Here is a 55971-nt window from a genome sequence, read left to right on the forward strand (position 1 = left end):
GCGGCGTAGAACAGATAGTAGCCTTGCGTGACGCCGACCGATTGCAGCGCCGGCCCCAGCGCGCCGGCCCCGCCGAACAGCAGCGCGGCGGCAAAGCAGCCGAGTGGGTTCCAGCGCGCGAAGATGACCAGCGCCACTGCCATCAGCCCCTGGCCCGACGAAATGCCTTCGGTCCAGCTGCCGGGGTAATAGAGCGACAGATAAGCGCCACCGATGCCGGCCAGCGCGCCGCCGATGCCGGTGGCGATGAGGCGCACCGTATTCGGGTTGAGGCCCATGGCGCGCGCGGCATCGGAACTGTCGCCGACCACGCGCAGGATCAGGCCGGCCCGGGTGTTGCGGAAAGCCCACCACAGGAACACGGCAAGTGCTGCGCCGATCAGGAACAGCACATTGATGTTGAGCGCCGCCTGCACCTGCGGAACGTCGGACCAGCCGCCAAACGGGCTGGCCGGCAGGTCGGGCGCCGAGGGCTGGATGAACGGTTTGCCGAAGAAGAAGGCGAGACCCGAGCCGAACAGCATCAGCGCAATGCCGATGGCGATGTCGTTGACGCCACGGAATTTGCAGATCCAGCCGTGGAACAGGCCGAAACAAAGACCGGCCGCGGCGGCGGCCAGCAGGCCGAGCCATGGTGAGCCGGTCATCACCGCGACGGCATAGGCGGTCATCGCGCCGAACACCAGTGTGCCTTCGAGACCGAGATTGATGCGCCCCGAACGCTCGGTGATGGCTTCGCCCAGCGACACGAAGATGAAGGGCGTCGACACCCGGATGGCGCCGCCGAGCATGGCGAGCGGAACGCCCCAGAGGCCGATCTCGGTTGCGCCCATCAGGCAGTTCCCTTCAGGAGATCGGGCCTTTTCAAGAGATCGCCCCTCTGCCAGAGGTCGGGATTGAAGGCCTTGAAGCGGCCGTAGAAGGTTTCGCTGAACAGGATGACGACGAAGAGCATGCCCTGCAGCACCAGCACGGTGGCGTCGGGCAGGTCCATTCGGCGCTGGATCAGCCCTCCGGAGGCGTCGATGCCGCCAAGCAGGAAGGCGACCGGGATGATGGCGAGCGGATTGTGGCGGGCGAGGAAGGCGACCAGGATACCGGTATACCCATAGCCGGCGGCGAGCGAGGCGTTGGCGCTGCCTTGCACGGCCGCGACTTCGAGCATGCCGGCAAGGCCGGCACAGCCGCCGGCCAGCGCGGTGAAGCCGACAATCAGCGGTCCAACGGCAAGTCCCTGCACCTGGGCTGCCCTGACATTGCCGCCAGCGATGCGGGCGGCGAACCCCCAGCGGGTCTTTTCGATCAGCAGCCAGGACAGAATGCAGGCGATGATGCCGACGACCAGGCCCCAATGCACGTCCATGCCGGGAATGTTGCCGATGCGGTAGGCCTCAGCCAACGGCTCGGTCGACGGTTTGTTGAGCGAGGCGGGATCGCGCAGCGGTCCTTCCACCAGATGGTTCATCAGGGCGATGGCGATATAGGCCATCAAAAGGCTCGATATGGTTTCGTTGACGGCACGGTAGTGGCGTAGCGCGCCGACGGCACCGATCCAGATGCCGCCGGCGGCCAGGCCCGCCACGCCCATGACAAGAATAACGAAAAAGGCGGGGGCGCCGCTGGCGGCCACGCCCATCGCAGCCGCGGCAACGCCGCCCAGCACGATCGCGCCTTCGCCGCCGATGACGACAAGGCCGAGCCGGGCCGGCAGTGCCACGCAGAGCGCCGCAAGCAGCAAGGGTGCGGCCCGCGACAGCGAGTTCTGGACCGAGAACCACGAGCCGAAGCCGCCGCGCCACATCGTTTCATAGAGCTGCGCCGGCGATTTGCCGACCAGCGCGATGAACAGGCTGAACAGGGCCATGCCGACAATCAGGGCCGCGAGCGGGATGACGAGGGCTTCCGCCCGCCGGGCGATCCATTCGAGCGCCGTCGGATAGCTCCGGGCGCCGAGCATCACTGGCACGCTCGCGCTGCTCACGGTGTCTGCCATGGCCCCCGTCTCCGATCCATGCTCAAGCGGTCGAGCCGACGACACCCTCGACGAGATAGTCCATGCTTTCCAGCTCGATCGCGGCTTCGACGAAGGTTTGGCCCTCGGTTGCGATGACGTCGCCCTTGTTGTTCTTCAACGGCCCCTTGATCACGGAAAAGCCGCCCTTCATCATTTCGGCGAGCGTGCCGTCGAACTGTGCCCGTGCCGCCTCGCTGACGGCGGGGCCGAGCGGGCTCATCTTGACGAAGCCGTCGGCCAGTCCGCCGCGCGTGAAATTGGGCAGCGGCTTGCCGGCCACGAGCTCGTCGACGAACATCTTGTAGACCTTCGCCCAGTTCCATTCCGCGCCGGTCAGATACTTTTCCGGTGCCAGCGGGCTCTGATTGGCATGGTAGCCGCAGATGAAGGCGCCGCGCCCCGCCGCCGTTTCGACCACCACTTTCGGGCTGTCGACATGGCAGGTGATGACGTCCGCACCCTGATCGACCAGTGCATTGGTGGCTTCCGCCTCCTTGACTGCCAGCGACCATTCGCCGGTGAAGATCACCTGGCAGGTGATGGCCGGGTCGACCGAGCGTGCGCCGAGCAGGAAGGAGTTGATATTGAGCAGGACCTGCGGAATCGGCTTTGCGGCGACGAAGCCGATCTTCTTGGTCTTGGTGGCGTGGCCGGCGGCGACGCCGTTGAGATACTGGCCCATGCCGATATAGCCGAAATAGGAACCGGCATTCATCGGATGCTTGTCCTTGTTCCACATGCCGCCGCAATGGCGGAACTGCACGTCGGGAAATTTCGCGCACATGGCCAGCATGTGCGGATCGAAATAGCCGAACGAGGTCGGGAAGATCAGCGAGGCGCCGTCGAGGTTGATCATCGATTCCATCGACTTCTGGACATCGACCGTCTCGGGGACGTTCTCCTCCTCGACCACGGAGATGCCCTCGATGGCCTTCAATGTGGCGGCACCCTCGGCATGCGCCTGGTTATAGCCGTAATCGTCCTTCGGTCCGACATAGATGAAGCCGACAGTGACGGCAGCGGCGAACGCCTTGCTGATCGGGAATGACGCCGAGGCCAGGCCGAGCGCGGCTCCGGCGGCGGAGGTCTTGAGCAGCTCGCGGCGGCTAAGCATGAATCTCTCGGTCATGTGAATGCTCCCTGTTGAACCCTTTCCGGGTCGATTTAATTCCCTTCTCGTAAAAGTGCATGCAATCGCCGTGCCAGTTCAAAAGCTGGATTTTATACAATTAAATCAGTTAGAGTGCCGATTTGCCGTGCTCAAGCGAAAGGCAATTGCATACACTTTTTGCCTTTCATTTAGCCAGTTTGACATCTAGATTAAAATAGAGGCATAGAGGGCGCGCCCGAGTCGAAACTTCCGGCGAGCCACTTGCGGCACGCCGCGAAAAAGACTGACGGAGGAGAATTGTCGGGGAAGCGCAGCTTGATCAGGTCGGGCACGACCGTCGATCAGATGGTGAGGGCGATCGGTGACCGGATCGTCACCGGCTTCCTGCGCCCCGGCGAAAAACTCGACGAGGCTTCGTTCGCTGCCCGTTTCGATGTGTCGCGCACCCCCGTCAGGGAGGCGCTTGGCCGGCTGAGCGCTATGGGGTTGGTCGAAAGGCGGCCCAACCGCGGCGCCACCGTCGCCGTGGTGACGCAGGAGCATCTTGCCTCGATGTTCGAGAGCATGGCCGAGCTTGAAGCGATCTGCGCGCGGTTCTCGGCCGAGCGCATGACCGCCGGCGAACGCCGCGCGCTCGAATCCGAGCACCAGGCATCGACGCGCCTCGTGCAATTGGGTGCGGAGGAGGACTACGAGTATTTCAACACCGAGTTCCACACTCGGCTCTATCGCGGCGCGCACAGCAAGCACATCTCTGAACTGACCGTCATGACACGCAGCCGGCTAGCGCCGTTCCGGCGCGCGCAATTCATGCTGCCGGGGCGCTTGGCCAAATCCTGGCAGGAGCATGACGTCATCGTTACCGCAATCATGCGCGGTGACGGCGCCGCCGCAGGACAAGCAGCCAAGGATCACGTCTCCATCGTCAGCGAGGCGAGCGCCGTCTTTGCCGCGGTCGACCCGATGAAACCGGCGGCGGATCCGATCGGGATGTCTTCCTAGTGGACAAAACCTGACGCGTGGTACCCGAAACGGAACACCGTTTTGACCCCGAGGCGACCTATGTCTTGCATTTAGCGAATGGCCGCTTCGCGCCAGAAGTCGGTCGTTAATCGCCGGCCCCTGATTGCCCGAAAGCGGACATCTTAGCGAGGCAGTAGTAGAATCCACGGTCGTACGTTGATTTGAGCGCCGGCTTTCGTGCAAATGCTAGCAAGGTGAGTGCGCTGTCGTATGACAGGCCAAGCTGTTCAGCTGCTTTAGGCACCGTTTGCCCTCCAGTTTCGGCGGCCCGCTTGTGCCACGAACCACCTTGGCTATGAGCCCTTCTTGTCGTAGCTTCATGCGGCAACGTAAGCGTGTGCAGAGGAGGCGCGTTCGAGATGCGGTGTCTGATCTGGCTCCTTTCGACCCTTGTGCTTTTGTCGGTAACGCTTGCATCTGCCGTGTACGCCGCCGGCAACAATCCGAAACTCACGCCACTCGTCGCCGAGATCATCGCTGCTCCGCACGTAGTTCCTGGCTCGGACGGCAAGCGTCACATAGTTTACGAAGTCGCGGTGACCAATGTCACCGGCGGTGATGCCCGTTTCGAGAGGCTCGCAGTCATCGATGCTGACAGCGGGGCAAAGCTTGCAGAACTCGGCCCTGATGAACTGGCCAGCCGCGTCACGCCGGGGGCGAGCCGCGGCAACGAAACCCGCGAACTGACGGCGTATCAGTTCGCTGTCATTTTTATGCACGTTGCCTTGGCTGAGGGGGCGGCGGTCCCGGCTCGCATCACCCACGAGGTGACTGCGCATTTCGCAGTCATAGGCGCTGAGATGACTCTGACACTAGGCGAGGCTACCGTTGTCGCTACGGCTCCCGTGATACTCGGACCTCCGTTGCGCGGCAACGGCTACGTCGCCGCCGACGGCTGCTGTGATTCCATCCGCCACGTCCGGGCGCTGCTGTCGCTCGACGGCAAGTTCCATCTTGCCCAGCGATTCGCGATCGACTGGGAGCAGCTCGACGACAAGAATACGCTGGTTGTGGGCGACCTCAAAGTGCCGGCCAACTACCACATCTACGGCAACCCGATCCTCGCGGTTGCCGACGGCACGGTAGTCGGGACTCGCAACGATTTGCAGGACCAGGTCCCCGGTGCGCTGCCTCCGAACCTGCCGATTGATGAGGCCGACGGCAATTTCGTCGTGCTCGACATTGGCTCAGGTCTGTTCGTCAATTACGCACACATGCGGCCGGGCGGTGTTAAGGTGAAGCTGGGCGACAAAGTACGGCGTGGCGACCAACTCGGCGAGGTTGGCAACACCGGCAACAGCCAGGCGCCGCATTTGCACCTGCATGTCATGGACAACGCCTCTCCGCTGGCTTCGGATGGCCTTCCCTACGTCTTCGATCGCTTTACCATCACTGCGGTCGACGAAGCCGGCACAGAGGATTTCGACAAGGCGGAAGCGACGGGGTCGCCACTGACGCTGACGCCGCGCTCGCCTCCTCAACAGCTAAAAAATGTGCTGCCGCTTGACCTCTCCGTCGTTACCTGGCCGCAATAGCGCAGAGCGCGATACCCATGACCACAACCCGCATGATCTCCTTCCGCCTCCTGCTCGCGGCTGCTTCTGTTGCCTGTGCAACTCCTGCTACTGCCGATCCGCTGCTGGACGAATCGGTCGGATTCGCCGGTACTTTCGCTTTCATCGGTTCAGGTGCGCCCGGTCTTGTGATTGCTGCCGTTCGGAACGGTGAGACTGCCTTTGCCGGTTTCGGCGAAACCGCTCGTGGGTCAGGCATCGTGCCTACTGCCGACACGATGATGCGAGTCGCATCCATCTCGAAAGCTGTCTGTGGGGACGTTCTCGCCAGTTTGGTTGCAAAGGGAGAAATTGGCCTGGGGGACGCGGTTCAGTCGCACCTGCCTGATGGGTTTATCGTGCCAGAAAAGGACGGCCGGAGGCTGCGGATCATCGACGCCGCCAGCCAGACATCCGGCCTGCCCCGAGAGATGTCGCAGACCGGTGGCACGCCAGCCAATCCCTATGCCGGACATACCCATAAGGCTATGATCGAGGCGCTGAAAGGCGACCCGTTTCTTTTTGCGCCCGGGACCGGTGCGCTCTATTCGAACTTCGGCTTCGATCTCCTCGGATTGGCGATCGCCGGCGCAACCGGCAAGCCCTATGCCGCCGTATTGGAGGAACGGGTTTTGCGCCCGCGCGGCATGGTGGATACCGTTTTCAATCCCCGCCCGGGCGATGAGAAGAGGCTGATGCAGGGCCATAATTTCGATGGCACCCCGCTTCCGTTCGTACCGACGCCGGTGACGATGGAATGCGCATCGGGACTCTACACGACGCCCAACGACATGCTGAAATGGATCGCCTGGCATCTGGCTCAAGGCGGTCCTGAGGATGATGCACGCCGGATCATCGACCACGCCAGCCTGGTCCGGAGGGACGGGCTCTCGCCGGTGCTGGGGCTCGACGACGGTGGGGCGCCGATGGATGCGATGGGATTGGGCTGGGTGATGATCGAAGCCGACGGCGATCATCCGTTGATCCTCCACAAATCCGGGGGCCGGCAGGGCATGTTCACCTATGTAGCCATCGCCCCGACGCGCCGCATTGCCGTCTTTGTGGCGATCAACCAGTTCAGCGCAGGGGGCTTTGCTTCAATGGTGAAGCAGGCGAACGAACTGATATACCAACTCGCACCGCGCTGACTTTCATTGAGGGCTTCGAGATGACCGGTTCCAGCTACAGGCGTTTCCTCATCTCCTCCGCCATGGCTGGTTGTCTCTTCGCGGTTCCTCAGGCAGACGCCGAGGATCGCCTATTGGAGGAAGCCGTTGGCTTCACCGGCGTCTTCGCGTTTCTCGGCTCCGGCGCACCGGGTCTTGTCATCGCCGCCGTTCGCAAGGGCGAAACGGCCTTCGCCGGCTTCGGCGAAATCAGCAAGGGTTCGGGCAAGACGCCAGACGAACATACGCTGATGCGGATCGGATCGATTTCGAAGGCCTTCTGCGGCGATCTCATGAGTGGAATGGTTGAGGACGGAACGTTGGGCATTACCGACCCACTTGCCGTTCATCTGGACAAAGGCTGGACCGTCCCGGAATTCGAGGGCCGTACGCTCCGGCTCGTTGACCTCGTCACCCAGGCATCCGGGCTGCCGCGCGAAGTGCCGAACCAGACCGGTGGAACTCCGGACAATCCATTTACGGGTAACACCTACGAGCTCAGCAGGACCGGGCTTGCAAAGGACAGTCCCTACCTTTTTCCACCGGGCACTGGCGCCCTCTATTCCAACTGGGGATACGACCTGCTCGGCCTTGCGCTCTCCAATGCGGGAGGCAAGTCCTACGGGCAGCTTCTTGCTGATCGGGTGCTCGTTCCGCGCGGCATGACCGATACCAAACTTAACCTCGAAGAAAGTGACAAATCGCGGACCATGCAGGGCCATTTCTTCGACGGCGCTCCTATGCCGTTGGTGCCTACACCGGAAACGATCGGCTGTGCCGGAGGGCTCTACAGCTCCGCCGCCGACATGCAGAAATGGATGGCCTGGCACCTCGACCAGGGCACCGCCGACGACACATGGCGAACCATCAACCATGCCGGCTGGCTCTGGCGCGACGGCTTGTCGCCGGTCAGTGGCCTGGATGATGGAGGGCCGATGGGCATGATGACCCTAGGCTGGGTCGGTTTGCTGCCCAATGACGACAAGCCGTTGATGCTCAATAAGTCCGGTGGCCTGCAAGGTCAGTTCAGCTATGTGGTGATTGCGCCGACGCGTAGTGTTGGCGTCTTCGTCTCCATCAACCAGTTTAGCATCAGCGGGTTTAACGGGATGGTCGAGGCAGCCAACGATCTCATCGCGCAACTCGCGCCCAGATGATGCTGGAAGAAAGCCGAATGTCGGTAGGCGCCGCGAGCTTAATACGAGCCGATCAACTGGAATAGGAAGCGGGTGCCGGTATCGGTCAGACCTTGGTTATCTTCGAACGGTATGGCAACGAGCGCCCTACCATTCAGGTGCTGCCCGAAGGCAGCCCTCGCACCGATGCCGGCCGATCCTAGCTCAGCCTCGGTATATTCCACGCCGATATCGTGGTTCCAAACCGCCCCATAGTCGACGAATGCAAACACATTCAGGTTCGAGATCGGCAAGGTTTCCGGGAGTTCGATATTTCGTCCCAGTTCCAGCGACGCTGCTATGCCGCTGTCGCCTGACGCCGCCGAACCATCGAAAGCCAGGCCATAAGGATCGCCGCCGAGCACGAACTGGACCGACGACGGCACAGCGGTCGGCGCGTATTGCGCCGCTACTCGGAAGTGGGCGACCGCCAGTGAGGCGATTTCCGTGGTGAGGTCGAGGTCGGCTCGGAAAAACCTGTAGTCGTCAGGGACGCCTGGACGCGGCGCAAGCGGATCAGTACTGCTGCTCGCCCCAAGGCCGTCGAGGCCCTGACCGAAAATACCGGTTAGTGTGACGGCGCCATTTTCCAACTCACCGACATACTTAAGGGACGCGGCCAGCCATCGGAGGTCCTCGTCGGTTTGCGTTTCACCGCCCGCAGCCAGCGAGTTGTTCTTGAAGTTCAATTCGAGGCGGCCAAACAAGCTGTGTTCGATTGTCCGCAGCAGCGGGTAATTGGCATACGCGCTGCCGAACGTAGAGGCTATATCGAGATCAAGCGGTGCGAGGTCGGCGCCGGGCTGGGATGAAACGTAGCCTAGGCTGTATCCGAAATGCAGTCCGTCATACCCAATCGGAACATCGAGCGAACCCAGCACGAACCTTAATTCATCCGGAGTGTCTGGAATGGTCACCCCAACGATGTTTGCCACGTCGAAAAGCCTCAACGCATCGTTTAGTGTGCCGGTGCCAGACACCTGATAAGGACCAACGGCATCGCTACCAAGATTGTCGACAATGACGTTCGCGCCAGTCCGCGTGAACCCAACCTCGAGTTTTAAGGCGCCGCCGGCCGAAGGCGTCTCAGGACGAATGAACGTGCCTTCGATGGTAAGGCCGCCAAGATCGCTCATCAGAAGGAGTACCCGCTCGGCTTCCTTGATCCGGATGGGCCGCATGGCGACGATGCGATCGATGTAAGGTTTTAAACGCCGTTCAATATCAGGCACGGCGCTGTCGATGATGACCTGGCGTACGTAGGATTCGTAGAGGACGATGACGACGTTGCCCGATGAAAAGTCTTGCTCAGGAACAACCGCCCACGAAAAATATCCCGCCTTTTGGTAGATTTCGTCGATCCGTTCGGCAATGGCGTAGAGGTCGCCAAGGCTTATCCTTTTGCTCAACTGGTAGGCCCACGCTTGCTGCAACTGTGACGCCGGCACCGTCACGGCGCCGCGAACCGTTACCGACCTCAAGGTGAATAATATTCGTTCGGCTTGTTCGGGTGGCGTAGTCTTGCGCGCGTCGGGGACCGAAAGGTCGATCGTTCCAGGCTTCCTCGGTGCGGAATAGCGTCGGATAGTCTCGTTCTGATCCGAGATCACCGAGTCGATCTGCTCGGGAATTGTTTGGCTAAGGCTGGGCCCGACAATGAAGGCACTGATCGCAAGACAAATCGATAGGCAACGCACTGCGTCGGACCATCGGGACAGCGCCTTGCGACCAGGCATGTCAAAACTCGCTGAACTATCGTGGCAGGGAAATCAGCGGTAACTCTGAATTGGTTTAGCAGTATGCCGCGGGTCCGTCACTGGCAAAAAATACCGTCAATGGCCGAGTAACGCGCAGACAGCCTGAGCCTGAACCTCCCTCAAGTGCTCAATCAAGGCGCCTGTGGGCTCGGCAGCGTTCAGCGTGGTAGTGACCGAGCGCGTACCGTCGGCGTTGGACGCGGCCCACTGCGTATAGCCCGGGAAGTTGCCAGTATGGCCGTACACGACGCCGCACGGCGTGGTGTAGCGGAACAGTCCTAGGCCAGCCTCATTCGTCCCTGGTCCGGGCGGGCTGGAATCTCCTGATATGAACTGCATCTGCTCCTGCTGCTCGGCAGCGCCGAAAAACTTCAGCGCAAGGTCAGCCCGTATGAACGTGGACAAGTTTTCAGGAGTCGACACGATCGCACCAGATGCCCACGCGCCGCTGGGGCTGACAAAGTTGGTCACGTCCTCTGGCTGGGATCCGGGCTCAACGGCGTAGCCGTGGATGTAGGGCGTCGGCAGCGCGATTTCCGTTGTCGGGAAGCTAGTTTGCGCGAGGTTGGCAGGACCAAATATCATCTCTTGCAACAGTGCCTCGTAAGGTTTGGAGGTCACTTCTTCGGCAATCAGCCCAACCACGATATTGTCGGTGTTTGAGTAGGCATACTTAGAACCGGGGGCAAACTCGAGCGGATCGTTGCGGACCCAGTCGATGATCTTTCTCGGCTCGACGTAGCCTTGGGGATCTGTCGCCACTTGCTTGGCCAAGCCGTCGGATCGCAGGTAATCAGGTAACCCGCTGGTGTGGTTTAGCATGTGCCGAAGCGTGATCGCGGACCATGCCGCCGGCAGCCCGGGCAAATGTTGGCCGATAGTCTCGTCGAGGCCGATCCGGCCAGTCTGGACGAGATGCAGGGCAATGGCCCCGTTGAAGGCTTTTGAGACGCTGGCGATACGCATGTATTGATTGACCGCTGGCGCTACATCCGAGGACACATTGGCGCGGCCCGCACTGAGTACGGTTAGGCGGCCGTCGCGGTAAAGAGTTGCTATCGCACCTGGCGGCCCACCCTCAGTCTCGACTAGCTGCTGCAGGCCGTGTCGCACCGCTGCATCGGTTGTGGCTGACCGCGCGGCCGGCGGAGGGGGCGTGGGTGCGGGGCGTTCGGGATCGGAATGCTTTATATATCGGCCGGGATCCATTTCCTCCGGCGCCACGATGACCTCGTCGTTAACGCCAGAGTCGATGTATTCATCGGTAATGGAAAAGCCTGCCAGAAGCTGCTTTCCCGTGAGAGGGTACCAGGAGCCGAATTCGTGTGAGTATGCGGCGATTGCCAGCAAGGCCAGTTGCCGGTTGTCATATAAGTCGATTTCATAGCTTTCCGCCAATTTGCCGCCTGAATATTTTTTGTAGCCGTCAATATACGCATCACGAGGATTGTCGCCGCGGTACTTGTCTACGATGGCGCCAATGGTGACCTTGTCCTTCTTGCCCCCGAAATAGATTTTGCGAAGAAGAAAGCCCCAAGCGGCTACCCCAAACTCAGGAGCCTCGTAAACGGCGGTCTGGTTGCCGTACCTGTCGGGCAGCGTGCAACCCACATACCCTTTCATGCTATCTCGCTGCCATCTCGAGATGTTGATGGCGCCGGGATTGTTTGTTCGAAGCGCCCGTCGAGTGAGCGTATCGGACGAACTGTAGCGGGCGTCTGGCACGCTGCTGAAGAAATTGCCAATCCCGATCAGGCTCCTGAACCTGAATTCTATATCGTCAGGATATTTCGCAGAATCACGAAATGGAGGAGTTAGCTTGCGAGTGTGACTGGCGTCCCAAAACGGCAACCCCATCGCTTTGCCTGTCTCAATGCCAACTATGCCGTCGACAGGCATCCCACTATTGGCCTGAAAGGACTTCACCGCGCTCACTGTTTGCGAGCCGAACAAGCCATCGATCACAGATGCATAAACTGCCTTATCCGCCAGCACGCTCTGTAGAAGCGCAACTCTGCGATCAGGAGCGTTGCGTAGGCTCTGCCTGAATATGGGGCCGGCGGGTTGTCGTTTTGGGTTCGGTTGGGGCTTGCTGGCTCCTTCGCTCGGTGCGGAACGATTGCCAGAGGACCCGCAACTCAAATAATCCGTTGCGCTAGCTTGCTCCAGGCTCTCAAAAGCGTAGGTCGGACCACATAGCGATGCAAAGAGAATGGCAGCCGAGCAGTACGCACTCAGCTTGAGATAATGGCCGACCGTTTGGCGACTTCGCCGGACGCTGGTCAATTCCTCGATGTTCGACATGTCGTCTGACCTATGGCGAAGTCTTGTGCACCATCTTCAATATCACTTGATGAGTGCGTAACGGAAGCAGGGTTCGATATACAGGCTGCAGCGATGTCAGGCAGGCCTCGACGTCGCCGACAGACGCAAGTCTTGTTCGCGAAAACTAACCCCATCGCAACGCCCGAAGTCGGCGGCCTGCTGTCGGACAACGTCAATACCAGGGCGGCAACAGTCCGCTTCTGAATAATTGACTTGAAAGCCGCCAGTCCGCTCCCAGCCCCACACAGGTCGTTCCATAACAGCGGCTTGAAGGACCGCTCCTGGCCCACACGCGCCGTCGGAGAGCTGGTGAGTTAGGTCTCCTTCCCTGAGCGGGCTAACGGCCCCGGAACCAAGCGTCAGATTTTGACCACGAGCGCTCAGGCAAACTGCCCAATCCGTCGGCGATGCGATGATTTTTGCGTCACTAATGCGAGTGCTCGAAGCCGCACTGTCCGCAAATGCCGGCCTTTTTGGCCTGTTCGGCGTTGGCATGCTCCTTGCTTCGTTGGTGGTGTGCAGAGCGTCTAGGGTTCCGGCCGCAAAAAAACGGTGCTGGTCCAAGAGATGCGACCGCCAGGGATGCACTGAGGCATCCGGCGGAACACGGCGGGCCAAAATCCCGGGAGAACCCTGCACGGGTTTGCTGGCGCGAACCTCTCCCGGATGCGCGCTCGCAAATCCCAACATCAAGTCCGGTCGCAATCCGGATCGCGAACAGGGGTACGCAATGCTTCGCAAGCTGGCCGCAATCATCCTAGCCGCATCACTCAGCCTTCCCATCGTTTCCGCCGCCGGCGCGGCGCCCAAGAAAGACTTCAAGATATGCTGGTCGATCTATGTCGGCTGGATGCCGTGGGGCTATCTCTCCGATAGCGGCATCATGAAGAAATGGGCCGACAAAAACGGCATCAATGTCGAGATCACCCGCATCAACGACTATGTCGAAAGCATCAACCAGTACACCGCCGGCGGTTTCGACGGCTGTTCGATGACCAACATGGACGCGCTGTCGATCCCCGCAGGCGGCGGCGTCGACACCACCGCCTTGATCATCGGCGACTTCTCCAATGGTAATGATGCGGTGATCCTCAAGGACAAGGCAACGCTCGCCGACATTGCCGGCCAGAAGGTCAATCTCGTCGAGCTCTCCGTCTCGCATTACCTGCTGGCGCGGGCGCTGGACACGGTCAAGCTCGCCGAGAAGGACATCACCGTCGTCAACACCTCCGACGCCGACATGGTCGCCGCCTATGGCACCAGCGACGTCACCTCGGTCGTTACCTGGAACCCGCTGGTTTCCGAGATCGTCGCCATGCCAGGTGCGAAAAAAGTTTTCGATTCGTCGCAGATTCCCGGCGAGATCATCGACATGATGGTCGTCAACACCGAGACGCTGAAGGACAATCCGGCATTGGGCAAGGCGCTTGTCGGCGCGTGGTACGAGGTGATGGACCTGATGACCTCCGACACGCCGGAAGGCAAGGCAGCCAAGGAGGAGATGGCCAAGGCGTCCGGCACCGACCTCGCCGGCTTCGACGCGCAGCTTGCCTCGACGGCAATGTTCTTCGACCCCGCCAAGGCGGTCGAGTTCACCAACGGCAGCGAATTGCCGAAGACAATGGATCTTGTCCGCAACTTCCTGTTCAGCCACGGCATTCTCGGCACCAATGCGACGAGTGTCGACGTCGTCGGCATGAGTTTTGCCGATGGATCGACGCTGGGCGACGCCAACAACGTCAAGCTGCGTTTCGATCCAGCGTTCATGGCCGAGGCGGCAACCGCAACGCCCTGACCCGACATGCTGGCCAGGGGAATGAGTGCCAGGGATGAAGCCTCCGCGACGGGCGGGGAGGGCATTAAGCGTCCTTCCCGGCCAAAGCCGAGGGTGCGCCTTCGCATGATCAATGCGAAGGTTTCGCGCGGCGGCGCCTTGTTCCTCGGCGGCTTGCCGTTCCTGTTCGTGGCAATCGCCTATCTCTTCGCTTCGGCGCAACGACTGACGGTCAATCCCAGCGACAAGCTGCTGCCTTCGCCGGTACAGATGTGGTCGGCCTTTCTTGACCTTGCCACGGTGCCGGACAAGCGCTCGGGCGACCTCATCCTTTGGGTCGACACCTATGCCAGTCTCCTCAGGCTGTTCGCGGGCGTGGGCGTTGCCACGGTCGCCGCGCTTTCGCTCGGCATTGCCATCGGCTTCATCCCGCGGGTGCGGGCGTTCCTGCTGCCCTTCGTCACCGTCGTTTGCGTCATCCCTCCGCTGGCGCTGCTGCCGATCCTGTTCATCGCGCTCGGCCTCGGCGAAACGGCCAAGATCACGCTGATCGCCGTCGGCGTCGCGCCGGTGATGGTGCGCGACATCGCCAACCGGGTGATGGAGTTGCCACCAGAACTGGTGGCCAAGGCGCAAACGCTTGGCGGCAACAGCTGGACCACGGTCTTGCGGCTGGTGCTGCCGCAGATCATGCCGCGCCTCATCACTTGCGTGCGGCTGGCGCTCGGGCCGGCCTGGCTGTTCCTGATCGCCGCCGAAGCCATCGCCTCGACCGAAGGGCTGGGTTACCGCATCTTCCTCGTCCGCCGCTATCTCTCGATGGACGTCATCCTGCCTTATGTCGCCTGGATCACGCTGCTTGCCGTCATCACCGACTGGCTGCTGGTGCGGCTGTCGCGGGCAATCTCCCCTTGGGCGCATCCGGTGGAGGCCAGATGAGCCGCATCGTCGTTCACGGGCTGGAAAAGAACTATGGCGATGCCCGCGTGCTCGAGCGGGTCAACGTCACCGCCGAGGCCGGCGAATTCCTGTCGCTGGTCGGTGCCAGCGGCTGCGGAAAATCGACGTTCCTGCGCATCCTGCTCGGCCAGGAGCAGCAGAGCAGCGGCGTCGTCATCGTCGGCGATGGCCCGATCGTGCCCGAGCCGACGCCGCAGCGCGGCATCGTCTTTCAGCGCTATTCGGTGTTTCCGCATCTGACCGCCATGCAGAACCTGCTGCTGGTCGAAGACTTTCGCTCGGGCGGGCCGTTTGGCCGCGTCTTCGGCGCCAGGCGCAGAAACGCCAGGCAACAGGCCGAGGCCATGCTGGCGCGGGTTGGCCTTGCCCATGCGCGCGACCTCTATCCGGCATCGCTCTCCGGCGGCATGCAGCAGCGGCTGGCGATTGCGCAGACCTTGCTTGGCCGTCCGCAGATCCTGCTTCTCGACGAGCCGTTCGGTGCGCTCGATCCCGGCATCCGCGTCGAGATGCACGACCTGCTGACCGAGCTGTGGACCGAGCATGGCATGACGGTGGTGATGGTCACCCACGATATCGGCGAGGCCTTCAAGCTCGGCACCCGCGTGCTGGTTTTCGACAAGGTGCGCCACGATCCGCAGTTCCCGTCGGCTTACGGCGCGACGATCACCTACGATCTGAGGCTCGATCGCAAGACCCGGGCTTCCTCTCATCACTTGGCCAAGGTGGCCGCGATGGTCGGGACGACCCGGCCGGATACAGCAATGGCGACGACGGCGTCGTAACGGAGAGTTTGAATGTCCAGAAATATCCCCGAACGCAGCCACCGCCGGGCAGGGCTCGTCGCCCGGGCGGCCAGGGAGCGTTTTCACCACCCCGATTTCGACGCCCGCGGCACGCAGGGCTGGAAATCGATCGAGGCCGAGGGCAAGCTGCCGGAAAGCGGCTGGCGCAAAGAGCAGCAATGGGCGCTCGACATGGGCCTGCCAGGGTCGGAGTCGATCGTCGACAAGTCGATCCCGACATTCGCGCGCGGCGAGCTGCCGCATTTCGCCGGCATCAACACCTTTCTCAAGGCGCCCTATGTCGAGAACGTCCGCGATGTCGGCAAATATGATGCTGCCGTCATCGGCATTCCTTTCGACAGCGGCACCACCTACCGGCCGGGAACCCGCTTCGGGCCGCAAGGCATTCGCCGCATCTCGGCGCTCTATACGCCGTACAATTACGAGCTCGGCGTCGATTTGCGCGAGCAGATGACGCTGTGCGACGCCGGCGACGTCTTCACCATTCCCGCCAACCTCGAAAAGAGCTTCGACCAGATCACCAAGGGCGTCAGCCATGTCGCTTCGTCCGGCGCGCTGCCGATCATGCTGGGCGGCGACCACTCGATCGGTTTCCCTTGCGTGCGCGGCATCGCCGACGTGACCTCGAAGCGCATCGGCATCATCCATTTCGACCGCCATATCGACATCCAGGAAAAGGATCTCGACGAGCGCATGCACACCACGCCTTGGTACTGGGCGACCAACCTGCCGAACGTCTCGGCGACCAATCTCGTGCAGCTCGGCATCGGCGGCTGGCAGGTTCCCCGCTACGGCGTCGCCGAGGCGAGAAAACGCGGCACCAACGTGCTGACCATTGCCGACATTGAGCAGATGGGCCTCGAGAAGGCGGCGGAAATCGCGCTCGAACTCGCATGGAAGGACACCGACGCCGTCTACATCTCTTTCGACGTCGACAGCCTCGATTGCGGTTTCGTACCCGGCACCGGCTGGCCTGAGCCGGGCGGCTTCCTGCCGCGCGAGGCGCTCAAGCTGCTTGGGCTGGTGACGGCGCCTGGAATTTGCGGGCTGGAAGTGGTCGAGGTCTCGCCGCCCTACGACACGTCGGACATCACCGCGCTGTTCGGCGTGCGTGTCGTCGTCGAAGCGCTCGGCTCGATGGTCGCCCACGGCAATCTCGGCAAGCACAAATCGATCATCGACAAACCGGTGAGTTTTTGACCATGCACGACGATCATCACCACAGTCATGGCCATGGCGACGGCCACCATCATCACGGGCCGAACGGTCATCATGACCATCCGCACGCCCCCGGCCACAACGGGCCCGCTGGCAAGCCGCTGCAATGGCAGACGCCGCATCTGCCGGACCAGGCTCACGAGTTGCCGGTTGATCCCGCATCGGTCGACCTCGACCTTGTCGAAACCGCCTTCCTCGAAGGCTTTGCGCGGGCGCCGGACCCATCCAGCTTTCTGCGTCTGGCCGGCATACCCTTTGTCGGCGAAACGACGGACGGCGTGCGGCTTCATCTCTTGCGCGTCGAGACCGAGGACCTGGTCGACGTCGGCGCGGTCATGCCGCTCGTCGGCGGCACCGGCATCGCCTATCACCCGCTGCCGGCGCGCCTGACATCGCACCGCCGCCGCCTCGCTTTCATCTATCACGATGGCGCTGAGCAAAAGCCGCTCGGGTTTGCCGCGGCGCGCGCCCTTGCAGATCGTTCCGCCGCTTCACAATTCGCCGTTCCCGGGCACTGAAACCAAAACCCGTCACTCTCATCGAGCAGGTACAACCATGAAAACATTTGCAAGCATGAAAACAATGGCAAGCATGAAAACAATGGCAAGATTTGGCACCCTTTCAGCTCTCGCTGCCCTCACGCCGTCACTGGCGTTTGCCCATAGCGGCGGCGCTCACGTCCACGGCTTTTTCGCCGGCCTCGAACATCCGCTGTTCGGCATGGATCATCTGCTCGCAATGGTTGCAGTCGGCATGATCGGCGCCCGTGCCGGCGGGCCCAGTATTGTCCTAGTGCCGCTGTTCTTCGTCTCGGCCATGGTCGCAGGGGCCTTGCTCGGCATGGCCGGCATCGGCCTGCCTTCGCTTGAAACGGGCATCGCGCTGTCGCTCGTGGTCTTCGGCGCCATGGTGGGCCTCGCCAGGCCGCTGCCGCTGGCCGCCGCGGCGGCACTGGCGGCCCTGTTCGGCCTCTTCCACGGCAACGCCCACGGCCTTGAGAGTCCCGAGAGCGCCGGCGGCATCGCCTACGCCGCTGGCTTCATGCTCGCCACGTCGATGCTGCATGCAATCGGCATTCTGTCCGCTGTCAAGCTGGCTCGTTGGCCGACAACGGTCCGCACCGCTGGAATCGCCACCTCGCTGGTTGGAATGGCCATGGCGGCCCAAGCTTTTTGAGACGTAAGGCAGTCGGCGAACAGAACTGGAAAGCAAATGAGCCAGAAATGGTCGATGAGGCTGCGGCGCATCCGCGATTTGCTGTACCAGATCCTGAAGGTCCGAGCCCAACGGCTTTGAGGGGCGCGGTATTCGCGTCCCTCCGGTCGAAATGAGCGTCAGAACTCGAGCGCCTGCCTGAGCGCCGGACCGCTCCTGACACGCAGATCGAGGTCGGCCTCGATATGGTCGATGTGGTGCAGCATCAGGGCGCTGGCGCGTTCGGAATTGCCATTTTCCAGCGCCTCCAGGATATTCATGTGTTCGCTATGGCCGCAGCTCGAGACGCCCGAGCGGCCGTAGAGCGCGATCACCAGCGATGACCGCGCCACCAGTTCTTCCATGAAGCGCTGGAGGATGGCGTTTCCGGCAACCGAAGCCAGCAGCAGGTGAAAATCGCCCGAAGCCTTGATTTCCGAGCGTCTTGCATTTGGTCCGCGTTCGGCAATGAACCGGCCCTCTTCATCGAGCTGCGCCTTGAAGGCAGCGACATGGTCCGGCGTCATCCGCCCGGCTGCGGCAATCGCTATGCCGGGCTCGATCAGCCGGCGCGAAGCAAAGACCTGACGCGCTTCCTCCGGCGACGGGTTGGCGACGAAGGCGCCACGATTGCGCTCGGTCCGCACCAGCCCTTCGAAGGAGAGCATCTGCAGCGCCGCGCGCGCCACGGTGCGGCTGACATCGAATAAAGTGCCGACCTCGCCTTCCGACAGCTTGGTTCCGGGCGCCAGCCGGCGGTCGACGATCGCGTCGCGCAGCTGGTCGCGGATCGCCTGGGCGCGATCCTCGTTGGCAGCAGCAGGGAAAGTCTGGTCGGCTATATTCATGATGGTCGTCCCTGCACCTTTCTACCCTGAATCGGGTCGCTTGCACGAGGGACAAAGTGAATACGATGCCGAAAAAAGATTGCATACGATTTTTGCGAGAATCGCTGGCGATCGCCTATAATTTGTGCATTCTCAGCCATGCCGTTTCGAGGGGCAGCCGGAGGCAATTCTGATTTTCCCAAGGAATCAATCGTTTGAGGCCGATCTGGGGCAACTGGCATGCATGATGCTTTGCTTAAGTTGATTTAGAGAGGAAGCCGGATGTCCAAAGCCGCCGAAATCGACATCGTGTCCGTTTCAAAGATCTATGGCGCAACGACTGCCGTCGAAGACATCAGCTTGAAAATCCCCGCGGGAACCTATTGCTGCCTGCTCGGGCCGTCCGGCTGCGGCAAGACCTCGACGCTGCGCATGATTGCCGGCCACGAAAGCATATCGAGCGGCGACGTGCGTCTCGGCAACACGGTGGTCACCGACCTGCCGCCGGCCAGGCGCGGCACCGCCATGATGTTCCAGTCCTACGCGCTGTTTCCGCATCTCGACCTGATCGACAATGTTGCGTTCAGCCTCAAGATGAAGGGCGTCGGCAAGGAAGAGCGCCGCGCCAGGGCGCTCGATATGCTGAAGCTGATGCAGATGGAGGGCTACGCCGGCCGCCGCCCGGCGCAGCTTTCGGGCGGACAGCAGCAACGCGTCGCTCTGGCCCGCGCGCTGATCACCGACCCCGAAGCGCTGCTGCTCGACGAGCCGCTATCGGCACTCGATCCATTCCTGAAGATCCGCATGCGGGCGGAACTGAAGAAGCTGCAGACGTCGCTCGGCATCACTTTCGTCCACGTCACCCACAGCCAGGAGGAAGCGATGGCGCTCGCCGACCTGATCGTGGTCATGAATGACGGCCGTATCGAGCAGGCGGCGCATCCGCGCATCGTCTTCGAGCGGCCGGCCACCGCGTTCGTCGCCCGCTTCATGGGCGATCACAACGTCGTCTCCGGCCGCGTCAGCGGCAGCCGCGACGGCATGGTTGTCTTCGATGTGCCGGGCGGGGCCTCGCTTGCGGCCAGCGGCCAGGGCAGGGCGATCGGCGAGCCGATCGATATCGCCATTCGCACCGACCATGTGCGGATCGGCGACCCACTGGCCACCGGGCTCGGCTTCACCGGCATCGCTTCCAACGTCGAATACCGCGGCTCGACCGTAAAACTCTCGGTCAATGGCGCCGGCATCGAGGATTTTACCGTCATCGTCGACGACACCAGCTTCTTCGCCAAGCCGGTCGCCGTCGGTGACGCGGTGCCGATCGCCTGGGACGCCGAGGACGCGATTGTCCTTGGCCGTCTCGATTCCTGAACCAGAACCACCAATCAAAACAGGGGAACTGACATGACCAACACCACCGACAACAAGACAGGAATTTCCCGCCGCTCGCTGCTCAAGACCGGTGCTGCCGCCGTCGGTCTTGCCGCCGGTTCGGGTGCCATATCAGGGTTTCCGACGATCTGGGCGCAGAACCCGATCACCCTGCGCCAGTTCGGCACCGGCGTGTCGAACCTCAACGCCATTGCCGATAAGTGCAAGGCCGACCTCGGCATCACGCTGGAAATGACTGCGACCGATTCCGACGCCGCCGCCCAGCGCGCGGTGACCCAGCCGGACAGCTACGACATCGCCGACATCGAATACTGGATCGCCAAGAAGGTCTATCCGTCCGGCGTGATGCAGCCGATGGATGTCAAGAAGCTGAAATATTACGACAAAATCGTGCCGCTGTTCATCACCGGCAAGCTGACGCCCGACAGCGTCATCGCCCAAGGCACCGCGCCGCATACCGTCGGCTTCGTCGAGGCGCAGGACGCCAAGACCTTCGCCAAGCAGCCGACGCAGTGGATGACGATGGTTCCGACCATCTACAACGCCGATACGCTCGGCATCCGCCCCGACCTTGTCGGCCGCGACATCACCACCTGGGCCGACATCATGGATCCGGCCTTCAAGGGCAAGGCCGCCATTCTCAACATCCCGTCGATCGGCATCATGGATGCGGCGATGATCATGGAAGCCATGGGCAACGTCAAATATGCCGACAAGGGCAACATGACCAAGGAGGAGATCGACAAGACGATCGACTTCCTGATCAAGGCCAAGCAGGACGGCCAGTTCCGTGCCTTCTGGAAATCGTTCGACGAGAGCGTTAATTTGATGGCTTCGGGCGAAGTGGTCATCCAGTCGATGTGGTCGCCGGCCGTCGCTGCGGTGCGCTCCAAGGGAATCGCCTGCAAGTACCAGCCGCTCAAGGAAGGCTATCGCTCGTGGGGCGGCGGCCTTGGCCTGGCGGCGCACCTCAAGGGCGCCGAACTCGACGCCGCCTACGAATACATCAACTGGTACCTCTCCGGCTGGGTCGGCGCCTACCTCAACCGCCAGGGCTACTACTCGGCCGCCATGGATACGGCCAAGCAGTTCATGTCCGAGGACGAATGGGGCTACTGGGTCGACGGCAAGCCGGCCAAGGGCGATATCATGGCGCCGGACAGCAAGATCATGGAGAAGGCAGGCGCGGTGCGCGACGGCGGCTCCTTCGTCGAGCGCATGGGCAAGGTCGCCTGCTGGAACTCGGTCATGGACGAGGACCGCTACATGGTGAGGCGCTGGAACGAATTCATCGCGGCGTAGTGCAAGGCAGGCAATAACTGAGATGTTGCGTTCCTTGGCGCCCCCCTCGGTCCTGCCGGACATCTCCCCCACTTGAGGGGAGATTGGCAGCTTCGCTGTTGGCCCCTCTTCTTGCGATGTTGGAGATTGGCGAAAGCGGCGGCGACGGCCGATCTCCCCCCAAGTGGGGGAGATGTCCGGCAGGACAGAGGCGGGCGCGAAGGATCACAACCTGGCAAATTGCTCTTTCGCCACATCGTCCCGAAAGCGTTTCACATGACTGTGGCTCTCGACCAGCCTGTAGCCGCCGCCAAACCCAGGCGCCGCCGCGTCTCGGTCGCCCGCCTCGTCCCCTACCTCCAGGCGGCGCCGCTGGCGCTGATCCTCGGCGCGTTCCTTTTGCTGCCGATCCTGATGATCGCCGTGGTCTCCTTCTGGGACTACGATTTTGCGGCGATGTATCCGGATTTCCTGACCATCAACTACGCCGACACGCTCGGCTCGTGGGTCACCTGGAAAACCTATCTGAACACGCTGAAATACGCTGGTATCGTCTGGGCGCTGACGCTGTTCATCGGCTTCTGGGTCGCCTATTTCCTCGCCTTCCATATCAGGACCACCGCCATGCAGATGGTGCTGTTCCTGGTCTGCACGGTGCCGTTCCTGACCTCCAACATCATCCGCATGATTTCGTGGATTCCGGTGCTTGGCCGCAACGGCCTGGTCAACTCGACGCTGGTTGAGATCGGGCTGATCCCGAAGCCGATCGAATGGCTGCTCTATTCCGAATTCGCCGTGGTGCTGGCCATGGTGCATCTCTACACGCTGTTCATGGTGACGCCGATCTTCAACACGCTGATGCGCATCGACAAGTCGCTGATCGAGGCGGCGCGTGATGCCGGCGCGTCCGGCTGGCAGGTGTTGTGGAACGTCGTCATCCCGCTTGCCAAGCCCGGCATGGCAATCGGCACCATCTTCGTCGTCACGCTGGTGATGGCCGACTTTTCGACGGTGCAGGTGATGTCCGGCGGACAGAGCGCATCCGTCGCGCTGATGATGAAGAACCAGATGTCGCTGCTGCAATATCCGGCAGCGGCCGCCAACGCGGTCGTGCTGCTGGTGCTGGTGCTGCTGATGGTTGCCGGCATCCTGCGCATCGTCGACATCCGCAAGGAGCTGTGAGGCGATGAGCCGGGACAAGCGCACCCTTGAATTCTACGTGCTGGCCGCCTTCTTCGCCCTTTTCGTGCTGTTTCTCTACGGCCCGCTCTCGGCGATCCTGATCCTGTCCTTCCAGGGCGAGAATGGCGGGCTGACCTTTCCGCTGAACGGCGTTTCGCTGCACTGGTTCGCCAATCTGTTCGAACGCCAGGCGGTCGGCGATTTCGGCGGCAGCTTCAAGCGCTCCTTCATCCTTGGCCTGATGGTGATGATCGTCACCGTCGGCGTGTCGCTGCTTGCCGGTCTGGCCTTCCGGCAAAAATTTCGCGGCGCCACCGCATTGTTCTATCTGGCAGTCGCCAGCCTGGTCGTGCCGTCGATCATCATCTCGCTCGGCATCGGCGTCGTCTTCCAGCAGATCGGCTTTCGTCCCGCCTGGTACACCTCTGCTTTTGGTGCCCATCTGACCTGGACCTTGCCTTTCGGCGTGCTGATCATGTTCGCGGTCTTCAACCGGTTTTCGCCGGCCTATGAGGAAGCCGCGCGGGACTTGGGCGCGACCTCCTGGCAGACCTTCGCGCATGTCGTGCTGCCGATGATCGCGCCCAGCCTGATCGGTGTCGGCCTGTTCGGTTTCACCCTGTCCTATGACGAGTTCGCCCGCACCCTGATGACCTCGGGCACGTTCAACACGCTGCCGCTCGAAATCTACGGCATGACGACGAATGTGACGACGCCGGTGCTCTATGCGCTGGGCACCGTGACCACGGTATTTTCCTTCCTGGTGATTTTGGCGACGCTCGGCGCAATCGCCTATGTCGGCGGCCGTCGGCCGCGAGCTTGAGAGAACCGCAGTGCAGATCCTCGTCGTCAATCCGAACACCACCGCCAGCATGACCGAAACCATTGCAGCGGCGGCGCGGCTCGTCGCCGCCGCCGGAACGGACATCGTCGCCGTCACCTCGACGATGGGTCCGGTTTCGATCGAAGGCTACTACGACGAGGCGCTGGCCGTGCCGGGCTTGCTGGTCGAGATCGCCGACGGCGAACGCTCGGGCGCGCAGGCCGCGATCGTCGCCTGTTTCGACGACACCGGCCTCGATGCGGCGCGCGCCATGGCCAACATTCCGGTCATCGGCATCTGCGAGGCAGCGCTCAGCACGGCCTCGTTCATCGCCCAGCGCTTCACCGTCGTCACCACGACCGAGCGCTCGCGCGTGCCGGTCGAAGCGCTGGTGCAGCGCTATGGCATGGCAGGACGGGCACGCGTGCGCGCTGCCGACATTCCGGTTCTTGCGCTCGAAGACCCAACCTCCGATGCGATCCTGAAGCTGCGCGGCGAGATCGCGCGCGCGCTCGACGAGGATCGCGCCGAGGCCATCGTGCTTGGCTGTGCCGGCATGGCCGATCTCGCCGCCGCGCTGCGGCGGGAGTTCGGCGTTCCGGTCATCGACGGCGTCGGCGCCGGGGTCAAGCAGGCCGAGGCACTGATCGCGCTTGGCCTGTCGACGTCCAAGCGTGGCGCCTATGCAAACCCGCTGGCAAAGCCCTATCTTGGCGCATTGAAGTCCTTCGCCCCCGGTACCGTAGCCACCGAGTGAGGCAATGCGCCGAACGATCAGAACGCTCGCACTTGAAGACGTAAAAATCCTTGTCGACTGGGCGGCAGCGGAGGGCTGGAATCCCGGTGTTGGCGATGCCGTGGCGTTCCATGCGGCGGATCCAGAGGGCTTCATCGGCGCCTTTGTCGATGGCGAGATGGTGGCCGGTATTTCGGCCGTCGCCTATGGCGACGATTTCGGCTTCATCGGTCTCTACATCTGTCGGCCGGACAGGCGCGGTGAGGGCCATGGCAAGGCGGTCTGGGATGCCGGCATGGCGCGGCTCGGCGACCGTACGGTCGGCCTCGATGGTGTCGTCGAACAGCAGGCCAATTACCGCAGCATGGGTTTTGCGCCGGTCTACCGGACAATCCAGTTCGTCGGATCGCCGAACGCTCCGGCAGAAGCCGACAGCGACATTTGCGTCATAGGCCCGGAAGCCGATATCCTGGTCTACGACAACCGGTTCTTTCCCGCTCCGCGGCGATCCTTCCTGGAACACTGGCTCCGCCCGCCGCACATCGCGCTGGCGATCGTCAGGGATGGCGCCATCGAGGGATACGGCGTCGCCCGCCGCTGCCGGGACGGCTGCAAGATCGGGCCGCTTTTTGCCAACAGCCTGGACGCGGCAAGCCGCCTGTTCGCGGCACTCGCCAACGCTTCCGGACCTGGAAACATCCATCTCGACGTTCCCGAGACCAGCGGACAATTTGCAGCTCGGCTGACGTCCGCCAGCCTTCAACCCGGCTTCGAGACGGCTCGAATGTACAGGGGAAAAGCGCCGCAGCTCACGCAGTCGGGTGTCTTTGCGATCACGACCCTGGAGCTTGGTTGACCGGACGGCCCTAATACAGCGGCTTGGCCATGTGCCGGGGCGCTGGCCATTCGGTCGTGATCCCGGGCTGCACCGGCCGCTCGAGATAGGTCGACAGAACCACATAGCTTCGCGTCGAGGTCACGCCAGGCGTTTCGTAAAGCCGCGACAGCAGGCCTTCGAGCGCCCGTGTGTCCTCGGTGCGGACCTTGATCAGCATGCATGTGTCGCCGGCCACCGAATGGATCTCCTCGACTTCGGGATGCTCGGAGATCGCCATCAGTTCGGGGGTTTTTCCCCAGCCCTTGGTGTCGATGTGCACGAAGGCAAGCAGCGGCTTGCGCACCGCCTTGGGATCGATGATCGCCGCGGTGTTGCGAATGGCGCCGCTGCGCCGAAGCCGCTTCACCCGTTCATGCGCGGCCGGCGGCGACAGGCCGACACGATCACCGAGTTCGGCATAGCTGACCGTGGCGTCGTCGACCAGAACGCCTAATATTTTTCGGTCAATCGCGTCAACATCGCGGGCAGCAGGCCTGTTCTGCGGAATGCCATCTGTTTCTTCATCCATGGTGAAATTCCTTATTGATACAGAATTTAATACGGCGATTATCGGCATATGTCGAACAGTGATCAAGTCGCAACATTGACGGGAAGGCCGCCTATCCCGGCGCTCGCCTATCTCTTGACCGGATGCATCGCGGTGATCGGCTCGAACTCGCTGGTTCTCGGTCCGATAGCGCCGGCGGTGGCCGCGTCGTTTGCGACGAGCGTGCCGGCCGTCATGATCGCGTCCGCTGCGTTCGGGCTTGGCACGTCGGCAAGCGCCTTGTTCCTGGCCCGCCATATCGATCGGCTTGGCGCCCGCCGCATGCTGCAAGGGGCGTTGCTGCTGCTGGCGGTCGCGCTTCTCGCCAGCGCCGCCGCGCCGACGGTAACGATGCTGGTTACGGCCCAGCTTGTGGCGGGCATCGCCGCCGGTATCGCCATGCCGGCAATCTATGCCAGCGCCGCGGCGATCGCGCCGCCTGGCCGCGAAAGCGGAACCATCGGCGTCGTGCTGACCGGATGGACCCTGAGCATGGTCGCCGGCGTCTCATTGTCGGCGGTGCTTGCCGACCTCGTCCATTGGCGCGCCGTTTTCGCAGCGGTTGCGGTGCTTGCGGCGCTCGCGTTAACCGGCCTTACGCTGACATCGTTGAGCGACGTCAGGAAAAGCGGCCCGGCGCCGACGCCGCTCGGCGCCTTGGCCGTTCCCGGCATAGTGCCGCTCCTGGTCGCCTGCGGCGCCTTCATGACCGCCTTCTACGGCGTCTATGGCTATCTTGGCGATCACCTTCACAACGGCTTGGGACGGCCGGTCAGCGCCAACGGCTTGGCGGCGCTCGCCTATGGCGCCGGCTTCGGCATGGCGGCACTGCTTGACGGCGTGATCGATCGACTTGGCGCGCGACGCGTCATGCCGTTCGCCTATCTCCTCGTCGCGGCCGTCTACGTCGCGCTCGCCGCGGCAGGCAGTAGTTTCCATCTGACCATCGCGATGGTCGCGCTCTGGGGTCTTGCCAATCATTTCGGGCTGAACGTCCTGGTGATGCGCCTCTCGGCGCTCGATCCGGCGCGGCGCGGCACGATCATGGGCCTGAACAGCGCAGTGACCTATCTCGCGGTGTTTGTCGGCACTACCGCCTTCGGTCCGCTCTATTCCAGCTTCGGCTTTGCGGCATCGGCAATGGTCGCCGCGCTGCTCATGCTGGTTGCCGCTGCGGCGGCGGCGTGGCATTCGCCGCGGCCCGTGTAGTCGCGGAGCCACGCGGCGGCAGAGCTTGCGCTCCCGTCCTTTCCTTCGATAAATGCAAATGAAAGTGCCACGGGTCCGGAAGCGCTGTATACCGGTATCCGGCTGTGAGCCTGTCTGGACAAGCGATGAACATGACGCTTGAAACCACCGCCGACCCTTCGCCGAAAGAACTCGCTTTCCTCGGGGAGCGGCTCAGCGCGTTCAACGACAGCGAAGTCGGTCCGGCCAACAGGAAGGTGCTCGCCGTGTTCCTGCGCGACGAGCACCGTGCGGTTGTCGGCGGCATCTCGGGATACACCGCCTGGGGCTGGCTCTATGTGCAGTGGCTGTGGGTTGATGAGCGGCTGCGCGGCCGGCGCATGGCCGGCAGGATGCTGGACGCAGCCGAACAGGAGGCCGTCGCACGCGGCTGTCATGGCGCCTTGATCGACACCTTCAATCCCCGGGCGGCCAAGGCCTATGAGCGTCAGGGGTATCGGCTGTTCGGCGTGCTTCCCGATTTTCCCGCCGGTCGCAGCCGCGTCTTCCTGCAGAAGAAACTGCTGGCTTGATCAGCCGGCAAGGCGTCCGCCGCGCATCGGCTGTGGCACACCGGTGGTGGTCGGAAAACTGATCGGCAGGCCCCTGAGCACGCGAACCGCCAGGAAGGCAAAGCACTCCGCCTCGACCGCGTCACCCTTCCAGCCGAGCGCCTCCGCCGGCACCGCTTCGACACCAGCGCGGCTGGCGAGCATGGCCATGATCGTCGGGTTGTGGCGGCCGCCGCCGCTGACCACCAGCCGCTTCGGCCGGTGCGGCAGGAGGTCGAGCGCCTTGCCGGCGGCCGCAGCGGTGAAGGCCGTCAGCAGTGCGGCGCCATCCTCAGCGTTCATCCCGTCCGCCATGGCTGCGCCGAAATCGAACCGGTCAAGCGACTTTGGATAGGGCTTGGCCAGGTAGGGATGCTGCAGGAGCTTGGCCAGCCGGTCTTCGTCGACGGTGCCGGTCCGCGCCAGCGCGCCGTCGCGGTCCATTTCGCCCAGCCCTTTCGCCTTGATGAAATCGTTCAGCGGCGCATTGGCCGGTCCGGTGTCGAAAGCGACGACATTGTCCTTGCCGTCCCACCAGGTGATGTTGGCGACGCCGCCGAGATTGAGAACCGCGGTGTCGCCGCTGATATCGGCGTCGCGCAGCAGCGCGGCGTGATAGGCGGCCGACAGCGGCGCCCCTTGCCCGCCGGCGCGCATGTCGGCCGAACGGAAGTCATAGGCGACCTTGGTCCCCAGGATTGCATGCATCAACGCCCCATCGCCGAGCTGGCGGGTCTGGCCGAGCCGGCCGGATTGCGGGGCGCGATGCAGCACGGTCTGGCCATGGAAGCCGACGACGCCGATATCGGCCATCGTCAGCCCGTAGCTTTCGACCAGGTCCCTGACGGCCGCTGATTGGGCGCGCGTCAGCGCTTGTTCAGCTTCGCGAAAGATCGCCGGCTCCGGTCCGGCAAAATTCCACGCCCTGGCCTGATCCAGCGTCTCCTCCAGCAGCGTCCGGATCGAGCCGGGGTAAGGCGCCAGCGTATAGGTGCCGAAATCCGCGATCCGCTCGCCGTCGGTCTTGATCAGCGCAACATCGATATTGCCGTCCAGCACGGTGCCGGTCATCAGCCCGACGGCCCAGATTGGTTCGCCACTTTTCGCAATCATCATTTGTTAGGCTCCGTTGACGCGATCGCCGACCGATGGGCGAATCTCGATAATCCCGCTGTCGAAATGATGTGTCGGATGGATCCGTTTGGTGAGCAAGGTCCCACGCCCTGCCTTTGTCGAAGTCGATCCGCCCTGTATACTGGTATACCGGTATCCAGGGTCACAGCGTCTTTTCGCCGATCGCCTTTCGCAAAAACCCGCCCGCATTGTCGAGCGCCTTGCGTGCCTCTTCGATGCCCATCCCGGTGATTGTCACCAGTATCGCCAGCTTGACGTCTTTGCCGGTCTGGTCGAGCGCCCGTCGAGCCTGCTGCGCTGTGCAGCCCGTGGTCTGCATGACGATCCCGACCGCCCTGGCGACAAGCTTCTTGTTGCTGGGATTAAGGTCGACCATCAGGTTCTGATAGCTCTTGCCGATCCGGATCATGCTGGCTGTCGTCAGCATGTTGAGAACCAGCTTTTGCGCGGTTCCCGACTTCAGCCGGGTCGAGCCGGCGAGAACCTCGGGGCCGACAAGCGGAGAGATGGCGATATCGGCAATGCCGGCAATGACTGAACTGGGATTGCAGGAAAGCGCCACGGTCGTTGCTCCCACCTGCCTTGCATAGGTCAAGCCGCCGATGACGTAGGGTGTGCGGCCGCTGACCGCGATGCCGACCACCACATCGTCGGCGGTCAACTTGATGTCCTGCAGTGCCTTGATGCCTTGTTGCGGATCGTCCTCGGCGCCTTCCACAGCCCGCACCAGCGCATTCGGGCCGCCCGCGATCAGGCCGAGCACCATGTCCTCGGGCACGCCGAATGTTGGCGGACACTCCGAGGCGTCGAGGACCCCCAGCCGGCCGCTCGTGCCGGCGCCCATATAGACAAGCCGCGCGCCTTTTTGAAACGCATTAACGATCCGGTCTACCGCGGCAGCAATTTCCGGAATGACCTTCTCGACGGCGGCCGGAACGCCGCTGTCCTCGTCATTGATCAGGCGCAGGATCTCGATGGTCGGCAGCAGGTCGATATCCATCGTCCTCGGGTTCCGATCCTCGGAAACCAACCGTTCCAGCTCCGCCATCAACTCCTGTTCGTTCATCCGCCTGCTTTCAAACTTCTTGCCATCGGTAACAAGTAATGTGATGCGGCGCCGGGCGTTGACCAGTACCAGCGACTGGCATCGACAGGCTCGCCAGCGAAACAAATGTTGACAACATCATCTGTTGTTGGTCAAAGTTCAGCATGAATTGCGCGGACCGGGGTGAGGCGATGGACGACCTTGGAGCACAGGAACAGGCAGTGCTGGATCTGATCGCGGCGAACCCGTTCGCCGGCCAGCAGGATATAGCGACCGCGCTCGGCATTGCCCGCTCGACCGTCGCGGCCCACATCGTGCAGCTCGTCAACAAGGGCTACATTCTTGGCCGTGGCTATGTGCTGCCGGCGTCCAAGCGTATGATCTGCATCGGCGGCGCCGTCCTCGACCGCAAGTACCACGCCAGGAAGGATCTGATCTTGGGGACGTCGAACCCGGTCGACGGCTATCGCAGCTTCGGCGGCGTCGCCCGCAACGTCGCCGAGAACCTTGTCCGCCTCGGCGTCGACATAAGCTTCGTCTCGATTGTCGGCGACGACGAGACCGGCCGCTCGCTGGTGCGGCATCTGCGCGACCTCGGCGCCGACGTCAGCCAGGTCATCACGTCAACGGAGCGGCCGACGGCGGAATATGCAGCGATCCTCGACCTCAACAACGATCTCGTGCTCGGCATCGCCGACATGGAGATCTTCGATCTGTTTTTGCCATCCTGTCTCGACCGTTTCTGGCCGCATCTGGCTTCGGCGAATTGGGTGTTCATCGACTGCAACCTGCCGGCCGCGACGATCGCAGCGCTGATGTCACGCAAGCAGGGCGCGCGCTTCAAGCTCGCCGTCGACACAGTGTCGTCGCCGAAATCGGCACGCCTGCCCAAGGACCTGTCCGGCATCGACCTTTTGTTCACCAACCATGACGAGGCCAATACGATGCTTGGCATCACCGATGCCGACAAGCGGCTGAAGCCGAAAGAGGCCGCGGCGGCGCTGCGCGCGGCCGGCGCCAGCGAGGTGATCGTGACCATGGGCGCGCACGGATTTGCGGTCGCGACCGAAGGCGGCGTGGCAACGATGCGTTCCGTCCCGGCCCGCGCCGTCGACATCACCGGAGCCGGCGACGCAATGATTGCCGGCACCATGTACAAGGTGCTTTCGGGCGATCCCGTGCTCGACGCGGCGCGCACCGGGGCGCTGCTCGCCACGCTGACCACCGAGAGCGAATCCAGCGTCCACCCCGATCTGTCGCCGCGCTTCCTCACCGCCGGCATGTACCGCATTCCCGCCTGAAGCCAGACGACCCTGAACGCGAGTCGAACCCTGAAAGCGAAACGACGATGAAACCTTCCCTTCTCCATCTGAACGACGAAGTCGCTGCAGCACTTCGTGAAGGCCGCGCGGTGGTGGCGCTGGAATCGACGATCATCACCCACGGCATGCCCTATCCGGCCAATCTGGAGACTGCCCGCAGCGTCGAGATCGTGGTGCGTAAGAATGGCGCCGTGCCCGCCACCATCGCGGTGGTTGCCGGCAAGATCAAGGTCGGGCTCGATGACCGCGAGCTGGAGCAGCTGGCAGCGGCAAAGGACGTGGTCAAGGCGTCCGGGCGCGACCTCGCCGCCATCATGGTGAGCGGCGGCTCGGCCGGGACGACGGTCTCGGCGACGATGCGGATCGCTGCATTGGCTGGCATCGGTATTTTCGCGACCGGCGGCGTCGGCGGCGTGCATCGTGGCGCCGAGGCCACGTTCGATATTTCGGCCGACCTGACCGAACTCGGCCAGACCGGCACGACCGTCGTCTGCGCCGGCGTGAAATCGATCCTCGATATTGCAAAAACGCTGGAATATCTGGAGACCCAGCGCGTGCCGGTGATTGCCTACCAGAGCGACGACTTTCCGGCTTTTTATACGCGCTCCAGCGGACTTAAAGCCGATCACCGCCTCGATACGCCGCAGGACATTGCGCGGGCCATGCTGCTGCACGAGCAGATCGGCTCGGGCACAGGCATCCTCGTCGCCAACCCAATTCCGCAAGTGGATGCGCTCGATCCGGCCTTCATCGACGGCACGATCAGGGCAGCGGTGGCGGAAGCCGAAGAACGCGGCATCGGACGCAAGGAGCTGACGCCGTTCCTGCTCGCCCGCATCAACGAGCTTTCGCAAGGCCGCAGCCTGAAGGCCAACATCGCGCTGGTCCGCAACAACGCCGCGCTTGCCGCTCGCATCGCCGTGGCGCATGCGGGATTGAAGGACATGAAATAGCGGAACTGCCGGCCACAATCGCTGACCTGTCCAGCCGCTTTCCAGCCGCGACAGGAGTTCGGCAACCCTCTGGAACATGGGGCTCATTCGTCCGCCCTGGGAGCCTCGGTCTCGGCGCGAACCAGCTTGATGTCGGCGCCCGCGGCCCAAGCGCCGATATCTTCCCGGCGCAATGCCGCCGCCATCATGTCCGGAAACAAATCCGGCGTGCAGGCGAAGACCGGAATGCCAAGTGCGGCAACCGAAACTGCCATTTGCCGGATCATGGCCGGGCCGGCCTTGGTCGGTCAGTGCCAGAAGCACGACGACATTGATGCCGGATCGAACCAGCGCCGCCAGCCGCCGCAGCAATTCCTGGCCATTGCCGCCCTCGTAGAGATCGGTCACCAGCACCAGATGCGACTTGGTTGGCCGCTCGATACGGTCGGCGCAATTCAGACTGGCCCCGCCCTGCACGATGGCTGCTTCAGCAGGCCTTTTTTGCCCTCTCAAGGTGATTTGAACGCTGCGGCGCTTGACTCTTGCGGCACCTTGTGAAAAATTTTGCATCAACTGATAAAAATATCTTAGGGCGGAAATGGTTGGTTTTGGAAACGGCCTCCTGCGCGACGATGAAACCAGTATGGCGACGCGCGCCGCCTGGCTCCATTATGCTGGCGGGCTGACCCAGTCGGAGGTTGCCAAGCGGCTTGGCCTGACCAGCCTCAAGGCGCATCGCCTTATCACCAAGGCCAATCAGGAAGGGCTGGTCAAAGTCTATATCGACGGCGAAGTGTCGGAATGCGTCGCGCTTGAAGACGATTTGTCCAGCCGCTACGGCCTCGATTATTGCGAGGTCGTTCCCGACTTCGATGGCGAGGACTTGCCGCTCAAGGCGCTCGGCATCGCCGGCGCGCAGTTCCTCAAGCGTGAGATCGAACGCGGCGAGGATACGCTGATCGGCGTCGGCCATGGCCGCACGCTCGCCGCCTGCGTCGAATATCTGCCGCGCATATCGGCCGAAAAGACCCGATTCGTCTCATTGCTCGGCGGCCTGACGCGCAAGTTCTCGGCCAATCCGCACGACGTCATTCACCGCCTGGCCGAACGGACCGGCGCCGAAGCCTATGTGATGCCGGTGCCGATGTTCGCCAACACGGTCGAGGATCGAACCGTGCTGCTCGGGCAGAAGGGCATCAGCGAGGTTTTTGATCTCGGCAAGTCCGCCGACCTGCTCATCGCCGGCATCGGCACTGCCGAGCGCGAGGCGTCGCTGGTCGCCACCGGCATGATCGAGAAGGGCGAAATGGAGGAGATCCGCCGCAACGGCGGAGTCGGCGAGCTGCTCGGCCATTTCTTCGATGACGCTGGAAAGGCGGTCGAGACGACGCTTTCCAACCGGGCGCTGGCACTGGCGCGCGAAGACATCAGCAATCGCAGGATTGTCGCCGTTGCCGGCGGCAAGGTGAAGGTTCGTGCCATCAAATCGGTGTTGGAGGGCCGCTATCTCAAGGGCCTGGTCACCGATGAGCGGACGGCGCGAAAACTCGTGGAGCAGACGCCGGTCGGGTAGCCGGCAGCCATTCGATTGAAACTACCCTGTGGAGGAGAAGACAAATGCATGAGAAAGAAAAAGACCTGATCGACGCGTTCCTGCGCGGACAAGTCGATCGTCGTGGGCTGATCAAGGGCCTTGGCGCGATGGGCCTTGCCGCCGGCACGGCCGGAACGCTGCTCAATCTGGGGCAGACCCGAGCGCTGGCGGCTGACTTCGACTGGCAGGCGCACAAGGGCAAGACCATCAAGCTCTTGCTCAACAAGCATCCTTACGCGGATGCGATGATCGCCAACCTTGAAAACTTCAAGAAGTTGACCGGCATGGAAGTCGTCTACGACGTCTTCCCGGAAGATGTCTATTTCGACAAGGTCACCGCTGCGCTGTCGGCCAGCTCGCCTGAATACGATGCCTTCATGACCGGCGCCTACATGACCTGGACCTACGGCCCGGCCGGCTGGATCACCGACCTCAACGAATGGATCAAGGATCCGACCAAGACCAATGTGAACTATGCCTGGGACGACTTCCTGCCCGGCGTCAGGAAGTCCTGCGCCTGGAACGGTCAGCCTGGCGGCGTGCTCGGTTCCGACGACGCCAAGCAGTGGTGCATTCCGTGGGGCTTCGAACAGAACAACATCACCTACAACAAGGGCATGTTCGACAAGGTCGGGGTCAGTGTCCCCGGCAATATGGACGAGATGGTCGCTACGGCGGCCAAGCTCACCAAGGATGTTGGCGGCGGCGTCTACGGCATCGGCGTGCGCGGTTCGCGCTCCTGGGCGACGATCCATCCCGGCTTCCTGTCGGCCTATGCCAACTTTGACCAGAAGGACCTGAATGTCTCGGCCGACGGCAAATTGTCGGCCGCCATGAACACCGCCGAATCCAAGGCCTTCCACAAGCAGTGGGTCCAGATGATTCAGGAGAGCGGCCCCAAGGACTGGTCGACCTACACCTGGTATCAGGTCGGCACCGATCTTGGCGCCGGCGCCTCGGCGATGATCTTCGACGCCGACATCCTCGGCTACTTCATGAATGGCGGCGACAACAAGATGGCCGGCAAGCTCGCCTTCTCCGCCTTCAAGGCCAATCCCGCCGCCAAGGCTCCGACGCCCAACATCTGGATCTGGTCGCTGTCGATGTCCAATTTCTCGAAGGACAAGGACGCCACCTGGTACTTCATGCAATGGGCATCCGGGCCCGAGCATGCACTGTTCGGCGCGACTGAGATGGACTTCGTCAATCCGGTGCGTCAGTCGGTCTGGAACGACCAGATGTTCCGCGAGAAGCTGAACAAGAGCTATCCGGGCTATGTCGAGATGTTCGACGTCTCGGCGCCGGGCGCCAGCATCAAGTTCACCCCGCAGCCGCTGTTCTTCGATCTGACCACCGAATGGGCGGCGACGCTGCAGAAGATGGTGGCCAAGGAAGTGCCGGTCGACGAAGGCCTCGACATGCTGGCCACCAGCGTCGACGGCCAGCTCAAGGAAGCCGGGCTCGGCTGAGTCCTGGCGGCCGGCCGGCCCGCTGCTGCGGGCCAGCCGGCCATTCCACTGCGAAGCGGCGCCTGGAGCATCGGACCCAAACCGGTTTTGGGAAATTCCGATGCTCAAACACTGGCGGTGCCGCCACTCGCCCAACCGGCCGCCTAGCTCCCTGGGCGGCCGGCAGGGCGAAGCAACAGAGATGACGGGTGAGCCACGATGACTACGGCGACAATGCAAAGAAACAGGCCTTCCGGCTTCAGGATCAGCAAGAAAGTGCTGCCCTATGTGCTCAGCCTGCCGGCCTTGCTCGTCTGCATCGGCATCCTGATCCCGTTCTTCACATCGGTCGTCTACTCGTTCCAGCGCTACCGGCTGAGCCAGCCCTGGGCGCGGCAGTTCAACTGGGGCGACAACTACATCTCGTTTTTCACCGACCCGAGGTTCTGGAACACGCTGGAGATATCGCTGCTCTATGCCGGCATCACCGTGCTGCTTGAACTGCTTCTCGGTCTCGGCATCGCCATGCTGCTGCAGAAGCGCTCGACGCTGAACAACTTCATCTCGATCATGCTGTTGATGCCGCTGATGACGGCGCCGGCGCTTGCCGCGCTGATGTGGAAGCTGATGACCAATCCCGGCTTTGGCGTGCTGAGCTACCTCGCCAGCCTGATCGGATTGCAGGATTTCCGCTGGGCTTCGTCGCCGTCGACCGCGCTTTTCACGGTGGTGCTTGTCGATATCTGGGTCTACACGCCCTTCATCATGATCCTGCTGCTTGCCGGCCTGCGCAGCCTGCCGACGCAGCCCTTCGAGGCGGCGGCACTTGACGGCGTGCCGCGGAGTTTTGTGTTCTTCCGCATCACCTTGCCGATGCTGACGCCCTACATCCTGACGGCGACGCTGTTTCGCCTGCTGGATTCCATCCAGCAGTTCGACATCATCTATGCCATGACCCAGGGCGGTCCGGGCGACACGCTGACCGTCTTCCAGGTCGAGGCCTATCTCAATTTCTTCCAGTCGACCAATGTCGGCCGCTCGGCGGCGCTGATGATCATCCTGTGGGCGATCACCTATTTCCTCTCCAACATCTTCATCAAGAACTGGCTGCGGCTGCGCGAACGCGCCCGCGGCCTGGCATAGGAGGCCGGGATGGAACACACCTCGCTTCTCGAACGCATCCTGCGTGGCATAGCCCTCACGTTGGTCGTGCTCTTCTTCATGTTCCCGATCGTCTGGATCCTCATGATGTCCTTCCAGACCAACGAGACCATCCTGCGGATTCCGCCGCAGCTTGTCTTCAAGCCGACGCTGGCCAACTACACCGCGCTGATCACCGGCAAGCTGACCACGGCGGCCGGCACGCTCGACATCGCCTTCATGCGCAACCTGTGGAATTCGGTGTTCCTGTCGGTCACCTCGGTCGCCGTCGCGCTGCTGCTCGGCGTCCCCGCCGCTTACGCCTTTGCCCGGCATAAATTCCGCGGCTCGGAGGACATCGCCTTCACGCTGCTGTCGTTCCGGTTCGCGCCGGCGCTGCTGGTGCTGCTGCCGCTCACCCTCTATTTCCAGAAGCTTGGACTGGCCAACACCTATATCGGGCTGATCTGGGTCTATCAGCTGATCTGCCTGCCGCTGATCCTGTGGATCGTGCGCGGCTATTTCGAGGACATCCCGGCCGATATCGAATACGCCTATCGCATTGCCGGCCATTCCTGGTTCGCCACCTTCCGCAAGATCGCGCTGCCGCTCGCCGGCCCCGGCATCGCGGCTGCCGGCCTGCTAGCCTTCATCTTCGCCTGGAACAATTTCATCTTCGCGCTCGTGCTCGCTTCGGCCGACAAGCAGCCAGTGACGGTCGGCGCGCTCGCCTTCATCACCTCCTCCGGCATCCAGTACGGCCAGATCTCGGCAGCGATCGTGCTGTCGATCACCCCGACGCTGGCGCTCGCCCTTTACGCGCAGCGCTATCTCGTCGAAGGCCTGTCGCTCGGTGCGGTGAAAGGATAGCTCCCGATGGCCAGCCTCGAATTGCGAAATGTCGTCAAGCGCTACAAGAGCCAGACTGTGCTCGACAATCTGTCGTTGAGCGTCGCCGACGGCGAAACCCTGGTCCTGTTCGGACCGTCCGGCGCCGGCAAGACGGTGCTGCTGCGGCTCGTCGCCGGCGTCATCGACCCTGATGAGGGAAAAATCTTCATCGGCGGCGAGGACATGACCGATCTTGACGCCGAGTTCCGCGGCGTCGGCATGGCATTCCAGAATTTCGCGCTGTTTCCGCACATGACCGCCTTCGACAACATCGCCACGCCGCTTCAGGCCAAGCGATCGTCGCAAAGCGCGATGAAGGCGGGTGTCGAGAGCGTCGCCAAGCTGCTGAAGATCGGCCACGTGCTCAGCCACAAGCCAAGGGCGCTGTCCAACGGCCAGAAGCAGCGCACCGCGCTCGCCCGCGCTCTGGTCGGCTCGCCGCCGGTGCTGCTGCTCGACGACCCGCTGCGCAACGTCGATGCCAAACTGCGCTTCGAGATGCGGCTCGAACTGCCGAGGCTGCTGGCAGATCGCGGTGCGACCGTCGTCTACGTCACCCAGGACTACAAGGAGGCCATGGCGCTCGGCGATCGCATCGCGGTGATGTCGCAAGGCGTCATCAAGCAGCTCGGCACGCCCGAGCAGATCTATCGCGAGCCGGCCAACATCGAGATCGCGCGGCTGTTCGGCGATCCGACAATCAACCTGCTCGACGTCAAGCCGTCGCGCGATGCCAAGGGCATCTATGTCGGTCTGTCGAATGTCCAGGTCCATCTGACCGGCGCCTATGACGCCACGGTCGGCCGCGATTGCGTGATCGGCTTGCGGCCCGAAGCGCTGCGCTTCGTCGACGAAGGATCACCCGCGGCCATTCCGGTGACCGTCGAGGCGGAGACGCCGCTCAACGAAAAGATCGTCACGCTGGTGCGCACCGTGCGCGGCCGCGAAATCCTGGTCTCCCGGCCGGCCGGAACAGCGGGTCAAACCGAGGGCAGGGCCCATATCGCCGTCGACGGCAAAAGCGCCCTGTTGTTCGATCGTGCCAGTGGCGACCGTATCGGCTCGAAAAACGTCGTCAATTTGCGCAGCGGAGAAGCGGCATGAGCCAGAGCGCACTCACCATTTCCGGCGTCGACAAATTCTACGGCCCGATCGACCGAGGTGTGCACGCCGTTCAGAATCTGACGATAGAAATCGACAAGGGCGAGATCGTCGCACTGCTCGGCTCGTCCGGCTGCGGCAAGACCTCGACATTGCGCATGATCGCCGGCTTCGAAGAGGTCTCGCGCGGCAACATTTCGGTTGCCGGCCGCAAGGTGCATACGCTGCCGCCGGTCAAGCGCAATGTGGCGATGGCGTTCGAGGGCTATTCGCTGTATCCGCCGCTGACCGTGCGCGAGAACATGGCGTTCGCCCTGAAAGCCGCCAGGCTGCCGAAAAGTCAGGTCGACGAGAAAGTTGCCAGCATCGCCAAGCTGCTCGAGATCGAGGACATTCTTGAGCGCTATCCGAGTTCCATCTCCGGCGGCCAGCAGCAGCGCGCCAGCCTCGGCCGGGCACTGATCCGCGAGGCCGACCTGCATCTGCTGGACGAACCGATGGGCCAGCTCGAGCCGCAGCTTCGCGCGGTGCTGCGCGGCCGCATCAAGCACTTCATCAAGGAGCGCGGCTTGACCGCGATCCTGGTCACCCACGACCAGACCGAGGCCAATGCATTGGCCGACCGGATCGCGGTGATGGAAGGCGGCGTGCTGCAGCAGTTCGATACGCCCGATATGCTCAAGCAGCGGCCGGCCAACCTGTTCACCGGCACGTTTGTCGGCGAGCCGCCGATGAATGTCTTCGAGGCCCATGTCGGCACGGCTGCCGACACGATCAATCTGCGGCTGCCCGACGGGCTTTCACTCGACTATGACAAGGACGCGTTCAGCGGCTCGGTTCGCGACGAATTGCTCAAACGGCAGCGGGTCGTCATCGGTGTCAGGCCCTATGCGGTTCGCCGCTCGAAGGACGGCGTGCCGGCGACGGTTTCGGCCAACCAATGGCTCGGCGACCAGACCCATATCGCGGCGGATTTCGCCGGCGGCTCGCTGGTCCTGGTCGAACACGACCGGACCCGCCTGGAGCTTGGCGCGCCGATCAACATCAGCATCGATCCGAAAAACCTGCACGTCTTCGATCAGTCCAGCGGCATGGCCATTTCGCACGGCATGGAGCTTGCCTGATGCGGGATGTGCTGATCGGCATCGACGCCGGCACGTCTGTCATCAAATCCGTCGCCTTCGACACGGCGGGCCGGCAACTCGCGGCCGCGGCGGTGCCGAACCGGTACGAGACCTTGTCGGGCGGCGGCGCCGAGCAGGATCTGGCGCGCACCTGGGCCGATACCGCGACCACATTGCGCCAGCTTGCCGACAAGGTGCCGGACCTCGCCAGCCGCACCATTGCGGTCGCCGTGACCGGGCAGGGCGATGGCACCTGGCTGATCGACAAGGAGGGTGAGCCGGTCGCCAAGGGCTGGCTGTGGCTCGACGCGCGCGCCGCAGGAGTCGTCGAGGAGATCCGGGCGCGACCGGAGGATCGGCTCCGCTTCGAAAAGACCGGCAGCGGTCTGGCCGCCTGCCAGCAGGGACCGCAGTTCGCCTTCATGAAGCGCAACATGCCCGAAATGCTTGGCAAGGCGGCGACAGCATTCCATTGCAAGGACTGGCTCTATTTCAACCTGACCGGCGAACGCGCCACCGATCCGTCCGAGGGCACCTTCACCTTTGGCGACTTCCGCACTCGTGGCTATTGCGACGAGGTGCTTGAGGTGCTCGGCGTCGCCGATCTCAGGCATCTGCTGCCGCCGATCGTCGACGGCACCAGGCATAGCGCCGGCCTGTCGGCGGCGGCTGCCGAAGCGACCGGGCTGCTTTCCGGTACGCCGGTGGTGCTGGCCTATGTCGACGTGGCCTGCACCGCGCTCGGCGCCGGCCTGCTCGACCGCGAGCGCAAGCCTGGCTGCTCGATCATCGGCTCCACCGGCATGCATATGCGGCTTGCTCAGACGCCGGACGAGGTGCTGCTCAACGAGGCCAGGACCGGCTACACGATGACGATGCCGGCGCCCGACGTCTTTGCGCAGATGCAGTCGAACATGGCAGCGACGCTCAACATCGATTGGATCCTTAGCCTCGCCTCCGGCATACTCGCCTCGCAAGGCATCACCCGCAGCAATGGCGAGATGATCGCGTTGGTCGACGAATGGATATCGTCATCGGAGCCGGCCTCGCTGCTCTATCAGCCCTATGTGTCGGAGGCCGGCGAGCGCGGGCCGTTCGTCGATGCCAACGCCAGGGCCGGTTTCGTCGGCATCTCGTCGCGGCACGGTTATGCCGATATGGTTCGCGCTGTTTTTGAGGGGCTGGCATTCGCGTCGCGGGATTGCTACGCCGCCATGGGGCCGCTGCCGAGCGAAATCCGGCTGACCGGCGGCGCCGCCAGAAGCCCGGCTCTGCGCAAGATCCTCGGCGCTGTCGTCGGCGCCGACATTCGCACCAGCCAACGCGAGGAAGCCGGTGCCGCGGGCGCCGCGATGATCGCTGCGGTCTGCGTCGGCCAATACAGTTCGATGGACGAATGCGTCGGCGAATGGGTCACGCCGCTGCTGGGCGCGGCGGAACCGAGCGACCGAAAACTTGCCGCGATCTATGAGCGGGCGGTTCCGTCCTACACATTGGCGCATGAGGCGCTGCGGCCGGTCTGGCGGTCGATGGCCGCGTCCAGGGCAAACTGAGAAGTCGAGCATGCGTAAGAAGATTGCAATCATTGGCGACCGCTTCATGCTTCCCGAGGTCTTTCGCGAGAAAATCGAGAAGGCCTGCGGCGCCAATCTCGACGTTCGCACCCTTGAGGCGGCCTGGCCCGACGAGCCGATGGAATTCGGCAATGCAGCGCTCGGCCTCGACAAGGTGAAGGAGTATTTTGGCGATCCGGACGAGGTGGTCGATTTCATTGGCGACGCCGAGATCTTCGTCACCCAGCTTGCGCCGCTGTCCGAGACCATGATGCAGCGTCTGCCTGCGCTGAAGCTAGTTGCGGTCTCGCGCGGCGGCCCGATCAACATCGACATGGTTGCCGCCAGGGCCCACGGCATCACCGTCGTCAATGTGCCCGGCCGCAATGCAAGTGCTGTGGCCGAGTTCACCATCGGCGCGATCCTTGCCGAGACGCGGCTGATCCGGGTCGGGCACGAGGCCTTGCGCAAAGGGGAATGGCGCGGCGATCTCTACCGGGCCGACCGTACCGGCCGTGAGCTCAACGAAATGACCGTCGGCGTCATCGGCTACGGCAATATCGGCACCAAGGTTGTCCGCTTGCTGCGCGCCTTCGGCTGCCGCATCCTGGTCACCGATCCCTATGTGCAACTGAGCGCCGAAGACCGCAATGACGGCGTCGAACTGGTCGCGCTCGACGATCTCCTGTCCCGCTCCGATGTGGTCACGCTTCATCCCCGGGTGACCGAGGAAACCCGCGGCCTGATCAACAAGGACATCATCGCCCGGATGAAGCCGGGGGTGATCTTCGTCAACACCGCGCGCGGGCCGCTGGTCGATTACGACGCGCTCTACGATGCGCTGGTCTCAGGCCATATCGGCAGCGCCATGCTGGAGACGTTCGCGGTCGAGCCGGTGCCTGCCGACTGGCCGCTGCTGCAGCTTCCAAATGTCACGCTGACGCCGCATATCGCCGGCGCTTCGGTGCGCACGGTGACCTATGCGGCCGAGCAAGCGGCCGAAGAGGTGCGCCGCTTCATCGTCGGGCTCCCGCCGGTCAACCCGTGCTGAAGGTCGCGGCAGCCATGAAACGCAATCCAGGCATAGAGGATCCGGCGAGATGAGCGGCGCCACTGAAATCGTCGATCTGTTCGTCATCGGCGGTGGCGTCAATGGCGCCGGCATCGCGCGCGACGCAGTCGGCCGCGGGCTTTCCGTCATCCTGTGCGAAAAAGACGATCTCGCCGAAGGCACCAGTTCGCGATCGGGAAAGCTCGTCCATGGCGGCCTGCGCTATCTCGAATACTACGAATTCCGGCTGGTGCGCGAGGCGCTGATCGAACGCGAAGTGCTGCTTGAATCGGCTCCGCATATCATCTGGCCGATGCGCTTCGTGCTGCCGCACAGCCCGGACGACCGGCCGGCCTGGCTGGTCCGGCTCGGTCTGTTCCTCTACGATCATCTTGGCGGCCGCAAGCGGCTGCCGGGCACCCGCACGCTCAACCTGCGCACCGCGCCCGAAGGCGCACCGATCAAGGATGCGTTCAAGCGCGGTTTCGAATATTCCGATTGCTGGGTCGACGACGCCCGTCTCGTCATCATCAATGCGCTCGATGCTGCGGAACGGGGGGCCAGGATCTTCACCCGGACCGCCTGCACCGCCGCCCGCCGTGAAAACGGCCTGTGGTCGGTCGAGATGCGCGACAGCCGAACCGGCGTCAGAACCACAGTTCGGGCGCGTGCGCTGATCAACGCCGCCGGTCCCTGGGTCAACGACATCATCAACCGCGTGGCTGGTCAGAACTCCAAGCGGAATGTCCGGCTGGTCAAGGGCAGCCACATCGTCGTGCCGAAATTCTGGGAAGGGCGGCAGGCCTATCTGGTCCAGAACAGCGACAAGCGCGTGATCTTCATCAATCCCTACCAGAACGATCTGGCCCTGATCGGCACCACCGATATTCCCTATGATGGGCGGCCGGAAGACGTAGCGGCGGATGCCAGCGAGATCGACTACCTGATCAAGGTGGTCAACCGCTACTTCAAGCGCGAACTTGCCCGAGACGATGTCATCTACTCGTTCTCGGGTGTCAGGCCGCTCTATGACGACAACGCCGACAATCCGAGCGCGGTGACGCGCGACTATATTTTCGAACTCGACGCATCATCCGGGCAGGCGCCGCTGCTCTCCGTCTTCGGCGGCAAGATCACCACCTTCCGCAAGCTGGCCGAGCATGCGCTGGACCGGATCGCGCCGTTCTTTCCGAAAATGGGCAAGCCGTGGACGTCGAAAGGACATCTGCCGGGCGGCGATATCGCCGACGCCGACTTCGAGCAGTTTCTCGGCGACCTCGGCCGCGAATATCCCTGGATGCCGGCATCGCTGGTCAAGCAGTATGGCCGGCTCTACGGCACCAGGACGCGCGTTCTGGTCGGTGCGTCCAGGTCGCTCACCGAACTGGGCCGGTGCTTCGGCAAGGATTTTTTCGAACGCGAAGCCAGTTATTTGTTCGAGCATGAATGGGCGCTGACCGCTGCCGATATTCTCGAACGGCGCACCAAGCACGGCCTGCATCTGTCCGCCGCGGAAAGAGCCGCCTTCGAGGACTGGTGCGTTGGCCGACTGGTGAGGGCAGGCTGATGAGTTTTACGCTTTCCCTCAACACCAATCCGCTGGTCAACCGTTTTGCCGAACCGGACGATCTGATCGACGCGATCGCCTACGACATCGGCATCCGGGACGTGCAGCTCACGCATGAATTCGTCAATCCCGGCTGGCCGGCGGCGACGATCTCGAAATTCGTCCGCCTGTTCCGCACGGCGCTCGACCGCACCGGCGTGCGCGTGACGTCCGGGATGACCGGTCCTTACGGGCGGCTCAACCATTTCGGCCATCCCGACGCCGACGTGCGCCGCTACTACGTCGATTGGTTCAAGACCTTTGCCGACATTTCGGCCGAGCTCGGCGCCAGCGGCATGGGCACGCAGTTCGCGATCTTCACGCACCGGGATTTTGACGATCCCGAGCGTCGCGCGCGGCTTTTCGAGATCGCGCTGGAATGCTGGCGCGACGTCGCCGAGCACGCCAGGGCGGCCGGTTTGACCTATCTGTTCTGGGAGCCGATGTCGGTCGGCCGCGAATTCGGCCATACGATCGAGAGTTGCCGGGCCCTGCACAACGAGATCGAAGCGGCCGGCATGGCCATCCCGCTGAAGATGATGGTCGATATCGACCATGGCGACGTCACCTCGAGCAATCCGGACGACATCGACCCCTATGCCTGGGCCGAAGCCTTTCCCACGGTATCGCCGATCATCCACATCAAGCAGTCGTCGATGAACAAGGGCGGCCATTGGCCGTTCATCGCCGCCTACAACAAGGACGGCCGCATCACACCGGAAAAATTGTTGGAGACGGTTCGCCGCGGCGGCGGCGTCGACAACGAGATCTGCCTCGAATTGTCGTTCCGCGAACGCGAGCCGGTCGACCACAAGGTCGTCGCGATGATCCGCGAGTCGGTCGATTATTGGGCGCCGTTTATCGAGACCGGCAGGGCGGCACTCTCGCCGCGAGCAGGATAGATGAACAGGAGCCGATGCGGCTCCTGTTCAGAACCAGAATACGTCAGCCGAACTTCGGGTCGAGACTGCCCGACTTGTAGCGCTTGGCCATTTCCGAGACCGGCAGCGGCTTGATCTTGGGGGCGTTGCCGGCGGTGCCGAACTGCTCGAAGCGCTCTTTGCACAGCTTCCTCATCGCGGCCATTGCCGGCGTCAGATATTTGCGCGGATCGAACTCGCTCGGGTTCTCGGTCAGCACCTTGCGGATCGCGCCGGTCAGCGCCATGCGGTTGTCGGTGTCGATGTTGATCTTGCGCACGCCGTGCTTGATGCCGCGCTGGATCTCCTCGACCGGCACGCCCCATGTCGGCTTCATCTGGCCGCCATACTTGTTGATGATCTCCTGCAGCTCTTCCGGCACCGAGGACGAGCCGTGCATGACCAGGTGCATGTTCGGCAGGCGGCGGTGGATCTCCTCGATCACGTTCATGGCGAGCACCGCGCCGTCCGGCTTGCGCGAGAACTTGTAGGCGCCGTGGCTGGTGCCCATTGCGACGGCCAGCGCATCGACATGCGTGTCCTTGACGAACTGCACCGCCTGCTCCGGATCGGTCAGCAGTTGGTCGTGGCTGACGGTGCCCTCGACGCCGTGGCCGTCTTCCTGTTCGCCGCCGCCCATCTCCAGGGATCCGAGAACGCCGATCTCGCCTTCCACCGACACGCCGCCCCAATGCGCCATGTCGACGACGCGCCGCGTGATCCCGGAATTATAGTCGTAATCGGCCGGCGACTTGCCGTCCTCCTTCAGCGATCCGTCCATCATCACCGAGGTGAAGCCGTGCTGGATCGCGGTCACGCAGGTGGCTTCGTTGTTGCCATGGTCGAGATGCATGCAGACCGGGATATCGGGATGGATCTCGACCAGCGCGTCGATCAGCTTGGCCAGCACGACGTCGTTGGCATAGGCGCGGGCGCCGCGGCTCGCCTGCAGGATGACAGGCGATTTGGTCTCCTTGGCCGCCTCCATGATGGCAAGGCCCTGTTCCATATTGTTCATGTTGAAGGCAGGCACGCCATAGCCGTGTTCGGCGGCATGGTCGAGCAATTGTCTCAATGTGATGCGAGCCACCCAATGGTCTCCCGTATTTGGTTTCAAGCCTATGGTTTGCGAGCTGTCCGGTCGTCATTCAGCCCATTGATGCTTCTGGCCGGATTTCCGGAGAACCGCAACCTCTGGCCATGCCGGCGAGAGCAATTCTTGTTACAAGGCAGCGATCATAAGCAAGGAATATCCCAAAGAAACGTAACACCATCACAAAAAATATGGCATGCATGCGATTTTATCTGTTATAATAACTTCTATCAGCCGTTTCTGCCACGGCGGACGCGGCGACGCGAATTAAAGGAAACAGGCTGGACGATGAAGAGCGACGGCCGGCGGCAAGGCATCATGGATTTTCTGATGGACACCGGCACGGCCAGTGTCGATGACCTTGCCTCGCGCTTCGGCGTATCGAAGATGACCGTCCATCGCGACCTCGACGAACTCGAGGAAAGCGGCTTCCTGCGCAAGATACGCGGCGGCGCCTCGATTCAGCCGAGCGGCCTGTTCGAAAGTGATTTCCGCTACCGTCAGAAGCAGGCCGCCGAGGAGAAGCAGCGCCTGGCGGTTGCCGCCGTGGCTGTCATCGAACCGGGCCAGACGGTGATCATCGACGACGGCTCGACGGCGGGCGGCATTGCGCGCCACCTTGCGGATCTGCGCCCGCTGACCGTGATCTCCAACAATCTGGCCGTGATACAGGATCTGGCCGGCGTTGCCGGTATCACCCTGATCGCGCTCGGCGGCCAGTACAGCAAGAAATTCCACGGTTTCTTCGGCCTGCTTGCCGAGGACACGCTGAGATCGTTGCGCGCCGATGTCGCCTTCCTGTCGTCGTCCGCCATCCACGGCGTTTCCGCCTTCCACCAGGACCAGGAAGTGGTCCATACCAAGCGGTTGATGATGGCCGCGGCCGCCCGCAAATATCTGCTGGTCGATCACGGCAAGTTCGGCCGCACGGCCTTGCATTTCCTGACCGATCTCAAGGCGTTCGACGCCGTCTTCACCGGTCGAAAACTGGGGCCGCAGACACGCGAGGCGCTGGAAGGCGCCGGCGTTTCGCTGACACTGGTCGAGAAGGACTAGACCATGATCCCGAAAAGTGGGAACCGGTTTTCGGAAAAGATCATGGTCAAGGAAGAAGATAGAGTCCCATCCCGCCTCGCGGGATGGAACAGGCTCTAGAAGGAGGACGCGTGGCTTACTGGGTCGGCACAAGCTGGAAAATGAACAAGACGCTTGCAGAAGCGACTGACTTTGCCAGGGCGCTGGCGGGGTTCGTACCCGGTTTCGACGACCGTATCCAGCCCTTCGTCATCCCACCCTTCACGGCGGTTCGCGAGATCAAGAAGGCGCTGGCATCGACGCGGATCAAGGTCGGTGCCCAGAACATGCACTGGGCCGACGCCGGCGCCTGGACCGGCGAGATCTCGCCGGTGATGCTGACGGACTGCGGGCTCGATCTCGTCGAGCTCGGCCATAGCGAACGGCGCGAGCATTTCGGCGAGACCGACAATACGGTTGGTCTCAAGACCGCAGCGGCGGTGAAGCACGGGTTGGTGCCGCTCATTTGCGTCGGCGAGACATTGGCGCAACGCAACAGCGGCCAGGCCGATGCGGTGCTGGCGTTGCAGGTGCACGGCGCGCTGCAATACCTTGAAGGCCAGGCCAAGGCGGCGACGATCCTGTTTGCTTACGAACCGGTCTGGGCGATCGGCGACAAGGGCATTCCGGCAAGTGCCGACTACGCCGACAGGCAGCAGGCGCTGATCAAGAAGATCGCCGGCGATCTTCTGCCGGCCATGCCGCCGGTGCTTTATGGCGGCAGCGTCAATCCGCAAAATGCCGCCGAGCTGATCGGCCAGCCGCATATCGACGGGCTGTTCATCGGCCGCTCCGCCTGGCAGGCGGAAGGCTATATCGACATCCTCGAACGCGCCTCGGCGGCGATCTAGAGCATGATCCCGAAAAGTGGAATCCGGTTTTTCGGAAAAGATCATGCCCAACAAAAGTTAGAGCCCCATCCCGATGCCATCGGGATGGAACAGGCTCCAGAGCAATCGAACAGGAAAGGACAGAAAAAATGAAAATAGCCATTGGGGCCGACAGCGCCGGCAAGCCGCTGCTCGACGTCATTGCCGCTCACCTGGCCACCAAGCCTGGCCTCTCCGTCAGCGACGTCAGCCAGGCCGGCTACTATGCCGACCTGTCGCAGAAGCTCGCCCAGACCATCCTCGACGGCGAAAACGATCGCGGCATCTTGTTTTGCGGCACCGGCATCGGCGTTTCCATCTCGGCCAACAAGGTGCCCGGCATTCGCGCCGCACTCACCCATGACACCTATTCGGCGGAGCGCGCGGCGAAATCCAACAATGCCCAGATCATCACCATGGGCGCCCGCGTTATCGGCCCGGAACTGGCCAAGTCGATCGTCGATGCCTGGCTCGCATCGGAGTTCGATGAAAACGGGCCATCGGCCGGCAATGTCCAGGCGATCGACAGGCTCGACGCGGCGAAGCTGGGCTAATGCATGTCGCCCAAAAGCATGCCCTCGGGCGTGAACCGAGGGTGCGCAGCGGTTTTGGGATAACGACATGTATAAACAGGAGCTTAAGCGCGTCGCATTGATGCGATGCGCTTAAGCCAGGCTTTTTCGCATCGCGCCGATAACGGTGACCGCCGACGCCGCGCCGGGGTCGATGTGTCCGAGCGACCGCTCGCCGAGCCGCGACGAGCGGCCCTTCGCGGCGATCATATCCTTGGTCGCCTCGGCGCCCCGTTCGGCTGCTTCGAGGGCGGCTGCCAGGCTTTCGGACAGGGTCTTGCCGGCGGCATGGGCAGCGGCCGCGGCTTGCGCCGCCGGCAGCCAGGCGTCGACCATCGTCTTCTCGCCGATCTCCGCCTTGCCGCGATCCTGGATGCCTTGCGCCATCGCCTGGAACAGGGCGACGACATCGGCGCCCGCCAAGGTCGCCTTGCCCTTGACGGCAGCCGCACCACGCATGAAGGCCGTCGCGTAGAGCGGGCCCGACGAGGCGCCGACGGCGTTGAGGAACGACTTCGCCGCAGTGTTGAGGAGAACAGTCGGCTCGGTTGCCGTGAGCTCCAGCGGCGCCAGCGCATCGCGCACCGCCCCAAAGCCGAGCGCCATGGCGATGCCATGATCGGCGTCGCCGATGACCCCGTCGAGCTGACAGAGCCTGTCCTTGTCGGCTTCGATCGCCACCGCGATCGCATCGAACATTCTTTTCAGATCGGCTGCATCGATGGATGTCATGGATGCACCCTTTCAGCCGGCGCGGAACATGGCGCAGTCGCAAGGATGGTCGAGCATCGTCTGCAATTCGGCGTCGAGATGCATCAGCGTCACCGAGGCGCCGGCCATTTCGAGCGAGGTGCAATAATTGCCGACCCAGGTCGCGTGAACTGACACGCCGATGTCATCGAGCCGCTGTTTGACGCGCCGGTTCATGATGTAGAGCTCCATCAGCGGCGTCGAGCCGAGCGAATTGACGAGCACGGCGACCTTGTCGCCGCGTGCCGGCGCCATCTCGTCGACGATCTTGTCCAGCATCTCGTCGGTGATCTCGTCGGCGGTTTTCAATTTTCCGCGGGCGATGCCCGGCTCGCCATGGATGCCCATGCCGATCTCCATCTCATCCGGTCCGATCTCGAAATTCGGCCGGCGGGTCTGCGGCAGCGAACAGGGCGACAGCGCCACGCCCATGGTGAAGGTGTGATCATTGGCCTTCCTGGCGATACGCTCGCATTCTTCGAATGACAGCATCCGCTCGCAGGCGGCACCAGCGGCCTTGAAGATGAAGAAATTGCCGGCGACACCACGGCGCTTTTGCCTCTGGTCGCGCGGCGCCGATGCCACGTCGTCGGTGGTCAGCACGGTGCGCACTTCGATGTCATCCATCGCCGCCATCTCTGCGGCCATGTCGAAGTTCATCACGTCGCCGGCATAGTTGCCATACATGAACAGCACGCCGGCGCCGCCGCTGGCCGCCTTGGCGCATTCAAGGATCGGGTCCGGCGGCGGCGAGGCAAAGACATTGCCGATCGCCGCCGCGTCGGCCAGCCCCTTGCCGACGAAACCGAGGAAGGTCGGCTCGTGGCCGGAGCCGCCGCCGATGACGAGGCCGACCTTGCCCTGGCGAGGTCCATCGCGGGCGATGATCGAGCGTGGGCTGCCCTCCATGCTTTTGAGATGGCGGGGATGCGCGGCCAGAATGCCTTCCAGCATCTCGTCGACAGTGCGGTTGCCGTCGTTGATGATCTTCTTGGTCTGCACCGGCAGCCTCCCGATTTCGGTAATTTCGCAGATAGTACAGCGTGTTACCGGAATTTCCACCCGGGGAGGGAGATTTCACGCGGCAATATGTTCCGGCGCGGCCAGTACCTGCACGCAGGGATTGGCAGCCGCCTTGTCCTTGAGCTTGAAATGCCCGAACAAGACTTGCCGCGTCAAATGGCGATCACCGGCAAGGCAGGCAGCAGCTTGTCCAGGGTGATGGGAAAGTCACGCACCCGCACGCCGGTCGCGTTGTAGATGGCGTTGGCAACAGCTGCGCCCGCACCGCAGACGCCGAGTTCGCCGATCCCCTTCGCGCCGAATGGATTGGCCTTGTCGTCATGTTCCTCGAGGAAGACGACCTCCATCTCCGGGACGTCGCCGTTGATCGGGACGTGATACTCGGCAAGATCGTGATTGACGAAGTGGCCGTAACGCCGGTCGAGCACCGTCTGCTCCATCAGCGCCGCACCGATTCCCCAGGTCATGCCGCCGATGATTTGCGAGCGCGCGGTCTTGGGGTTGAGGATACGGCCAGCGCCCATCACCGCCAGCATCCGGCGCATGCGGATCTCACCGGTATCGCAATCGACAGCGACCTCGGCGAAATGCGCGCCATAGGAATGCTGCGAGTAAGCCTTGTATGACGGGGTGGCTGCGCCGGCGGCTACGGAACCCTCGGCCTCGAACCCGTCGGGAGCGATCCGCCGGACGAGGTCGGTCAGGCTTGCCGAACGCTGGCCGAGCCTGACCTCGCCGTCGGCAAAGCTCGCTTCGGTGGCGCCAGCGCCGCGCAACGGCGAGGCTTCGCTCGACCGCGCCGCCTGCAATATCCGTTCCCTAAGGGCGTTGCAGGCGTTGTGCAGCGCCGACCCTGCACTTGCCGCGCCCCAGGACCCGCCGGAGCCGGCGGTACGCGGGAAGCGGCTGTCGCCAAGCTCCACTTTGACGGACGAGATCGGCACGCCGAGGCTGTCCGCGGCGATCTGGGTCAGGATCGTATAGGTGCCGGTCCCGATATCGGTCATGTCGAGCCGCGCCGTCACCCGACCGTCGCGGTCGATCGCAACCCGCGCCGTCGCCGCGCCGATGTAGTTCGGACGGATCGCCGCCGCCATGCCGTAGCCGATGAGCTTGCGGCCGTCTCGGGCGCGGCCCGGCGTCGGGTTTCTTCGCTGCCAACCGAAACGGCGGGCGCCTTCCTCCATGCAGGCGACGAGGTTGCGGGTGGAGAACGGCACGCCGCGCTCGGGATCCTGGGCCGGTTCATTGCGGATCCTGAGTTCGATCGGGTCCAGTCCGAGCCGCTCGGCGAGTTCATCCATGGCGCATTCGAAGGCCAGCATGCCGGGGGCTTCGCCGGGCGAGCGCATCCATTCGCCGCGGTTGATATCCAGCGGGACCAGGCGATGGCGGGTGACACGGTTCGGCGCCGCATAGAGCGAGCGGGCAAAAACTGCCGTTTGCTCGCAGTACTCCTCGAAGCTGGACGTTGCCGACCAGACGTCGTGCGCGATCCCGGTGAGCCGCCCGTCGGTGCCCGTGCTGAGACGCACCTGTTGGATCATCTCTGCGCGATGACCGGCATTGGCGAACATCTGTTGTCGCGTCAGCGCGATCTTGACGGGACGCTGCAGGACCTTTGCAGCAAGCGCGGCCAGGATCGTATCGGCATGGGCAATCAGCTTGGAGCCGAAGCCGCCGCCGATGAACGGGCTGATGATGCGCACACGCTCGGGCGGGATGCGGAGTGTGCTGGCGACCCCCGCCCGGAAATTCGCCAGGGTTTGCGCCGATGTATGGATCGTCAGCTCGTTGCCTGACCAGGCGGCGAGCGTCGCATGGGGCTCCATCGGATTGTGATGTTCGAAGGGCGTCCGGTAAGTGGCATCGACCTTGACCGGAGCTGCGGCAAAGGCGCTCTCGAAGTCGCCGATCACGCTGTCGGTCTCGAAGCCGGCATTGGTCCGCTTTGGTGCGTAGGCGTCGGCCACATGTCCCGACAGATCGTAGAGGCCCGGCTCCTCGTCGTAGCGCACTTTGATGAGGCCGGCGGCAGCACGTGCCGCCTCGAACGTCTCCGCAACGATCAGCGCGACGGGCTCGTCGTAATAGCGCACCCGCTCGCTGTTGAGCGCGGGCCGGGCGCGCGTGAAGACCTCCGGCACCGTCGGCGTGACCGCCGGGCCGAAATCCGGCTGGGCCGGCGCATTCCGGTGCGTCATGACGAGCAGCACTGCCGGCGCCCGTTCGGCTTCGGCCGTGTCGATCTCGGCAATGCGCCCCTTGGCGACGGCAGCGCCGAGAATAAAGCCAAAGGCTGTACCCTCCAGCGTATTCTCGTAGGCGTAGGTGGCATCGCCTCTCACCTTGAGCGGACCATCGATGCGATCGAATGGACGCCCGATGATGCCGCTGCGTGTTTCGCGAGGACGGTTTGAGGTCTTCGTCTCTGTCATCATGTCACCTCATGCACTCTCGGCGGCAGCAGCGAGCGTGTGCCGCATCGTCCGTTTCGCCAGCGGGATCTTGAAATCATTGCCGCCATATCCGACGGCTTCGGCGAGCGCGGCTTCGGCCGCGTCGGTAAAGGCGCCGTCGGACGCCGCCGCTCCAGCGAGGGTGCGCTCTGCCTCCGTCGCGCGCCAGGGCTTGGCGGCCACGCCGCCCATGGCGATCCGAGCGCTTTGGATACGATCGCCGCTTTTCTCGACGACTGCCGCCACCGATACCAGCGCGAAGGCGTAGGAGGCACGGTCACGCACCTTGCGGTAAACCTGCCGGCCGGGCGGTGGCGGCGGCAGGGTGACGGCGGCGATCATCTCGCCGTGGTCGAGCACGGTTTCCACATGCGGCGTCGCCTCAGGCAATCGATGGAGATCGCCAATCGGAATCGTGCGGGTCCCGCCGCCGGGCGATATGGTCTCGATCCTGGCGTCGAGCCCGGCCATGGCGACCGCCATGTCGGAGGGATGGACCGCGATGCAGGCCTGGCTGGCGCCGAGCACGGCGTGCATGCGATTGAAACCCTGCAGCGCCGCGCAGCCCGAACCTTGCTCGCGCTTGTTGCAAGGCATGTTGCGGTCGTAGAAATAGGGGCAGCGCGTGCGCTGAAGGAGATTGCCGCTGGTCGAGGCCTTGTTGCGTATCTGGCCGGACGCTCCCGCCAGCAGCGCTTGCGTGAGCATCGGATAGCGCGATCTCACCCGCGGATCGGCGGCAAGATCGCTGTTGCGGACCTGGGCGCCGACCCGAAGCCCGCCTGCCGCCGTCTCCTCGATCCGATCAAGCGGCAGCCGGCTGATGTCGACGAGATGCGCAGGGCGCTCGATCTCGAGCTTCATCAGGTCGAGCAGGTTGGTGCCGCCGCTGATGAACTTGGCGTCCGGCCGCGCCGCGACCGCGGCGGCTGCCTGCTCGGCACTTGCCGCACGTTCATAGGTGAAGGATTGCATTGCTCACGCCCCCTCTGCCGCGTCGCGGATTGCAGCGACGATGTTCGGATAAGCGGCACAACGGCAGATGTTGCCGCTCATCCGCTCGCGGATCTCGGCATCGGTGAGAGCGACGGGAACCGCTGCCACGTCGGCGCTCGCATGGCTCGGCCAGCCGGCCCTGGCCTCGCCCAGCATACCGACCGCCGAGCAGATCTGGCCCGGCGTGCAGTAGCCGCACTGGAAGCCGTCGCGGGCAACGAAGGCGGCCTGCACCGGATGCAGCCGGTCGCCCTCGGCGAGGCCCTCGACCGTGGTGATCTCGTCGCCTTCATGCATTGCCGCAAGCGTCAGGCAGGAATTGATCCGGCGCCCATCGACCAGCACCGTGCATGCGCCGCACTGGCCGTGGTCGCAGCCTTTCTTCGAGCCGGTGAGGCCGAGATGGTTGCGCAGCGCGTCGAGCAGCGTCGTCCGCGGGTCGAGTTCGACGGCAAAATCCTTCGCGTTGATCCGCAGCGATATCGGCATCGTTGGCGCCGGCGTCGGCGATGCGGCCGCCGCAACGGCGCCGGCCGGCTCCGCGTATACCGGTATACCGGTCGCCAGGAGCACGCCGGTCGCCACGCCGCCCTCCAGCACCGCTCGGCGCGTCGGCCCGTTTCTGTTGTCAGTTTCGGCCATGCATAATCTCCCAGTCGCAATGACAAGAACGGAAGACGGCGACTTAACCCGATGGCGTACCGTCGGGGCCTGTCACTCATCGACCTTGCAGGTGGGGAGGCGCGCGGCGGCTTTCTTTCAAGAAACCGGCGGCAATATCAGGATTCCGGAGAAGAATTCACCCGATAGGCCCGAGGCGTCACGCCCTTGAGACGCCGGAACGTCGTGGTGAAGTGGCTCTGGCTTGAAAAGCCGAGCCGAAAGGCAATGCTGCCGATCGACAAGCCCGTTTCGCTCAGCAGTATCTCGGCTCGCCGGACGCGTTCCTCGATCACATAGGCATAGGGTGCAAGCCCGGTCGTCGCCTTGAATCGGCGCGCAAAATTGTCGACGGCCATGCCCGCGACGGCTGCCAACTCGCTTAGCGAAATGTCTGCATTCATATGGGCATCGATGTAAGCCCGAACTCGACCAAGCGCGCGACGGCTGAGACAGCCGTGGCGCACCGACGGGTGTTGCTCCCGGTTCAGGGCGGCCACGCGGAGGCTTACCAGGGCGACCAGATGCTCGATATAGGCAGTGTCCGGCTGGTGGCCGAGTGCCATCTCGTCGCGAAGCGAACTCAGCAGCGTGGCGATCACCACGTCTTTCCTGTTCACCAGGATCGGCAGCTCTCTCAGGCGTTCGCAGCCAGGAAGCCTGATATCGGGATCGATCCACAGGGCTGAGTAGGAGAGGTCTACATCGCGATAGAAGCCGTGCCGCTCGGCGCCTGCGGGGACGAAGGTGAGGGCTCCGGGACGGTCCATTCCGTCGTACAGCGATTTTGCCTCGTGCCGGATAGATGTATGGGAGGTTCCGCCTTCTTCGGTCAGCACGATCAGATGATGAGGGGCTGTCCAGCGCAGTTCCGCCTCGCGGCACGCCCACCGCCGGTTGTCGAAAACGATCGAAGAGCTGGCCCATGACGCGGTTTGCAGGGGCTCCGACTTCTCCTCCTGGCTCCGAACCCGTCCGTCACCAAGCAATGGTCTGAATGACATCGCGGCATCCCGCTGGTTCATTCGCGGAGCCGTGATCCAGCCCCGCTTGAGCGTTTACGCCGCCCCGCCGCTGCGCGTACGGCGCCTTATGTGGGGCAGCTATCGTTTGTTGGTAACCGCGCCGTGTTCAAGAAGTCGTGAGATCAGCAAATCCAGCGCGCCTGCTACCGGCCGAGCCCATCGCGGATGGCGCAGAAATAGCGATCGGTACCGACTTGCCCGCCCTTGAACGCAATCTCCAGTCCGTCGATCGCCTTGACGCGCGAGTGGGCGACGCAAAGCGGCGAGCCCGGCGAGGCGGGCAGCGGCATCTTGACCGTCAGCGCATCGACGCCCATCTGGCCGAGCGCATGGCTCGACGTATCGCCGCCGGCAATGACCACGCGCTGCAGTTTCTGTTCGATCGTCAGCTCGCGAAGAAGTTCGCCGAGGCCGCGGCCAAGCTTGTGGCGGGCGCCTTCCTGCCGATCGATTTCGGCGCCCCGGTCGGCTGCGGGACCGAGGGCGGTGTAGAGGACGACGCTGCGACCGGCTTCGAGACTGGCACGCCCGCTTGCTGCCGCGCGCGCAATCGCATCGCTGGAGGCCTCGGAAACCAGTTCGACAGGGTCCACCTCGACCCCGTCGAAACCGTCCGTCAAAGCATGCCGGATCTGTCGTTCCGTCGTCGGCGAGCAGCTGCCCGAGACCACTGCGATCTGGTCGGCCGCACCCGGCGGCGAAAAGCTGGGCTCGGCACGGAGGGTCCGGTTGGCGGCCCATTCGGCCAGCAGCGCATATTCGATGCCCGAAGAGCCGACGACGAATGTGCCGCCCGGCCGGCGAACGCGCCATATCTCCTTGCCGGCAAGCGCCTGACTTTCCAGGCTGTCGACATCCAACAGCGCGATGCTGGTGCCATCGCCGAGCAAGCGATCGAACGCTTCCGATCGGGACGCCGACTGCAGCGTCGCCAGATCCACCAGCCCCGAGGTGAGGTCCGTCTGGCGCGACAGATGGATCAGCAGGTCGGATTCATCCATCGGCGTGGTTGGGTGGCGGCTCATTACGGGATGGCGGTCGATACGGAAATATTTGTCGCGGTAAGCAGC

51 protein-coding genes, 2 pseudogenes and 1 riboswitch (2 of these 54 only partly in view) are annotated in these 55971 nt (G+C 63.1%); of the genes and pseudogenes, 33 read left to right on the plus strand and 20 right to left on the minus strand.

Annotated features, from left to right (window positions below):
- The 3 genes in view from AC0L3H_RS02665 to AC0L3H_RS02675 are tightly spaced (at most 22 nt apart) and all read right to left on the minus strand, a layout consistent with a single transcriptional unit that may run on beyond the window.
- On the minus strand, positions 1-833 hold the 5' portion of the coding sequence (locus AC0L3H_RS02665; RefSeq protein WP_473584410.1) for an ABC transporter permease. 94 nt of this gene lie to the left of the window's left edge; the window shows 833 of its 927 coding nt (coding positions 1-833); the start codon lies at positions 831-833; its stop codon lies off the left edge, out of view.
- Complete coding sequence (locus tag AC0L3H_RS02670) at positions 833-1993, minus strand: ABC transporter permease (protein WP_473584411.1); 1161 nt, start codon at positions 1991-1993, stop codon at positions 833-835. The genes AC0L3H_RS02665 and AC0L3H_RS02670 overlap by 1 nt, the downstream gene beginning before the upstream one ends.
- Before the next feature lie 22 nt (positions 1994-2015).
- Positions 2016-3143, minus strand: coding sequence for a BMP family ABC transporter substrate-binding protein (locus tag AC0L3H_RS02675; protein ID WP_473584412.1), 1128 nt, complete (start codon positions 3141-3143; stop codon positions 2016-2018).
- Between the two features lie 297 nt (positions 3144-3440).
- On the opposite strand from AC0L3H_RS02675, the gene AC0L3H_RS02680 reads away from it, so the two are divergent.
- From AC0L3H_RS02680 to ampH (AC0L3H_RS02695), 4 genes are all read left to right on the plus strand, one after another.
- Positions 3441-4127 (plus strand): GntR family transcriptional regulator, encoded by a 687-nt coding sequence (locus tag AC0L3H_RS02680; RefSeq protein ID WP_473584413.1) that lies wholly within the window; start codon positions 3441-3443, stop codon positions 4125-4127.
- Between the two features lie 443 nt (positions 4128-4570).
- Positions 4571-5683 carry a M23 family metallopeptidase gene (locus AC0L3H_RS02685; protein WP_473584414.1) on the plus strand — a complete coding sequence of 371 codons (1113 nt, stop codon included), beginning with the start codon at positions 4571-4573 and terminating at the stop codon, positions 5681-5683.
- Positions 5684-5700: 17 nt separating this feature from the next.
- Entirely contained in the window at positions 5701-6849 is a 1149-nt protein-coding gene (gene ampH, locus AC0L3H_RS02690; RefSeq protein ID WP_473584415.1) for a D-alanyl-D-alanine-carboxypeptidase/endopeptidase AmpH, read from the plus strand.
- Between the two features lie 20 nt (positions 6850-6869).
- Positions 6870-8024, plus strand: a complete 1155-nt coding sequence (gene ampH / locus AC0L3H_RS02695; protein ID WP_473584416.1) for a D-alanyl-D-alanine-carboxypeptidase/endopeptidase AmpH — start codon at positions 6870-6872, stop codon at positions 8022-8024.
- 38 nt (positions 8025-8062) lie between these two features.
- Here the strand turns inward: ampH (AC0L3H_RS02695) and AC0L3H_RS02700 are convergent, their stop codons facing one another.
- The gene (locus AC0L3H_RS02700) at positions 8063-9778 is read right to left on the minus strand and encodes a ShlB/FhaC/HecB family hemolysin secretion/activation protein (protein ID WP_473493152.1); all 1716 of its coding nucleotides are present in this window, start codon (positions 9776-9778) and stop codon (positions 8063-8065) included.
- 96 nt (positions 9779-9874) lie between these two features.
- A complete protein-coding gene (locus AC0L3H_RS02705; RefSeq protein ID WP_473584417.1) occupies positions 9875-12103 on the minus strand; it encodes a serine hydrolase in 2229 nt (742 codons plus the stop codon).
- Positions 12104-12640: 537 nt separating this feature from the next.
- Positions 12641-12755, plus strand: a riboswitch (guanidine-I (ykkC/yxkD leader).
- Positions 12756-12854: 99 nt separating this feature from the next.
- Here AC0L3H_RS02705 and AC0L3H_RS02710 point away from each other — a divergent pair.
- The 6 genes from AC0L3H_RS02710 (at position 12855) to AC0L3H_RS02735 (ending at position 18058) form a co-directional block, all read left to right on the plus strand.
- The gene (locus tag AC0L3H_RS02710) at positions 12855-13919 is read left to right on the plus strand and encodes a putative urea ABC transporter substrate-binding protein (protein WP_473584418.1); all 1065 of its coding nucleotides are present in this window, start codon (positions 12855-12857) and stop codon (positions 13917-13919) included.
- A gap of 105 nt (positions 13920-14024) precedes the next feature.
- Positions 14025-14837 carry an ABC transporter permease gene (locus tag AC0L3H_RS02715; RefSeq protein WP_473494071.1) on the plus strand — a complete coding sequence of 271 codons (813 nt, stop codon included), beginning with the start codon at positions 14025-14027 and terminating at the stop codon, positions 14835-14837.
- Positions 14834-15643, plus strand: a complete 810-nt coding sequence (locus AC0L3H_RS02720; protein WP_473584419.1) for an ATP-binding cassette domain-containing protein — start codon at positions 14834-14836, stop codon at positions 15641-15643. Before AC0L3H_RS02715 ends, AC0L3H_RS02720 begins: the two co-directional genes overlap by 4 nt.
- Before the next feature lie 12 nt (positions 15644-15655).
- Complete coding sequence (locus tag AC0L3H_RS02725) at positions 15656-16864, plus strand: agmatinase family protein (protein WP_077381532.1); 1209 nt, start codon at positions 15656-15658, stop codon at positions 16862-16864.
- Between the two features lie 2 nt (positions 16865-16866).
- Positions 16867-17400, plus strand: a complete 534-nt coding sequence (locus tag AC0L3H_RS02730) for a hypothetical protein (protein ID WP_473584420.1) — start codon at positions 16867-16869, stop codon at positions 17398-17400.
- 82 nt (positions 17401-17482) lie between these two features.
- Positions 17483-18058 (plus strand): HupE/UreJ family protein, encoded by a 576-nt coding sequence (locus AC0L3H_RS02735; RefSeq protein ID WP_473584421.1) that lies wholly within the window; start codon positions 17483-17485, stop codon positions 18056-18058.
- 158 nt (positions 18059-18216) lie between these two features.
- On the opposite strand, the gene AC0L3H_RS02740 is transcribed toward AC0L3H_RS02735, so the two are convergent.
- On the minus strand, positions 18217-18924 hold the full coding sequence (locus tag AC0L3H_RS02740) for a GntR family transcriptional regulator (protein WP_473584422.1): 708 nt from the start codon (positions 18922-18924) through the stop codon (positions 18217-18219).
- A 261-nt stretch (positions 18925-19185) separates the two neighbouring features.
- Between AC0L3H_RS02740 and AC0L3H_RS02745 the strand changes: the two genes are divergently transcribed.
- The 6 genes from AC0L3H_RS02745 (at position 19186) to AC0L3H_RS02770 (ending at position 25173) form a co-directional block, all read left to right on the plus strand.
- The gene (locus tag AC0L3H_RS02745) at positions 19186-20274 is read left to right on the plus strand and encodes an ABC transporter ATP-binding protein (RefSeq protein ID WP_473520556.1); all 1089 of its coding nucleotides are present in this window, start codon (positions 19186-19188) and stop codon (positions 20272-20274) included.
- Positions 20275-20307: 33 nt separating this feature from the next.
- Positions 20308-21597: an ABC transporter substrate-binding protein gene (locus AC0L3H_RS02750; protein WP_473584423.1), complete on the plus strand. Its 1290-nt coding sequence runs from the start codon at positions 20308-20310 to the stop codon at positions 21595-21597.
- 255 nt (positions 21598-21852) lie between these two features.
- Positions 21853-22758, plus strand: a complete 906-nt coding sequence (locus AC0L3H_RS02755) for an ABC transporter permease (RefSeq protein WP_473584424.1) — start codon at positions 21853-21855, stop codon at positions 22756-22758.
- Between the two features lie 4 nt (positions 22759-22762).
- Positions 22763-23581 carry an ABC transporter permease gene (locus AC0L3H_RS02760; RefSeq protein WP_023800164.1) on the plus strand — a complete coding sequence of 273 codons (819 nt, stop codon included), beginning with the start codon at positions 22763-22765 and terminating at the stop codon, positions 23579-23581.
- Complete coding sequence (locus AC0L3H_RS02765; RefSeq protein ID WP_473584425.1) at positions 23553-24338, plus strand: aspartate/glutamate racemase family protein; 786 nt, start codon at positions 23553-23555, stop codon at positions 24336-24338. Before AC0L3H_RS02760 ends, AC0L3H_RS02765 begins: the two co-directional genes overlap by 29 nt.
- Before the next feature lie 4 nt (positions 24339-24342).
- Positions 24343-25173, plus strand: coding sequence for a GNAT family N-acetyltransferase (locus AC0L3H_RS02770; RefSeq protein ID WP_473584426.1), 831 nt, complete (start codon positions 24343-24345; stop codon positions 25171-25173).
- Between the two features lie 10 nt (positions 25174-25183).
- Here AC0L3H_RS02770 and AC0L3H_RS02775 read toward each other — a convergent pair whose 3' ends face one another.
- Positions 25184-25723: an Lrp/AsnC family transcriptional regulator gene (locus AC0L3H_RS02775; protein WP_287298671.1), complete on the minus strand. Its 540-nt coding sequence runs from the start codon at positions 25721-25723 to the stop codon at positions 25184-25186.
- Between the two features lie 48 nt (positions 25724-25771).
- On the opposite strand from AC0L3H_RS02775, the gene AC0L3H_RS02780 reads away from it, so the two are divergent.
- On the plus strand, positions 25772-26950 hold the full coding sequence (locus AC0L3H_RS02780; RefSeq protein WP_473584427.1) for an MFS transporter: 1179 nt from the start codon (positions 25772-25774) through the stop codon (positions 26948-26950).
- A gap of 125 nt (positions 26951-27075) precedes the next feature.
- Positions 27076-27501, plus strand: coding sequence for a GNAT family N-acetyltransferase (locus AC0L3H_RS02785; RefSeq protein WP_473584428.1), 426 nt, complete (start codon positions 27076-27078; stop codon positions 27499-27501).
- Here the strand turns inward: AC0L3H_RS02785 and AC0L3H_RS02790 are convergent, their stop codons facing one another.
- The 3 genes and pseudogenes from AC0L3H_RS02790 to murQ form a co-directional block, all read right to left on the minus strand.
- On the minus strand, positions 27502-28632 hold the full coding sequence (locus tag AC0L3H_RS02790) for an anhydro-N-acetylmuramic acid kinase (RefSeq protein WP_473584608.1): 1131 nt from the start codon (positions 28630-28632) through the stop codon (positions 27502-27504). It abuts the gene before it with no gap.
- 6 nt (positions 28633-28638) lie between these two features.
- Positions 28639-28762, minus strand: a pseudogene (locus AC0L3H_RS02795) (esterase); the annotation flags it as partial.
- Positions 28763-28795: 33 nt separating this feature from the next.
- On the minus strand, positions 28796-29719 hold the full coding sequence (murQ, locus tag AC0L3H_RS02800; protein WP_473584429.1) for an N-acetylmuramic acid 6-phosphate etherase: 924 nt from the start codon (positions 29717-29719) through the stop codon (positions 28796-28798).
- Positions 29720-29889: 170 nt separating this feature from the next.
- Between murQ and AC0L3H_RS02805 the strand changes: the two genes are divergently transcribed.
- Both AC0L3H_RS02805 and AC0L3H_RS02810 read left to right on the plus strand, forming a co-directional pair.
- Positions 29890-30999 (plus strand): carbohydrate kinase, encoded by a 1110-nt coding sequence (locus AC0L3H_RS02805; RefSeq protein ID WP_473584430.1) that lies wholly within the window; start codon positions 29890-29892, stop codon positions 30997-30999.
- 47 nt (positions 31000-31046) lie between these two features.
- Entirely contained in the window at positions 31047-31973 is a 927-nt protein-coding gene (locus tag AC0L3H_RS02810) for a pseudouridine-5'-phosphate glycosidase (protein ID WP_473584431.1), read from the plus strand.
- 83 nt (positions 31974-32056) lie between these two features.
- Here AC0L3H_RS02810 and AC0L3H_RS02815 read toward each other — a convergent pair whose 3' ends face one another.
- Positions 32057-32227 carry a hypothetical protein gene (locus AC0L3H_RS02815; protein ID WP_473494051.1) on the minus strand — a complete coding sequence of 57 codons (171 nt, stop codon included), beginning with the start codon at positions 32225-32227 and terminating at the stop codon, positions 32057-32059.
- 61 nt (positions 32228-32288) lie between these two features.
- A pseudogene (locus AC0L3H_RS02820) lies at positions 32289-32522 on the minus strand (hypothetical protein); the annotation flags it as partial.
- 28 nt (positions 32523-32550) lie between these two features.
- On the opposite strand from AC0L3H_RS02820, the gene AC0L3H_RS02825 reads away from it, so the two are divergent.
- From AC0L3H_RS02825 to AC0L3H_RS02870, 10 genes are all read left to right on the plus strand, one after another.
- Entirely contained in the window at positions 32551-33525 is a 975-nt protein-coding gene (locus AC0L3H_RS02825) for a sugar-binding transcriptional regulator (RefSeq protein ID WP_287341386.1), read from the plus strand.
- Positions 33526-33569: 44 nt separating this feature from the next.
- Positions 33570-35015, plus strand: coding sequence for an ABC transporter substrate-binding protein (locus AC0L3H_RS02830; RefSeq protein WP_091599906.1), 1446 nt, complete (start codon positions 33570-33572; stop codon positions 35013-35015).
- A gap of 198 nt (positions 35016-35213) precedes the next feature.
- Positions 35214-36137: a carbohydrate ABC transporter permease gene (locus AC0L3H_RS02835; RefSeq protein WP_091599904.1), complete on the plus strand. Its 924-nt coding sequence runs from the start codon at positions 35214-35216 to the stop codon at positions 36135-36137.
- 9 nt (positions 36138-36146) lie between these two features.
- Positions 36147-37004 carry a carbohydrate ABC transporter permease gene (locus tag AC0L3H_RS02840; RefSeq protein WP_473584432.1) on the plus strand — a complete coding sequence of 286 codons (858 nt, stop codon included), beginning with the start codon at positions 36147-36149 and terminating at the stop codon, positions 37002-37004.
- Between the two features lie 6 nt (positions 37005-37010).
- Positions 37011-38129, plus strand: a complete 1119-nt coding sequence (locus tag AC0L3H_RS02845) for an ABC transporter ATP-binding protein (protein WP_287304851.1) — start codon at positions 37011-37013, stop codon at positions 38127-38129.
- Positions 38126-39250, plus strand: a complete 1125-nt coding sequence (locus AC0L3H_RS02850; RefSeq protein WP_473584433.1) for an ABC transporter ATP-binding protein — start codon at positions 38126-38128, stop codon at positions 39248-39250. Before AC0L3H_RS02845 ends, AC0L3H_RS02850 begins: the two co-directional genes overlap by 4 nt.
- Positions 39250-40803, plus strand: a complete 1554-nt coding sequence (locus tag AC0L3H_RS02855; RefSeq protein WP_473584434.1) for an FGGY family carbohydrate kinase — start codon at positions 39250-39252, stop codon at positions 40801-40803. Before AC0L3H_RS02850 ends, AC0L3H_RS02855 begins: the two co-directional genes overlap by 1 nt.
- A 10-nt stretch (positions 40804-40813) precedes the next feature.
- Positions 40814-41854: a 2-hydroxyacid dehydrogenase gene (locus tag AC0L3H_RS02860; protein ID WP_091599896.1), complete on the plus strand. Its 1041-nt coding sequence runs from the start codon at positions 40814-40816 to the stop codon at positions 41852-41854.
- 49 nt (positions 41855-41903) lie between these two features.
- On the plus strand, positions 41904-43421 hold the full coding sequence (locus AC0L3H_RS02865; protein WP_473584435.1) for a glycerol-3-phosphate dehydrogenase: 1518 nt from the start codon (positions 41904-41906) through the stop codon (positions 43419-43421).
- Positions 43421-44362: a sugar phosphate isomerase/epimerase family protein gene (locus AC0L3H_RS02870; protein WP_473584436.1), complete on the plus strand. Its 942-nt coding sequence runs from the start codon at positions 43421-43423 to the stop codon at positions 44360-44362. The genes AC0L3H_RS02865 and AC0L3H_RS02870 overlap by 1 nt, the downstream gene beginning before the upstream one ends.
- Positions 44363-44405: 43 nt before the next feature.
- Here AC0L3H_RS02870 and fba read toward each other — a convergent pair whose 3' ends face one another.
- On the minus strand, positions 44406-45470 hold the full coding sequence (gene fba / locus AC0L3H_RS02875) for a class II fructose-bisphosphate aldolase (protein ID WP_473584437.1): 1065 nt from the start codon (positions 45468-45470) through the stop codon (positions 44406-44408).
- Positions 45471-45761: 291 nt separating this feature from the next.
- Here fba and AC0L3H_RS02880 point away from each other — a divergent pair, with 291 nt between their 5' ends.
- The 3 genes from AC0L3H_RS02880 (at position 45762) to derI (ending at position 47970) form a co-directional block, all read left to right on the plus strand.
- A complete protein-coding gene (locus tag AC0L3H_RS02880) occupies positions 45762-46529 on the plus strand; it encodes a DeoR/GlpR family DNA-binding transcription regulator (RefSeq protein ID WP_473584438.1) in 768 nt (255 codons plus the stop codon).
- Between the two features lie 83 nt (positions 46530-46612).
- A complete protein-coding gene (locus AC0L3H_RS02885; RefSeq protein WP_473584439.1) occupies positions 46613-47398 on the plus strand; it encodes a triose-phosphate isomerase in 786 nt (261 codons plus the stop codon).
- Between the two features lie 128 nt (positions 47399-47526).
- Positions 47527-47970: a D-erythrulose-4-phosphate isomerase gene (gene derI, locus AC0L3H_RS02890; protein WP_027152577.1), complete on the plus strand. Its 444-nt coding sequence runs from the start codon at positions 47527-47529 to the stop codon at positions 47968-47970.
- A 111-nt stretch (positions 47971-48081) separates the two neighbouring features.
- On the opposite strand, the gene dhaL is transcribed toward derI, so the two are convergent.
- From dhaL to AC0L3H_RS02925, 7 genes are all read right to left on the minus strand, one after another.
- A complete protein-coding gene (gene dhaL, locus AC0L3H_RS02895; protein ID WP_091599884.1) occupies positions 48082-48720 on the minus strand; it encodes a dihydroxyacetone kinase subunit DhaL in 639 nt (212 codons plus the stop codon).
- Positions 48721-48732: 12 nt separating this feature from the next.
- On the minus strand, positions 48733-49740 hold the full coding sequence (locus tag AC0L3H_RS02900) for a dihydroxyacetone kinase subunit DhaK (RefSeq protein ID WP_473494038.1): 1008 nt from the start codon (positions 49738-49740) through the stop codon (positions 48733-48735).
- Positions 49741-49913: 173 nt separating this feature from the next.
- Positions 49914-52199 carry a xanthine dehydrogenase family protein molybdopterin-binding subunit gene (locus AC0L3H_RS02905; protein WP_473584609.1) on the minus strand — a complete coding sequence of 762 codons (2286 nt, stop codon included), beginning with the start codon at positions 52197-52199 and terminating at the stop codon, positions 49914-49916.
- A 9-nt stretch (positions 52200-52208) separates the two neighbouring features.
- Complete coding sequence (locus AC0L3H_RS02910) at positions 52209-53195, minus strand: FAD binding domain-containing protein (RefSeq protein WP_473584440.1); 987 nt, start codon at positions 53193-53195, stop codon at positions 52209-52211.
- Between the two features lie 3 nt (positions 53196-53198).
- Entirely contained in the window at positions 53199-53858 is a 660-nt protein-coding gene (locus tag AC0L3H_RS02915; RefSeq protein ID WP_473584441.1) for a 2Fe-2S iron-sulfur cluster-binding protein, read from the minus strand.
- A gap of 137 nt (positions 53859-53995) precedes the next feature.
- Complete coding sequence (locus AC0L3H_RS02920; RefSeq protein WP_473584610.1) at positions 53996-54880, minus strand: helix-turn-helix domain-containing protein; 885 nt, start codon at positions 54878-54880, stop codon at positions 53996-53998.
- Positions 54881-55044: 164 nt separating this feature from the next.
- Positions 55045-55971 carry the 3' portion of a four-carbon acid sugar kinase family protein gene (locus tag AC0L3H_RS02925; RefSeq protein ID WP_473584442.1) on the minus strand. It continues 408 nt past the right edge of the window, so the window shows 927 of its 1335 coding nt (coding positions 409-1335); its start codon lies off the right edge, out of view; the stop codon is at positions 55045-55047.

Source organism: Mesorhizobium sp. WSM4816 (assembly GCF_055811535.1).

What these genes read in the sequence shown, in the direction of transcription:
- AC0L3H_RS02830 (WP_091599906.1), top strand. Translation starts at nt 33,570, where the DNA reads ATGCATGAGAAAGAAAAAGACCTGATCGACGCGTTCCTGCGCGGACAA.
- derI (WP_027152577.1), top strand. Translation starts at nt 47,527, where the DNA reads ATGAAAATAGCCATTGGGGCCGACAGCGCCGGCAAGCCGCTGCTCGAC.
- AC0L3H_RS02675 (WP_473584412.1), bottom strand. Translation starts at nt 3,143, where the DNA reads ATGACCGAGAGATTCATGCTTAGCCGCCGCGAGCTGCTCAAGACCTCC.
- AC0L3H_RS02870 (WP_473584436.1), top strand. Translation starts at nt 43,421, where the DNA reads ATGAGTTTTACGCTTTCCCTCAACACCAATCCGCTGGTCAACCGTTTT.
- AC0L3H_RS02705 (WP_473584417.1), bottom strand. Translation starts at nt 12,103, where the DNA reads ATGTCGAACATCGAGGAATTGACCAGCGTCCGGCGAAGTCGCCAAACG.
- AC0L3H_RS02785 (WP_473584428.1), top strand. Translation starts at nt 27,076, where the DNA reads ATGAACATGACGCTTGAAACCACCGCCGACCCTTCGCCGAAAGAACTC.
- AC0L3H_RS02885 (WP_473584439.1), top strand. Translation starts at nt 46,613, where the DNA reads ATGGAACAGGCTCTAGAAGGAGGACGCGTGGCTTACTGGGTCGGCACA.
- ampH (WP_473584415.1), top strand. Translation starts at nt 5,701, where the DNA reads ATGACCACAACCCGCATGATCTCCTTCCGCCTCCTGCTCGCGGCTGCT.
- AC0L3H_RS02855 (WP_473584434.1), top strand. Translation starts at nt 39,250, where the DNA reads ATGCGGGATGTGCTGATCGGCATCGACGCCGGCACGTCTGTCATCAAA.
- AC0L3H_RS02715 (WP_473494071.1), top strand. Translation starts at nt 14,025, where the DNA reads ATGATCAATGCGAAGGTTTCGCGCGGCGGCGCCTTGTTCCTCGGCGGC.
- AC0L3H_RS02845 (WP_287304851.1), top strand. Translation starts at nt 37,011, where the DNA reads ATGGCCAGCCTCGAATTGCGAAATGTCGTCAAGCGCTACAAGAGCCAG.
- AC0L3H_RS02670 (WP_473584411.1), bottom strand. Translation starts at nt 1,993, where the DNA reads ATGGCAGACACCGTGAGCAGCGCGAGCGTGCCAGTGATGCTCGGCGCC.
- AC0L3H_RS02805 (WP_473584430.1), top strand. Translation starts at nt 29,890, where the DNA reads ATGGACGACCTTGGAGCACAGGAACAGGCAGTGCTGGATCTGATCGCG.
- AC0L3H_RS02825 (WP_287341386.1), top strand. Translation starts at nt 32,551, where the DNA reads ATGGTTGGTTTTGGAAACGGCCTCCTGCGCGACGATGAAACCAGTATG.
- AC0L3H_RS02835 (WP_091599904.1), top strand. Translation starts at nt 35,214, where the DNA reads ATGACTACGGCGACAATGCAAAGAAACAGGCCTTCCGGCTTCAGGATC.
- AC0L3H_RS02815 (WP_473494051.1), bottom strand. Translation starts at nt 32,227, where the DNA reads ATGGCAGTTTCGGTTGCCGCACTTGGCATTCCGGTCTTCGCCTGCACG.
- AC0L3H_RS02905 (WP_473584609.1), bottom strand. Translation starts at nt 52,199, where the DNA reads ATGACAGAGACGAAGACCTCAAACCGTCCTCGCGAAACACGCAGCGGC.
- AC0L3H_RS02710 (WP_473584418.1), top strand. Translation starts at nt 12,855, where the DNA reads ATGCTTCGCAAGCTGGCCGCAATCATCCTAGCCGCATCACTCAGCCTT.
- AC0L3H_RS02850 (WP_473584433.1), top strand. Translation starts at nt 38,126, where the DNA reads ATGAGCCAGAGCGCACTCACCATTTCCGGCGTCGACAAATTCTACGGC.
- AC0L3H_RS02775 (WP_287298671.1), bottom strand. Translation starts at nt 25,723, where the DNA reads ATGGATGAAGAAACAGATGGCATTCCGCAGAACAGGCCTGCTGCCCGC.
- AC0L3H_RS02880 (WP_473584438.1), top strand. Translation starts at nt 45,762, where the DNA reads ATGAAGAGCGACGGCCGGCGGCAAGGCATCATGGATTTTCTGATGGAC.
- AC0L3H_RS02760 (WP_023800164.1), top strand. Translation starts at nt 22,763, where the DNA reads ATGAGCCGGGACAAGCGCACCCTTGAATTCTACGTGCTGGCCGCCTTC.
- AC0L3H_RS02770 (WP_473584426.1), top strand. Translation starts at nt 24,343, where the DNA reads ATGCGCCGAACGATCAGAACGCTCGCACTTGAAGACGTAAAAATCCTT.
- AC0L3H_RS02790 (WP_473584608.1), bottom strand. Translation starts at nt 28,632, where the DNA reads ATGATTGCGAAAAGTGGCGAACCAATCTGGGCCGTCGGGCTGATGACC.
- AC0L3H_RS02865 (WP_473584435.1), top strand. Translation starts at nt 41,904, where the DNA reads ATGAGCGGCGCCACTGAAATCGTCGATCTGTTCGTCATCGGCGGTGGC.
- AC0L3H_RS02755 (WP_473584424.1), top strand. Translation starts at nt 21,853, where the DNA reads ATGACTGTGGCTCTCGACCAGCCTGTAGCCGCCGCCAAACCCAGGCGC.
- AC0L3H_RS02840 (WP_473584432.1), top strand. Translation starts at nt 36,147, where the DNA reads ATGGAACACACCTCGCTTCTCGAACGCATCCTGCGTGGCATAGCCCTC.
- AC0L3H_RS02735 (WP_473584421.1), top strand. Translation starts at nt 17,483, where the DNA reads ATGGCAAGATTTGGCACCCTTTCAGCTCTCGCTGCCCTCACGCCGTCA.
- AC0L3H_RS02910 (WP_473584440.1), bottom strand. Translation starts at nt 53,195, where the DNA reads ATGCAATCCTTCACCTATGAACGTGCGGCAAGTGCCGAGCAGGCAGCC.
- AC0L3H_RS02780 (WP_473584427.1), top strand. Translation starts at nt 25,772, where the DNA reads ATGTCGAACAGTGATCAAGTCGCAACATTGACGGGAAGGCCGCCTATC.
- AC0L3H_RS02750 (WP_473584423.1), top strand. Translation starts at nt 20,308, where the DNA reads ATGACCAACACCACCGACAACAAGACAGGAATTTCCCGCCGCTCGCTG.
- dhaL (WP_091599884.1), bottom strand. Translation starts at nt 48,720, where the DNA reads ATGACATCCATCGATGCAGCCGATCTGAAAAGAATGTTCGATGCGATC.
- AC0L3H_RS02915 (WP_473584441.1), bottom strand. Translation starts at nt 53,858, where the DNA reads ATGGCCGAAACTGACAACAGAAACGGGCCGACGCGCCGAGCGGTGCTG.
- murQ (WP_473584429.1), bottom strand. Translation starts at nt 29,719, where the DNA reads ATGAACGAACAGGAGTTGATGGCGGAGCTGGAACGGTTGGTTTCCGAG.
- AC0L3H_RS02720 (WP_473584419.1), top strand. Translation starts at nt 14,834, where the DNA reads ATGAGCCGCATCGTCGTTCACGGGCTGGAAAAGAACTATGGCGATGCC.
- AC0L3H_RS02725 (WP_077381532.1), top strand. Translation starts at nt 15,656, where the DNA reads ATGTCCAGAAATATCCCCGAACGCAGCCACCGCCGGGCAGGGCTCGTC.
- AC0L3H_RS02810 (WP_473584431.1), top strand. Translation starts at nt 31,047, where the DNA reads ATGAAACCTTCCCTTCTCCATCTGAACGACGAAGTCGCTGCAGCACTT.
- AC0L3H_RS02745 (WP_473520556.1), top strand. Translation starts at nt 19,186, where the DNA reads ATGTCCAAAGCCGCCGAAATCGACATCGTGTCCGTTTCAAAGATCTAT.
- AC0L3H_RS02740 (WP_473584422.1), bottom strand. Translation starts at nt 18,924, where the DNA reads ATGAATATAGCCGACCAGACTTTCCCTGCTGCTGCCAACGAGGATCGC.
- AC0L3H_RS02860 (WP_091599896.1), top strand. Translation starts at nt 40,814, where the DNA reads ATGCGTAAGAAGATTGCAATCATTGGCGACCGCTTCATGCTTCCCGAG.
- AC0L3H_RS02700 (WP_473493152.1), bottom strand. Translation starts at nt 9,778, where the DNA reads ATGCCTGGTCGCAAGGCGCTGTCCCGATGGTCCGACGCAGTGCGTTGC.
- AC0L3H_RS02920 (WP_473584610.1), bottom strand. Translation starts at nt 54,880, where the DNA reads ATGTCATTCAGACCATTGCTTGGTGACGGACGGGTTCGGAGCCAGGAG.
- ampH (WP_473584416.1), top strand. Translation starts at nt 6,870, where the DNA reads ATGACCGGTTCCAGCTACAGGCGTTTCCTCATCTCCTCCGCCATGGCT.
- AC0L3H_RS02730 (WP_473584420.1), top strand. Translation starts at nt 16,867, where the DNA reads ATGCACGACGATCATCACCACAGTCATGGCCATGGCGACGGCCACCAT.
- AC0L3H_RS02765 (WP_473584425.1), top strand. Translation starts at nt 23,553, where the DNA reads ATGTCGGCGGCCGTCGGCCGCGAGCTTGAGAGAACCGCAGTGCAGATC.